This window comes from Campylobacter sp. US42a (genome assembly GCF_004379055.1).
In the GTDB taxonomy this organism is placed as follows: Bacteria; Campylobacterota; Campylobacteria; order Campylobacterales; family Campylobacteraceae; genus Campylobacter_D; species Campylobacter_D jejuni.
In genome coordinates this window covers 170,580-228,250 of the sequence record NZ_RYYK01000002.1, presented here as the reverse complement: position 1 = coordinate 228,250, position 57,671 = coordinate 170,580, and the positions used below count along the sequence as shown (strand labels likewise).

Genomic DNA, 57,671 nt, shown 5'->3' with positions numbered 1-57,671 from the left:
AATCACGATACATACTACACAACTTGCCAAAAGACAAAGAACTTTTAATAAAAAATTTCAAAGTAAAGCCTTGGAATTTGATAAAGCTTTAGCTATTTTAAGAATGAAATTTTCAATCGAAAAATAAATGTTCTATTAGAATTTTTACTCCTAATATAATTAAAACCAATCCGCCTAAAAGTTCAGCTTTATTTTTAAGATAAATTCCAAATTTATTTCCTATTTTTAGAGCAATGATGCATAAAATGAAGGTGATAATACCTATTAAAAATATAGCTAATAATAAATTTACATTTAAAAATGCAAAACTCACACCAACTGCTAGTGCATCGATACTCGTAGCAATTGCTAAAGCTAGCATGGTTTTAAAGCCAAATTGATTGGCATTACTATCGCAATTTTCATTTTCCAATGACTCTTTGATCATTTTTAATCCTATTAAAGAAAGTAAAATAAAAGCTATCCAATGATCAATACTCGCTATAAAAGATGCAAAAGTTATGCCTATAAAATAACCAATAGTTGGCATCAAGGCTTGAAATCCACCAAAATAAATTCCAACAATAAGATAATGTTTTAAATGTAGTTTTTTAACACTAAAACCTTTGCATAGCGATACAGCAAAAGCATCCATTCCTAAAGCACAGGATAAAAAAATAAGACTATAAAAATCCATAATAAATCCTAAAATTTTATAAAAAATTGAAGATGAAATTATAATCAAACAAAGATAAAAATCACATAATTTTGATATATTTAATTAAATTTTAAGAAATAAATATATATAATTCAATTTCATTTTTATTTTTTACTCCTTAAAAGTGGCCCATTCGTCTAGCGGTTAGGACATCGCCCTTTCACGGCGGTAACACGAGTTCGAGTCTCGTATGGGTCACCACTTTTTAATTTTTCTTTTAAAATAACGATTTTTTCATTTTTTCTATTAAAATTTAATAAATATTAATAATTTATTTTGTAGAATACGAATAGCTTTTGATATAAGTCTATTATAGACTTATATCAAGGCTGGGCATTATTGAGCTGGTGTTTGCTCTTTTGTTTTTTTGTGAGTTTTAGCTTCATGTTTTTTATCAGCTTTAGCTTTTGAATGATGAGCTTTTGTATGTGTTTGATTCACATCGCTTGGAGTATTAGCTGCAAAAACATTAGCTGCGAAAGCACCTAGTAATGCTGAGATTAGTACAACTTTTTTCATATTTTCCTCCTTATGAATAATTTTTAGTTGCAAATTAATTGTAATTATTAAAAATCAACAAATAGATATTTTTTGTAAAAATATTTCAAAAAAATATAATTTTTTTATATATATTTAAATTATTATTAAAATATATTATAAATGTATCTTATTTTATTTTAGGTTAAATAAATAGAAATTTTACCCACTAAGCTTTTAAGATATTTTTACTCTTTTTAATATTATTATGGTAATATTTTCAATATCAAACTAAAAATAAAGGAGAAATTATGTTTGAATTAAGAAAATTACCTTATGATACCAATGCTTTTGGTGATTTTTTGAGTGCTGAAACTTTTAGCTATCATCATGGAAAACATCACAATACTTATGTTACAAATCTAAATAATCTTATTAAAGATACTGAATTTGCAGGTAAAGATCTTGTAAGTATTATCAAAACTTCAAATGGGGGCGTATTTAATAACGCAGCTCAAGTTTATAATCATGATTTTTATTTTGATTGCATTAAGCCAAGTACAGGCTGTGGCTGTGGCGGTTCATGTCAAAGTATAGATGCTAATTTACAAGCGGCACTAGAAAAAGAATTTGGATCTTTAGAAAATTTCAAAGCTGAATTCATCAAAGGCGCTACAGGAGTTTTTGGTTCAGGATGGTTTTGGTTAGTTTATAATACTAAAAATCAAAAACTAGAATTTGTAGGTACTTCAAACGCAGCTACACCAATTACTGAAGATAAAGTTCCTTTACTTGTTGTAGATGTTTGGGAACATGCTTATTATGTAGATCATCGTAATGCACGCCCTGCTTATTTAGAGAAATTCTATGCTCATATTAACTGGGAATTTGTTGCAAAAGCTTACGAATGGGCTTTAAAAGAAGGCATGGGATCAGTTAGCTTTTATGCAAATGAACTTCACCCTGTAAAATAATTTAAAGGCATCAAAACGATGCCTTTTTTACTCTCCTAAACTTGGAGTCATTTCGATAATCTTCCAAGGAAGTCCTTGAGAATTTAGCTCTTCCATAAAAGGCTTAGCGTCAAATTCTTCCATATTAAACACGCCTTTTCCTTGCCAAATTCCTTTAGCGATTAATTTCGTACCTATCATAGCAGGAACACCTGTAGTATAGCTCACAGCTTGCGCGCCAGTTTCTTTGTAACATTCTTCATGATTGCAAACATTATAAATATAAACTTGCTTGTCTTTTCCATCTTTTTTACCACGAATCACACAACCTATATTGGTATAACCTTTAGTGCGTGGCCCCAAACTCGCAGGATCAGGAAGCAAGGTTTTTAAAAATTCTATAGGAATGATTTCTTTTCCTTGGTGCATCACAGGTTTAATTCCTAGCATTCCAACATTTTCAAGGCATTTCATATGAGTTAAATAACTTTGTCCAAAAGTCATAAAAAAGCGTATTCTTTTTAAACCTTTGATATTTTTTACCAAGCTTTCAAGTTCTTCATGATAAAGCAAATAGCTATCTTTTACGCCTACTTCTGGATAATCCCACTCCATTTTTATTTCCATCGGCTGCGTTTCTATCCACTTGCCATTTTCCCAATAACGCCCTTTAGCAGAAACCTCACGTAGATTGATTTCAGGGTTGAAATTGGTCGCAAAAGCATAGCCATGATCACCTGCATTGCAATCTAAAATATCTATATAAGAAATTTCATCAAATAAATTTTGCTGTGCATAAGCACAAAAAACATTAGTTACACCAGGATCAAATCCACTTCCTAAAAGTCCTAAAATTCCTGCTTGTTTAAACTCGTCATTTCTCGCCCATTGCTCTTTGTATTCAAATTTAGCTAAATCAGGATGCTCGTAATTTGCCGTATCTACATAATCAATCCCTGCTTTTATACAAGCATCCATTAAACTCAAATCTTGATAAGGCAAAGCAACATTGAGTAAAATTTGCGCTCCTGTTTTCTTGATAAGTTCTACAACAGCATTGCTATCATCAGCATCAATTTGCGCCGTTTCAATTTGAACCCCTAAACGCTCTTTGATAAAAGCAGCGATTTCATCACATTTGCTTTTTGTTCTACTAGCTAAAGTGATTTTGCTAAAAGTATCAGAATTCATTGCGCATTTTACAGTAGCCACACGACTTACCCCACCTGCGCCTATGATTAAAAGATTTTTCATGAAATTTATCCTTAAAAGATTTTTAGGAATTTTAGCTAAAAATTGATAATATCAAAATTTATTTTTTCTTCTAAGTTATAATTTGAGCTTAATAACATAAAAAATTCTATATTTTTATATCTTAACTTAAGTCTATAAAAAGCCCCTAAAAATTCTTTTTGTAAAATTTTAGCCTCAAAGCGATTTCCTATTTTAAGCTCTGCATAACCAAAAATATAATTTTTTGAAGCTATCCAAGCAAAAAATTCATCTTCTAAATCAAGTTTTTTTTCTATGATATTTAAATCAGGTAAAATTTGCGCACTTTTAAAATCAGGCTTAAAATAAAGCTCTTTAGGATTTGCATGAGCTAAAATTTTCCCTTTTTCTAAAAAAGCGATTTGATCGGACATACAATAAGCATCTTCAATATCATGAGTTACCATAATAGCTGTAATGCTTTGATTTTCAATCATTTTTTTCAATTCTCTTCTTAAATCCTGTTTTAAATTTTGATCCAAATTAGAAAAAGGTTCATCTAAAAGCAAAAGCTTACATCCTCTTGCTATAGCTCTAGCAAAAGCCACTCTTTGCGCTTGCCCTCCTGAAATTTCATCGATTTTTTTATATCTTAAATCTTCAATTTCAAAAGTTTTAAGCAAATGATTTAAAATTTGATTTTTATCTTTTTTATCATAAAGTGCAAAAAGTATGTTTTTCTCAACATTTAAATGAGGAAATAAAGCATAATTTTGAAACATCAAAGCCACTTCACCTTTGCAAGAAAACAAATCATAAGAACTAGCTTGTTCAAGCTTAGCAATAATCCTTAAAAGCGTGCTTTTTCCGCTTCCACTACCTCCTAAAATGCTTAAAAATTCTCCTTCTTTGACATGAAGATTGATATTTTCTAAAGCTTGTATTTTTCCAAAATTTTTAGATAAATTTTTAATTTCTAACATCATCTTTCCTTGTGATTTTATCCATCCAAACAACAACCATTAAAGAAAGAAAAACGATAAACAAGGAAGGCAAAGCTGCATCATAAATTCTTTCATCACTTGCAAACCAGAAAGCTTTAACACTTAAAGTTTCAAAGCCAAAAGGCGCTAAAATTCTACTTAAAGGAAGTTCTTTAATCGTATCAATAAAAACAATAATAAAAGCCAAAAATAAAAAATGTTTCATTAAAGGTGTGTGAATTTTAAAAAATAAAATAAAATAACTCGTTCTTAAATTTAAACTTGCCTCATCAATATTTAGATGAATTTTATTATATCCTCCTTCTAAAGAATAAATTGCACTCGCTAAAAAACGAATTATATAAGCAAAAACAAGAACAAGTAAAGAATTTCCCAATAAACTTATGTGAAAAATTTTATCCAAAAATACAAAAAGCACTATAATGCTAATCCCTAAAGCAGCAGCAGGTATAGAATAACCCAAAGAACTTATTTTTAAAATAAATAAATTAAAAAAATGATTTTTAACTATCCTAGAACTAAACATCAAAAAATAAGCTAAAAAAGTGGTAATTAAAGCAGTGACTAAAGCTAAGATTATAGTTTGAAAACTGATAATATAAAATTGCGATTCAAAAAGCTTATGATCTTTTAGCCCCCAATAAACTAGCCAAATAAAAGGTAAAATAAAACCTACAAAAGCAATCATAAAACAATAAATACAGGATAGAATTTGTTTAATAGGATTTAATTTTCTTTTTTTGATAAAAAGAGTTAAATTTTGATTAAAACTATAATGATGTTTATTTTTATAATAATAATCCACATACATAATCAAAAATACAAAAAGCATTAAAATACCCGATAAAACACTAGAAGAATAAGAATCATTCAAATCATACCAGAGTTTAAAAATTCCAGCCGAAAAAGTATCCACTCCCAAATAAGCACTTGCACCATAATCACTCAAAGTTTCCATTAAAACTAATAAAGCTCCAGAAAAAATGGCAGGTCTTGCGCTCAAAAGTGCCACGCGTGTAAAAATTCTAAATTCAGAATACTTCATGATTTTAGCTACTTCATAAGCCTCTTTAGCTTCACTTTTAAAAGCTGTTTTAGCAAATAAATAAATATAAGGATATAAAGAAATAGCCAAAACAAAAATAACACCATAATGATTGAAAAAATCTATCCTAAAGCCAAAATTTTCGTGAAAAAATCCTTGAAAATCCATAATTCCCACATAAACAAAGGCTAAAATATAAGCAGGTATGGCTAAGGGTAAAATGAGTAATTTTTCTAAAATTTTACAGAAATAAAAATCATAATTTGCGATTAAATAAGCAGAACTCACACCCAAAATCAAGCTCAAACACAATACTCCCACGCTAATTATAAAAGTATCTTTGATGAATTTTAAAAATAAATAATCAAAAAAATGACTCAAATTTTCTTTAATAGATGAAAATTGGGTTAAATCACTTGTATTAAAATTTTGAAATAAAATATAAAAAAGTTCAGCAAAAATACCAAAAATAGGCAAAGCAAGAAAAAGGGCAAGTAAAATTGCCCCGAGTTTATAGTATTTTAGGGTTTTATACATTATCTAAAACCGACTTCATCGTAAATTTTAACAGCTTCTTTAATATTTTCTGCTATCTTACTCACAGGAATTTGATCTTCTTTGAAAGTTCCAAAATCTTTTACCGTTTGGCTTAATTCTACATCATTTCTTATAGGAAATTCATAATTACTATCAGTAAGAATTTTTTGAATTTCAGGACTTAACATAAATTCCATAAATTTTTTAGCCGCATCTTGATTTTTACTTGATTTTGTCATAGCAATACCGCTAATGTTAATATGCGTTCCTCTATTGTCTTGATTAGGAAAAATAATACCTAAAGAATTCCCCACTTCTACATCTTTTGGATTTTTAGAATTCTTTAAAAGCCCTATATAATAAGTATTCATAACTGCAAATTTAGCTTCGCCTGCAAATACTTGTCTGGCTTGATCTCTATCTCCACCCTTTGGATTTGTCGCAAGATTATCAAGTACACCTTTAGCCCATGCTTTAGCCTCTTTATTTCCGTCATTAGCTATAATAGATGCTAAAAGAGTTTTGCTATAAGGAGCTGTAGCACTTCTCATAACAATTTCTCCTTTAAATTCAGCTTTTGCTAAATCTTCATAATTTTTCATTTTGCTAATATCGATATTTGCGTTTTTGTTGTAAGCAATAATTCTTGCTCTTTTTGTGATCGCAAACCATTCTTTATCCTTATCTCTTAAATGAGCAGGTATAAATTCTTCTAAATATTTTGATGAAACAGGAGATAAAAGTCCTAAATTTTTAGCTTCTGTAAGATTTGAAATATCAGCTGTGATGAAAATATCAGCAGGAGAATTACTTCCTTCAAGAGAAAGCCTTTTAATAAGTTCTGAAGCTTTAGCTTGAGTATGATTGACCTTAATGCCTGTTTTTTCTTCGAATTTTTTTATGATTTCAAAATCAGCATCATAATGTCTTGCTGAGTAAATATTAAGCTCGCTAGCACCTAAAAATGAAAAAGCTGTTAAAAACATAAAGAAGATTTTTTTCATATTTTATCCTTTATTGAGAATTATACTCGGTTTTATTAAGATCTTTAAAATCGGTATGAGAATGTTCAGAGCAAGCAAAAGCAAAGCCAACGCATAGTAAAAATAAAATTATTTTTTTCATAGACATTAATTCCTTTTTAGATATTTTGATAAGAAATATTAATATTAAAAAGTAAATATGACGTAATCTTTATATTTTTATATTTCTTTAAAGAATAAAGAGGTTTATTTTTGACACATGTGTTGATAAATTTATGATTTTTAATAAACTCTTGATTAAATAAAGTTGATTAAAATTTTTCTTTTAAAAGGTGGTAGCATGTTTTCTTCATTTTTTGCAAGTAAAAAATGGGCTTTATGGGCTTATTTGGGACTTTTTTTACTGTTATTTTTCTTATATATACAAACAAGCTTAAACGTTGCAATCAATTCATGGTATAGTGATTTTTACAATGTTTTACAAAAGCCAAAAATAGAACTTTTGGATTCTAATTCTACGCAAAAAATAGAAGAAAATCTTGAAAATAATACCACTTTAATCCAAGAGGCTAATCAAAGAGCTGAGCAAAATTTCCAAAAAGCTAATTTTATCAATAAAGGCGCATTGTATTATTATCAAAATTTATTAGAATATTTTTTCAACTCTAGGGCTATGATTGAAAAGCCAAATTATTCAGCAAATGATTTTTATGCTTTGATTTTAGTTTTTTTGGCTATTGCTATTCCTTATGTTTTAATCGCTACGATTAATATCTATTTTGCTAGCGTCTATGCTTTTAAGTGGCGTGAGGCTATGACTTTTTCTTATTTAAAATTTTGGAAAAATAAAGATGATAATATAGAAGGAAGTTCGCAAAGAATTCAAGAAGATACTTATAATTTTTCTAAAATCGTAGAGAGTTTAGGACTTAGTTTTATAAAAGCTTTGATGACCCTTGTAGCATTTATTCCGATTTTATGGAGTTTAAGTGATGTTGTGAGTAAAGCTTTATTTGCAAATTTAAGCGAAAATTCTTCTTTTTATTTTTTAAAAAACATTGATGGTTTGCTTGTTTATATTGCACTTTTGATTTCTTTAGGAGGCTTGGTTGTGTCATGGTTTGTAGGTATTAAGCTTCCTGGACTTGAATATAACAATCAAAAAGCTGAAGCAGCTTTTAGAAAAGAGCTTGTTTATGCTGAGGATAATCGCAAAGAATACGCTAAAAATGAGACTATGATAGAGCTTTTTACAGGGCTTAAATTTAACTATAAAAGACTTTTTTTACATTATGGATATTTTAATATTTGGCTCATTTTATTTGAGCAAATGATAGTTATAGTGCCATTTTTAATCATGGCACCAGGGCTTTTTGCCGGAGCTATAGGACTTGGTATTGTAATGCAGATTAACAATGCTTTTGATCAAGTACGAAGCTCTTTTAGTGTTTTTATCACAAACTGGACAACTATCACTCAACTTAGAAGTATATATAAGCGTTTAAAAGAATTTGAGAAAAATATTTCTTATAAGTCTTAGTTTTTTCTTATAAAATACAAGAAAAAATTCAAATATTAAATTTACTTTTAATTGTGTATAATAAGGTTTAATAATATTTTATTTCTTAAGGAGCTTCATTGGACCCCAGTCAGGTTTTGGATTTAAACCAAACTTCTACAGCATCTTTTGATGCAGGATATTCTATACTTATGGTTGTTGTTGCACTTGCTCTAGTGTTTTTAAATGGTTTTTTTGTTTTGTCTGAATTTAGTATTGTTAAAGTACGTCGTTCCAAGCTTGAAGAGATGGTAAAAGAAAAAAAAGCTGGTGCCAAGAAAGCTTTGGAGGTTACTTCAAGACTTGATACTTATCTTAGTGCTTGTCAATTAGGAATCACTTTAAGTTCTCTAGCTCTTGGTTGGATAGGTGAGCCTGCTATTGCAAAAATGCTAGAAATTCCGCTTATTAATCTTGGTTTTAGCACTGTTATTATCCATACTATAGCTTTTATTATTGCTTTTAGCATTATTACTCTTTTACATGTGGTTTTAGGAGAACTTGTGCCAAAAAGTATAGCTATTGCAGTTGCAGATAAAGCGGTTTTATTTATAGCTAGACCTCTTCATTGGTTTTGGATACTCTTTTTGCCTTGTATTAAAATTTTCGATTTTTTAGCAGCTATAAGTTTGAAACTTTTTGGAATAAAACCTGCTAAAGAAAGCGAGCTAACTCATAGCGAAGAAGAAATTAAAATCATAGCAAGTGAGAGTCAAAAAGGTGGAGTTTTAGATGAATTTGAAACAGAGATCATACGCAATGCTGTTGATTTTTCAGATACTGTTGCTAAAGAGATTATGACTCCTAGAAAAGATATGATTTGTCTAAATAAACAAAAAAGTTACGAAGAAAATATGCAAATCATTTGTGAACATAAACATACTCGCTTTCCTTATATTGACGGTTCTAAAGATACTATTTTAGGGATGATACACATACGAGATATAATACAAAATGAATTAAGCCATAAAAGTCAAAATTTAGATACTTTTGTTAAACCTTTGATTTTAGTTCCTGAAAATATCAGTATTTCAAAAGTACTTGTAATGATGAATAAAGAACGCTCTCATACTGCATTAGTAGTTGATGAGTATGGTGGAACTGCTGGAATTTTAACCATGGAAGATATCATGGAAGAAATTATTGGCGAAATTAAAAGCGAGCATGAAGAAGACAGCTATAAAAAACTTGCTGAAAATATCTATGAATTTCAAGGACGATGTGATATAGAAACTGTTGAAGAAATGCTTGTAATAAACTATGATGAGGATTTAGAACAAGTTACTATAGGTGGATATGTATTTAATCTTTTAGGACGCTTGCCTATAGTAGGAGATCGCATTGAAGATGAACTTTGTTACTATGAAGTTAAAAAAATGGATGGGAATTCTATAGAGCGTGTTAAGGTGGTTAAAAAAACAAATAAAGATGAAGAATAAGCCTCTTTAGGCTTATTTCTTTTTGTAAATTTGGTTTTTAATTTCTATACACTCAAAACCTTTTTTATCTAGTGTAACTACGCGTAAATATCCACCATCATCTATTTTACCCTCGCATAAAAATACTCTTTTGGCTATTTTCATAGGAAGTTTTTCTTTATTTCTGTGTCCAAAGATTTGATAAAGATTGTCCGAGGTGAAATTACAAAATTGATTTGCTATTTTTTGACTGTCTTCATATCCACCTACACCATAAATAAAATCATGGCTTGGTATAAAACTTATTTTTTCAGGTTTGGAGGGTATAAAATTTACTCCTCCATGTGAACAAAATATGAATTTATTTTGGAATTTGTAGTATAAACATTCTTTTAGATGAGGATAGAGTTTTCTAGCATCTCTTGGAGTAAGTTTTTCTTTTCTAAAATCCTTTAAAGTATTTTCATTAAATTCTTTGGAATTTGACAATTCTCCATTAGCCCATTTTATAAGATGTCTTTCGTGATTTCCTTCTAATAAGCATACATTTTCTTTTTCGCAAATTTTTAAAAGAAATTTTATTACTTTGCCATTTTCTATACCTCTGTTGATATAATCTCCCAAAAATATATAAAATTCATCTTCTTTGATTGTTTTAATGTATTCTTTTAAAACACTATAACAACCTTGTAAATCTCCTATATGATGAATTTTTTTGTATTTGCTTAAATTTGGCATTTGGTAAAGACATTTTTTCCAGTCGCTCGAGTCTAAAATTGGGTATTTTTTTGGATTTTTTTTGAGTAAATCTTGAGTTTTTTCCAAAAGAGCATAAGGGATGATATATCCATTTTTTTTAGCTTCTAAAAGATTTTTTTCTTGACATTGTTTTAAAGAGCTATCAAAAACAATAACATACATTTTATAGCGATAATGTTTAGCTAAGTCTTTATAAATTTTTAATGTTTCATTGTAAGCGTTTATGATGCAAAACTCACCTTTTTGCATACGCATTTCTAGAAGTTTGAGTAAAATTTTACTCAAATCTTCATCATTTTTAACATTTAAAATTTTATATTCACTGACTATATTTTTAACGCTTCCTGATAAAAGACGCAAAGCATTTAAATCAAGTGCATAATTTTGAAGTTTATTATTTTTGATAAATTCTTCTTGTCCTGCGTAATAATTCCCTCTTAAAACGAGTAAGATTCTCACATTCTTTGCCTAGATTTTCTTTAAAAATTCAGTTTTTAAAACAATAACTCCAAATTTATCTACTCTAGCCTCAATTTCACCTTCTTTAGAAGTGAGCTTAATATTTTTTATAGTAGTTCCACGTTTTAAAGTTGTACTTGCACCTTTAACCTTAAGATCTTTTATCACACTCACGCTATCACCTGCGTTAAGTTCTGTTCCATTAGCGTCTTTAGCCATTTTTTTCCTTTCTTTGATCTAAAATATTTAAAATTTGCACCACTAAAGCAAAAGCCATAGCGGTATAAATATATGCCTTATCAATATGAATATCAAAACTTTCAGCAACTAAAACTACGCCTATTAACACCAAAAAAGCTAAGGCTAAAATTTTAATGCTTGGATATTTTTCAACAAAATCTGCTATAGGTTTAGAAGCAAAAAGCATCACAGCTACTGCGATAATAACAGCGATAATCATGATGGTTACATCTTGAGCAATTCCTACTGCGGTAATCACACTATCAAGCGAAAACACTATGTCAATCACAGCAATTTCAGCTACAACTATCCAAAGTTTATTGCTTGCTTTAAAATGACTTTGACTTTCTTCTTGATGAGAAATTTGCTCTTTAATTTCTTTAATAGACTTTACAATCAAGAAAAGCCCACCTAGTAAAAGAACTAGATCTCTTCCTGAAATTTCATTGCCCAATACACTAAACAAAGGTGTTACAAGTTTCATCACCCAAAAAAGAGACAAAAGAAGTAAAATTCTTGTAATCATTGCAAAAGCTAAACCTAAGATACGTCCTTTATCACGATGTTCAGGGGGTAGTTTACTTACTAAAATAGCTAAAAAAATGATATTATCTATCCCTAGTACAATTTCAAGAGCACTTAAAGTAGCTAAAGTAATCCAAGCATCAATACTAAATATCCATTCAAACATAAATTTCCTTGAAAATTTTAAAATTTTTTAAAGCGATATTTTATAGTTTTAAAGCAAATACCTTTAATTCTTTAAGAAAAAATTTCAATCACACTTAAGGGTAAAATTTCATGTTCTAGGCTATGAATTTTTTCTTCAAATTCTTCAAAACTCAAATTTCTTTTTTCAAAAGCTTTTTGAGCTATAATCATTCCACCATCAAGTTCTTCACTGACCCAATGCACACTCACACCAGCCACTTTCATATCACTTTCATAACTTTCTTTAATCGCATGTGCTCCTTTAAAAAGGGGTAATAAAGAAGGATGAAGGTTAATTGCCTTAATATTTTTTGTAAAAACAGGACTTAAAATTCTCATAAAACCTGCTAATACAGTAAGATTTGCTCCACTTTCTTTGATTTTTTGTACCAAAATTGTATCAAATTCTTCACGAGTATTATAAGCCTTATGATCAACAATGACAGTATCAAGACCAAATTTTTTTGCTCTTTGTATACCAAAAGCATCTTTTTTATTACAAATGCAAAGTACTACTTCATAGGTATTTTCCCCTATGGTTTTTTTATGAAGTTTTTCTAAAATATTTTCTAAATTACTTCCATTTCCACTAAAAAGTACAGCTAATTTTACAAGCATTTTAATCCTTTGATAAGTTTTAAAGCGTCAAAGCTATTTTTATTAAATTTATATTTTTTTGCAACAAGTCCATGAGCTAAAGTAGCATTTTTTACTGCTTCTAAAGCGCTAAAACCAAAACCTAAATGTGCAGCAATCATTCCACTTAAAACATCTCCGCTCCCACCTTTAGCTAAGGCTTGATTTCCTAAATTTACAACAAATAATTTTTCTTTTTGCACAATAATAGGATTTGCTCCTTTTAAAACAAGAACACAATCATAATTTTGTGAAAATTTTCTAGCATAGAAAAAGCGATTTTTTTGCAATGTTTCTATATCTAAATCCTCATCAAAGCACATTTTATAAAGTCTTATAAATTCTTTTGGATGAGGGGTTATAACAACATCTTTTCTGTTTAAATACCAAAGCAAAGCCTCACTTAAAAAACAGTTTGCATCCAAGATCAAAGGAGTGTTTTGCAAAATTTCATCTTTTAGAAAATCCAAATTTTCAAGCCCCATGCCTAAAGCAATAGCACTTGCATTATTTTCAATTTTTTCTTTTAACATCAAAAGAGGCGAGAAACTTTTTTGTGCTACTAAAGAAACAAGACCTGCTCCAAAATTTAAGGCCCCAAGTCCCGCTAAAGTTCCAGCGCTTGCATTGGCAACTATATAAATATGACCAAAATTTCCTTTATTGGCGTTGATTTTTCTATCTATAGTTTTTAAATCTTTTTTTTCAAGCAAAAAAGCTTGAGAATTAGGGTAAAATTTCTTAGAGCTAATGCCTAAATTGGCTATTTTAATCCTTCCTACAAATTCCTTAGCAAAATCTTCAAGTAAAATTTCCTTTAAAGCTCCCATACAAAGTGTAATATCAGCTTTAAAACAAGGATAAAATCCCAAATTTGTAGGTATATCACAAGCTATTTTTAAAGCTTTGCTTTGATTAACTTTTTGAATGATTAAACTTGTTTTTTCATCTAAACAACGATTTGAACCTGTGCCTAAAATACAATCAACAATAATATGAAATTTCTTAAAATCGGGTTCTTTTTGACAAAATTTAAAAGCATAATTTTGTAAAATTTGCTCTTGTTTTTTAAAAAGCGTATTTTCTTTAAAGCCTATTTTATAGACTTTAGCGTGTTTTAAATTTCTTAAAGCCACCAAGCCATCTGAAGCGTTGTTGCCCCCACCTAATAAAAAAAGTATTTTTACTTTTTTAATCTTGCGTTGAATGCGGATTTTTTTAGCTTCTTTTTTAATCAGCTTGGCTAAATTTAATCCCGCATTTTCCATTAAAATAAGCTCATCTAAGCCTTTATTTATAGCATTTTGTTCTAAAATTTTTATATTATCAATAATAGCTTTCATAATCTTTTTTCACCAAAAAATATATATTTTTTTCTCTTTCTTCTTCAAATTTTTTCATTTTAGGTAAAAATTTCTGGATCAAAGCACGAAAATTCTTAAAACCATAATTTTGCGGATGAAAATCCGAGTATTTGCGGTTCATATTAGTGCGGATTTGTGCGTATTCAGCGCGCCCTTTTTCATCGATAAGCTGTTCGGTGATATTGATTAAAGCTCTTAAATAATCTTTACTTAAAATATCTTCTTTTTTACTCTCATCTTTATCTAAATAAAAAAATTCACTAAAGGCATTTACATAGGATTTTATAGACTTTTCAAGCCCCATTCCTATAACTTGTTTTTTATTTTCTCTTAATTTTTGAATGAGTGAAGTATAATCACTATCGCTTGAAACAATAACAAAAATATCTATGTTTTTTTCATAAAATATGGACATGATTTCAGTGATTAAATACATATCGCTTGAGTTTTTGTTGGCTGCAAAATTAAATTGTTGCATAGCGATTAAAGAATATTCAGCAATTTGCTCTCTCCAACCTTGTATATTTTTTTGAGTCCAATCCCCATAAATGCGTTTAATGATAACCTCTCCATAATCTGAAGCGATATCAAAAATACTTTTAGCGTATTTTGCAGGGATATTTTCTGCATCTATAAAGATAGCTATACTTTTATTTTCCATTTTAATTCCTTGCTCTAAAGCTTAAAGCTTCTAAAATATGGGTTTTGTTAATATTAAGACTTTGTTCTAAATCCGCTATACTTCTTGAAACTTTTAAAATTTTATTAAGCGATCGCAAAGAAAGATTATAACGTGAAATTGCTAAATCTAGCGTATCTTTGGCATCTTTTTCTAGTACACAAAAACGACTTAAATCTTCATCTTTTAATTTCCCATTAAATTCTTTTTGCCCTCGTTTTTTACCAAAAATAAAAGCTTGTAAAATTTTTTCACTCATTTCTTTAGAACTTATACTCGTTTTATCATCCTTGCTGATCTCATCCATAGCTACATAAAGATCAATCCTATCCATAATAGGAGCTGAAATGTGATTTTTGTATTTTTTAATCTCATTTTCACTACAAACACAAGAAAGATTTTTAGAAAATAAATTTCCACAAGGACAAGGATTTTGGGCAGCTATAAAGCTAAATTTTGTTTCATAAGTGATTTTAGAATTTACTCTTGAAATATGAATTTTATGATCCTCTAAAGGCTCTCTTAAACTCTCTATGATTTGCTTGTTAAAATGTGGAAATTCATCAAAAAATAATACTCCACCATTTGCAAGTGCGACTTCTCCAATTCTAGCATTTTTTGTTCCTCCACCAAAAATACTTGCTCTTGTAGAAGTATGATGAGGATGACGAAAAGCACGAATTTTAGTAAATTCACAATCTTTTGAATCTAAAGACATATAAGCATTTTGTATTAAAATTTCACTTAAACTTTGAGGAGGCATGATATAAACAAGGCGTTTAGCACACATACTTTTACCACTTCCTGGACTTCCTTCAAGTAAGATATTATGCATACCTAAAGCAGCTATCATACAAGCTCTTTTAGCTTTTTCCTGCCCTTTGATATCTTTAAAATCAAGTTTAAAATCCATATTTTGTAAAAAAATTTCATTTTCTATTTGTAAAGGACTTGCGAATAAAGGATGATTGTGAGAAAAACGAAAATTTTCATAATTTTTTTCTTTAAAAAACTCTATTGCTTCATTTAAATTTTCAAGTCCATAAACCTCTAAATTTGGTATCATGGAAGCTTTTTGTGCTATACTTTTTGGAACAACGATTTTAGCTTTTTTAATTTTAGCAGAAAGAAACAAAAGCAAAGAAAAAAGCTCATTTGTGCTTTTAATACTTCCATCAAGTCCTAATTCTCCTACTACAAAAAAGTCATCTAATTCTTCATTTTGCAAAAGGATTAATAAAGCGATAGCCAAATCAAAATGCGATCCCTTTTTTGGGATGCCTGAAGGACTAAGATTGATAGTAATTTTTTTAGCAGGAAAAGCAAAATCACAACTTAAAAGCGTGGCTTTGATGCGTTCGACACTTTCCTTAATCGCTACACTTGCAAGTCCTACTATGCTTAAATTTGGCAAACCTCTTGTAAAAGTGGATTCTACCTCTATAATGTCTAAGCCTTCATGAAAGCTTATGCACTTTAGTTTTTTCATTTCTCTTTTTTATGATTTTTCTTCTTTTTCTTAAATTCTTTATCGAATTTTTGACGCTTAGCAAAAGAAATTTTTTCTATAAATAAATGTCCATTCAAATGATCATTTTCGTGTTGAATAGCCACAGCTAAAAAACCTTTTGCTTCAAGTTCTTTAAATTCTCCAAAGCGATCTTGATATTTAAGCAAGATATGATTATAGCGTTTCACTTCTTCAAAAAAATCTGGCACACTCAAACACCCTTCGGTACAAGTGATCATTTCTTCATCTAAAGGAATAATTTCAGGATTGATAATCTCTAGCAAATCTTCTTTTTTTTGTTCATCATTTTCATCAAAAATATTTACAAGTAAAACACGCAAAGGAATATCCACTTGAATAGCTGCTAAACCTACTCCATTACTTGCTATCATAGTTTCATACATATCATCAAGCAAGGTGTGAAGTTCTGTATCAAATTTATTTACAATTTCAGAGTTTAAAAAAAGTCTAGGATTAGGATAAGTGATAATTTTTCTAACCATTAAAAAACCTTTGTTTTAAATGATCTCCAAAGAAATCATTTAAAACTTTTTTCCAAAACCTTATCAATCAGCCCATATTCTTTAGCTTCTTGTGCTGACATGAAAAAATCTCTTTCTGTATCTTTTGCTATTTTTGCAACTTTTTGCTTAGTATTTTTTGCCAAAATATCATTAAGTATAGTTTTAAGTCTTAAAATTTCTTTGGCTTGAATTTCAATATCTGTGGCTTGACCTCTAGCTCCACCTAAAGGTTGATGAATCATAATGCGTGAATTAGGCAAAGCAAAGCGTTTTCCTTCTGCGCCACAACTAAGCAAAAATGCTCCCATCGAAGCAGCTTGTCCTATACAAATCGTACAAACATCAGGTTTGATATAGTTCATAGTATCATAAATACTAAAACCACTTGTAATTACACCACCTGGAGAATTGATATAAAGATAAATATCTTTTGTAGGATCTTCAGCTTCTAAAAAAAGAAGTTGTGCTACGATAGAAGCGGCAAGTTCATCATGAATTTCACCACTTAACATAATAATTCTATCTTTTAAAAGACGTGAATAAATATCATAACTTCTTTCACCACGACTAGATTTTTCAATAACATAAGGAATAAACATTATTTATCTTCTTTCTCTTTTTTACTCGCTTTTTCCGATTTTTCTGTTTTTGGCATAAAAATATCATTAAAAAGTTTTTCTTCAATCAAAGCCATTTTCACAGCAGGTAAAGCTCCTTGTTTTTTATAGTTTTCTAAATGCTCTTTTGGATTCATACCATAGCGATATGCTTCAAAATAAATCGCTTGAATCAATTCTTGATCATTTACTTCAATCTTACGCAATTTTGCAAGCTCATCAATGATAAAAGTAAGTTTTACACTTTTTTGCGCTTCTTCTTTAAAAGAATCACGTTTTTCTTGGTATTTTTCTTTACTTGCTTTAAGCTCTTCAATTTCTTTTTCGCTAAAAGTATTAAAAGCCGCACGCATTTGCATATCAGTTTCTTGTTCTACTATGCCTTTAGGTAAATCAAAATTATATTTTTCAATCAAAGCATCTGCAAATTTGCCTTTTAATTCATCATTTACAAGTTTGAAAAGTTTTTCATTTTTGATTTGCTCTTTTAATTTTTCATCTAAAACTTCAACACTAGCTTTTTCTTCTCCTGGTAAAAGTTTTTTAAGCATTTCATCATCAAGTTCTGGAATTTTAAGCTCTTGAATCTCATGTAGTTTTACTTTAAATACTGCATCTTTACCCGCTAAATGCGCCGCACCGTATTCTTTAGGGAAAGTTACTTTGATATCTTTTTCTTCACCTATTTTCATTCCCACCATACCATCTTCAAAACCTGGGATAAATTGCTTAGAACCAATTTCTAAAACATAATTTTCAGCTTTACCACCTTCAAAAGCTTTATCATCCACAAAACCTTCAAAATCAAATTTTGCAAAATCACCTTCTTTTAAAGCTCTTTTTGTTTTTATAGCTTCAGGAGTAGCAAAACGCTTTAAAAGTTCATCTTTTTTCTCATCAATTTCTTTTTTATTTACTTTTGGAGTTTGATATTCAGGGATAAGTTTTTCATAACCATCAAGTTTAATTTCAGGTTTAAAAGAAAGTATTAACTCAGCAATAATTTCTCCATCTTTACGATCAAATTTTTCAAAATATGGCTCACCTACAAGCTCTTTACTTTCTTTTTTAAGTTCTTGTAAAGCACTATTTACAGCGGATTTAAAAAGATTTTGTTCTGCATCTTGAGTGAGTTCTCTTTCATATCTTTTAAGTACAGCACTTACAGGAACTTTTCCTGGTCTAAAACCGTCCATTTTTACACTTTTAGAAGCTTTTTTTGCTAAATTTTCTACTTCACTTTTGATCATTCCTGAAGGAATTTTTACACTAGCAGTCGCATTAACAGAATCTAGTTGCTTTGCCTTTACTTCCATAGTTTTTTTCCTTATAAAATAAAATTTGCTTTCAATGATAGCAAATTTTTCCTTATTGCTTGCATAAAATTTTAAAGTAATTTATGATAAAATTGCAATATTACATTATTATTAAAATATAAAAATATTTTTTGGAGAAAAATTTGCAAAAAAAATTTGAAGATTGTGTTAAAACCATACTTGAAATTATAGGAGAAAATCCAAATCGTGAAGGACTGATTAAAACACCAAATCGTGTTTTTAAAGCTTATGAATTTCTTACTAGTGGTTATACACAAAATGTCAAAGAAATTTTAAATGACGCTTTATTTGAAAGCTCTAATAATGAAATGGTTTTAGTGCGTGATATAGAATTTTATAGTCTTTGCGAACATCATCTTTTACCTTTTTTTGGGCGTGCTCATGTAGCCTATATTCCTAATAAAAAAGTAGTGGGTTTAAGCAAAATTCCACGCCTTGTAGAGGTGTTTGCAAGAAGACTTCAAATTCAAGAACAACTTACCGAACAAATCGCACAAGCTTTAATGGAAAATGTCGATGCCAAAGGTGTTGGCGTAGTCATAGAAGCAAGACATATGTGTGTTGAAATGCGTGGAGTACAAAAAGCTAATTCCACCACTACAACTTCAGCTTTGCGTGGAATTTTCTTAAAAAATGAAAAAACTAGAGAAGAATTTTTTTCTCTCATAAACTCTGCTAAACAGGTAAGATTTTAATGAATCTTGAAAAACTACGCTCCAAACTTGGCAAAGAAAATTTAAGTGCTATTTTTGGAGAGATTACAAAAATTTCTGCTACGAGTATAGAAATTCGTGGGCTTAAAACAGGGGTTGGAGATATAGTGAAGCTAGTTTCCAATGAAAATGAAAATTTAAACACTCTAGCTATGGTCGTAGAAATCAAAGAACAATTTAGCTATTTAAGCCCTTTTTCTTTTATAGAGGGTTTTAAAATAGGCGATCGTGCTTTCATAAGTGATGCAGGTATGCAAATAGGCGTTAGCGATGAACTTTTAGGCAGGGTAGTAGATCCTTTTATGCGTCCAAAAGATGGTAAAGGAGCTATAGAAGTAAGTAAATATATGCCTATAATGCGTGCACCTATTGATGCGATGAAAAGAGGGCTTATAGAAGAAGTTTTTCCCGTGGGTGTTAAAACCATAGACGCACTTTTAACTTGTGGTGTAGGGCAAAAACTTGGTATTTTTGCAGGAAGCGGAGTAGGAAAATCCACTCTTATGGGAATGATAGTTAAAAATTCTAAAGCTCCTATAAAGGTAGTGGCACTCATAGGAGAAAGGGGGCGTGAAATTCCTGAATTTATACAAAAAAATTTAGGTGGAAAGCTCGATGATACAGTGATTATTGTTGCTACAAGTGATGATAGTGCTTTAATGCGTAAATACGGTGCTTTTTGCGCAATGAGTGTGGCAGAATACTTTAAAGAACAAGGTAAAGATGTACTTTTTATCATGGATAGTGTAACACGTTTTGCTATGGCGCAAAGAGAAATAGGACTAGCTCTTGGGGAGCCTCCTACAACCAAAGGTTATCCACCAAGTGTTTTAAGTCTTTTGCCTCAACTCATGGAAAGAACGGGTAAAGAAGAAGGTAAAGGCACTATAACGGCCTTTTTTACCGTTTTGGTGGATGGCGATGATATGAGCGATCCAATCGCCGATCAAAGTCGTTCTATCTTAGATGGACATATTGTTTTAAGTCGTGAATTAACAGACTTTGGAATTTATCCTCCTATTAATATACAAAACTCTGCTTCAAGGGTAATGAGTGACATTATAAGTCCTGAGCATAAACTTTGGGCAAGAAAATTTAAGCGTTTAAACTCGCTTTTAAAAGAAAATGAAGTATTGCTTCGCATTGGCGCTTATCAAAAAGGAAGTGATAAAGAACTTGATGAAGCTATTTCTAAAAAAGAATTTATGCAAAAATTCTTAGGTCAAAATCCTGAAGAAAGCTTTGAATTTAATCAAACTTTAGAGCTTTTAAGTCAAATTGATACACCAAATACTCCTTTGCCACCAACTCAAAATATAAATGTAGGAAGTGCAAGTGCAACCTTGCCTAATCCTAATTTAAAATAAAATTATTTAATAAAATAATCTCCATCAAAACTGATTAAAGAATATTTCCTTTCATCGCCTATACTTTGAGTTAATTCTTCTATGCTTAAAAAACTTAGCGTATCAGCTTCTACATATTCGCGCACTTCTTCAGCGTTTTTATTTGCGCTGATAAGTTCTTCAAAAGTTGGAGTATCTATGCCATAAGTATCAGGAAATTTGATCTCAGGACAAGCTATGGCAAGATGAATTTTGTTCGCTCCTGCAGCACGAAGTAAAGAAATGATTTTTTTAGAAGTAGTACCACGCACCAAGCTATCATCAATGACTACGATTTCTTTGCCTTCTAAAACTTTACGCATAGGATTAAGCTTTAATTTTACTTTTAAATTTCTAAGCTCTTGAGTTGGCTCTATAAAAGTTCTTCCTACATAATGATTTCTTACTATTGCCATTTCAAGAGGGATTTGTAAATATTGAGCAAAACCTATAGCTGCACTTACTCCACTATCTGGCACAGGCACGACAAAGTCTGCTTTATAAGCAAATTTTTTAGCTAAAGCTTCGCCCATTTTTTTACGCACTTCATACACGCTTTTGCCTTCTACTATGCTATCAGGTCTAGCAAAATAAATGTATTCAAAAGCGCAAATTCTAGGAGTTTGAGAAAAAAGTTCTATGCTTTCAAATTTATCATTTCCCTGAGTAAAAATAAGCATTTCTCCTGGTTTAACATCACGAATAAATTCAGCCTCTATAAGATCAAAAGCACAAGTTTCACTAGCAACTATATAGCCTCCATCTTTTAAACGCCCTAAAGACAAAGGACGCACCCCATGAGGATCTCTTACAACATAAAGTTTATCTTTGCTTGCTAAAACAAAACAATAAGCTCCTATACATTCTTTTAAACTCTCAATAAATCTATCTTTTAGACTTTCTTGCTTGCTTCTTGCGATAAGATGGACAACATTTTCTGTGTCCATATTGGTTTGAAAAATAGCCCCATCTTGAATAAGTCTTGATCTTACCTCTTCTTTATTGACTAAATTTCCATTATGCGCTAAAGCAATATCACCTAAAACTGAAGTAGCTGCTATGGGCTGAGCGTCATTTAAGCTTGAATTTCCTGCTGTAGAATAGCGATTATGCGCTATAGCGATTTCACCTTCTAAAGTTTTTAGATTATCAGGATTAAAAATTTGACTCACTTCACCTTTAGCTTTAATAGTCTTAATATTTTTACCATTACTCACACTAATACCACTTGCTTCTTGCCCGCGGTGTTGCATAGCAAAAAGCGCATAATACGCATAAGTGCTAGCATTTTTTGAATTGATAACTCCTACAACTGCACACATTTTAAATTCCTAAAAAATCATTGATTGAATACATTTTTGCTTCTTGCTTACTAAGCCAAATAGCGATTTTAATCGCACCTTTAGCAAAAGTCGCCCTTGAAGTAGCAGTATGATTAAGTTCTAAAAACTCACCATCTTCATAAAAACCTACTGTATGGCGTCCTACTATATCGCCACCCCTTAAACTCATCACGGCAATCTCATCTTTGCTTCTTTCACCTATAATGCCATCTCTTCCACTTACTCTTACTTTTTCAAGTTCTAAATTTCTAGCTTTTGCTACACTTTGGGCTAAAGTCATAGCCGTACCACTTGGTGCATCTTTTTTATGGCGATGATGCATTTCTAAAATTTCTATATCAAAATTTTTTAACATTTGACTTGCTTTGCTAGCAAGATAGTTTAAAACTGCAACACCTAAAGACATATTGGTCGCATAAAAAATCGGCATCACTTCACTAGCACTTTGCATCAAATGTAAAATTTTCTCATCAAGCCCTGTTGTACCTATTACCAAAGGTTTAGGCATAGTTCTTGCATAATTTAAAAGTTCATGAGTTCCACTTGGGGAAGAAAAATCAATAATCACATCACTTTTTTCAAAAAGCTCTTCTAAATTTCCACCCTTATCATAAAGTATCGAAATTTGTGCTTGTGTTTCGCTTTTTAAACATTCTTCAATCTGTTTTCCCATGCGTCCTTTAGCGCCATAAATTCCTATTTTAATCATCTTTTTCCTTGAAAATAAAATATTGATTTTAGCATTTATTTTGTAAATTTTAAATAATAAAATTAAGCTTTATGGTTTTTTAATTTATATAAATTATCTAACAATTTTGCTTCTTCTCCTAAGCCCTTGCTATGATAAAATTTTAAATTTTTACTAAGATATTTTTGCTCTACCCAGCCACCAAAATCATGCGGATAAAGATAGTTTTGTTTTTCTTGATGATTGTTGTTAAGATAATTAGGTATTTCTAAAGCCGCATTATTTTTTACATAGTTTAAAGCTTCATTGATAGCTTTGTAGCTTGCATTAGATTTGATTGTGCTTGCTAAATAAACTACGCATTGGGCTAGGATAATTCTTGCTTCAGGATAACCTATATTTTTAACAGCTTCTAGAGTCGAAACTGCTAAATTTAGAGCATTTGGATCGGCATTTCCAACATCTTCACTTGAAAAAATCACCAAACGTCTAGCGATAAAATCCGCACTTTCTCCTGCATCAATAAGTCTTGCAAGATAATAAATAGCTGCATCAATGTCACTTCCGCGTAAACTTTTTATCATTGCACTTGCTAAAATATAATGTGTATCTTTTGAACTAACACCTTCGCTACTTATGGTGTTGCGAAGTTTTTTAAGATTTTCAAGACTGATATGTTTTTCATCTAAAACCAAGACAAATTCAAGCAAATTTAGCATAGCTCTTGCATCAGCACTTTTAAGTAGAAAATCTTTAGCTTCTTTATCAATACTAAATTTCATTTTTTCTTGTACACGCAAGAGTAAAGTTTCAAGTTCCTTTACCCCTAAAGATTTAAATTCAAAAAGCATGGAACGACTTCTTATACCAGAACTTAAAACAAAATACGGATTTTCAGTGCTTGCACCGATTAAAATTAAACGGTAATTTTCCATAGGAATTAAAAGCATTTCTTGTTGGGTTTTGCTAAGGCGGTGAATTTCATCAATAAAAATTAAAGGCTTATAAAGACTATTTTTATAATTATCTAAAATTTTTCTTAGTTCTTCGAGTTTAAAATTTCCTCCATCAAATTCATAAAAATCTAAGCCAAATTCTTTTGCTATAACTCTAGCAAAAGTTGTTTTTCCAGAACCTGCTGTTCCAAAAAAAATGCTATGAGGAAGTTTTTGTAAAGCAGTAAATTTTTTGAAAATTTCTATAAGCTCATATTGTCCTAAAATATCATCAAAATTTTCAGGGCGAAAGGTCAAAGCTAGGCTCATTAATTTAAATCCATATTTGAAAATTCACTACCATTAATTTTTAGCTGAGGATTGGCTAAGCTATCATAAGATAAATTTAGAAAAAAGTTATTATTTTCTTTTAAAAAATATTGATTTAAACCTCCATAATCCTTTGTCCAAGGAAAAATTTCATCAGGCTCATCTGAACTGATAACTTGTAATTTTGCTTGATAAGAGTTGTTGATATTTAAATTGCCTTGTAGACTGATGTTTTGTTTATTTTTTTCAAGAATTAAATTTTGTATTTTTAGATCAAGATTTTTTTGAATAAAATGAGAGATATTGAAATTTGAGTTAAGAAATTTATTTATGGTTATATTAAATTTTGTTTTGTCAAAATTTAAATTCTGACCCAATAAAGATTTAAGATCAATATCAATTTCATTGGATTTTCCTTGTATGTTTAAGTTTATTGTTGAATTTTCTTCATTAAAATTTACTTGGTTTTTGCTATAAAAAGAATTGATTTTATTGTTATCTAGTACAAGATAATCAAAGTTGATTTGTTGTTGGCTATCGCTAAATAAATTTAACTCATAAAATTGTACAGGATTGTTAAAAAATTGTTCGTAATTTAAATTTTGCAATACAAATTTAGTATAAAATTGAGAAAAATTAATCATATCAAAATGTATTTTAATGTTTTTAATTTCTAAATTTTTATTCATTAAAGCTTCAATATATCCGCCGTTTATGATGGTATCTCCGCCTTCATTGCTTAAATTTATATCTTTAATATTTAGAAATATTTTAGAGTTGTTATCGTGTAATTTGAGAGTAAAAGTTCCTAATTTATTGTTTTTTAACACTTCATCTAAAAAATCAAAAGGATTTGTAAAATTTCCTTTTATAATTTTATTTAAGAAAAAATAATTATTAAATTTAAGGTTGATTTTGGTTGAAAGCTGTGTATGAGAGTGATTTAAAGTAAAACTTCCTTTAGAAGTTAAAAAACCTTTTTTGAAGTAAATATCTGTAATTGTATAATCAGGATTGCTGTTTTTAATAAATTTATTAAATAAAAGTTCGTTAGTGTATCCTATATAAAATATATGAATAATAAAACCTAATATAAAACAAAAAACAATAAAAATCCATTTTTTCATTATTTGCCTTAGATGAAAATATAAGTGTTATTTTATAAATTGCTTGTTAAAAAAGAGTTTAAATTTTTATTTAAGAGTGATGAAGTAGTTTAGTAAAGAATGATTTTTATAAATCCCTTGTTAAGGGATTTATATTAATAAGCTTTTTTATAACATTGAATTTCAATTTTTCTAGCTACTGGAATAGCCTGAGTATTTGGTGTAGCAGGTGTTCCATAAGAAATTTTACTTTCTAAAAAATTTCCAACCTGTAAATCTTTAAAAGTTCCATCTTTATCTGTTCCAAAAATACCACAATCATCCATTTCTATTTCGGTATTTGGTAGAACTTTTATAGCCATTTGTCCGCCATAAATAGAGTCAATAAGCAAGGTTTTATTGTTATCATAAATTTGTGCAATAGTACCTTCAAGTTTTAGACTATCTGCAAAAAGCATTGAGCTAGCTAAAAGTGCTGATGCGAATAAAATACTTTTTTTCATAATTATTTCTCCTTAATGTAAAGTGATGACATTATAAAATTTTTAAGTGAAGTGAATGTGAAATTAAAAATTTTGACTTTCATAAATTAATACGCTTTGATTATTTTCAAAAAAAGTTTGTGGAAAAAGATATAAACCTTCATTAAAAGGAGCTTTGATTAGAGTGTATTGAAGATGAAATGGGGTAATGGAGTTAATAGATTGTTCTAAAAAAGTAGTGCAGTAAAAAGCATCTTTATCTGTACTTATGATAAATTTTCTGCCTAAATGTTCCAAAGCTTTAGTAACTATTTTTTGTTTGGTTTTTTCATCAAATTTTAATCTTTTAATAGCAATTTTATGACTCAGTTTTAAAAAATCATCCATAGAGCTTAAGATAACTTGGTTTTTAGCGTTTTTGTCATCATCTGTTGTAGCATGTATGAGTATAGTTGGAGAAGTTTTAACTACCATAGCGATATGAGAATAAGGGCTTTGACTTAAATTTTCTATTAAAAAACTTTCACTTCCTATTCCTGCACGAAAGACAAGATCGCCTATTTCAAGAGAAGGTAGATGGGGTTTTTGATGATTTGAAGGATTGGAATTTAGAAAGAAACCCCAAATTCCAATCAATAAAAATAAAATTAAGAAAAAATATAAAATTTTATTTAAGTAAAACAAGCCATTTTCCATCTTTTTTAGCAAGAAAAACATTGCTGCTTTGATTATTATCATTGTTAAATAACACTAAAACTCTGATTTTAGCAGAATCTTCATTGATTGTTTTTTCTTCAATTTGAATATCTTTAACACCACCCATTCTTTTTGCTTTGGCTGCATTTTCAGCAACAACTTGAGTGATTTTACCACTAACAAATGTTTTTTCTTCATCACTTTTAGCTTCGCTAAGATCAATGTAACTCATAACAGATTTAGCATCACCACTGTAAAGATCTTTTGTAAAATTTTTAGCTAAATCTTCAGGATTTGAAGAACCGCAAGCCACTACAAAAAAGGCAACTAAAGCCAAGAAAGAAAGTTTGAAAAATTTCATTTTTTTCCTTTGATAGTATAAATTAAAATATTCATAATTATAGCAAAATAATTCAAAATTATTTTTTTATTCTTGTTTAAAATGGTTACATTAGAAAATATATTTTTTTCAAAAAGCTATAAATTAAACACATATAAGTTGGACTTAAAATATCCTATTTTATTATCGAATAAAAATGATACAAAAGGATAGGATATGGAAATTTTTTTAGCTTTATTGGGTTTTTTCTCGTTAGGATTGATAGTTTGGCTTTTGCTAAAAGATTATACTACTCCAGCATTAGCTTTTATAAGTGTAAGTATTAGTGTAGCTTGCATTTTACTTATTCTTGAACAGCTTGGTTTTGGCGTGGGTGCAGCTTTAGGGGTTAAAGGAGGTGTTTTTGATATTAAAACATTGGTTGCTTTTATTAAAGATGGAGTCAAAAGCGTAACGGATACGGCAGCTTTGTTTGTTTTTTCTATACTCTTTTTTAGTGTTTTAAATGCAAGTGGTTTTTTTACTAAAATTTTAAATGCATTTTTATCAAAAATGAAAGCTAATGTATATCAAGTTTGCATTCTTACTGTTTTTATTGCTGCTGCTGTGCATTTAGATGGTTCAGGTGCTTCTACTTTTCTTATTGTAATACCTGCATTATTACCTATTTATGAGCGTTTAGGTATAAGAAAGACTTCAATGTTATTGATTATTACTTCGGCTATGGGGGTTATGAATGTTATTCCTTGGGGTGGTCCTACTTTAAGAGCGGCTACTAATATAGGAATGGATGCAAATTTGCTTTGGCACCATATTATACCTATTCAGATTGTAGGTTTGGTATTATCCCTTCTTTTGGCAATTTGGATTGCTAAGATAGAAATAAAAAGAGGTGCAGGCGCAGGTAACTTGTCTGGAATAAATTTAAATATAGAAAAAAGCGAACACCATAATGAAAAATGGTTTTGGTTAAATTTACTTGTAGCTATTGGGGTTATTGGGCTTTTAATTAGCGGTATTATTCCTAGTTATATTTGCTTTATGATAGGACTTGCAATAATTTTACCGCTTAATTATCCTAATTTAAAAACAGCTAAAAAAGTTTTAGATCGTGCAAGTGGTGGTGCAATGCTTATGTATATTACTTTAATTGGTGCTGGGATATTAATAGGCGTATTTGATAAAAGTGGTATTATGGAGAAAATGGGTGTTTTGATTTTAAATTTTGTTCCAGATTATTTAGGCGCTTATATTCCTTTGATGGTAGGGATATTGGCTGTTCCAATGGCAATTATTTTTTGTACAGATTCTTATTTTTATGGAGTGATGCCTATAGTTTTGAGTGTAACTAAGGCTTTTGGCGCTGAACCTTTGACTATAGCTATTATCATGGTGATAGCAAGAAATTGTGCGACATTTATTTCTCCTGTTGTGCCTGCAACTTTGCTAGGTTGTGGTTTAGCAGAGGTTAATATTAAAGATCATATCAAAAGAAGCTTTTTTTATATATGGGGTATAAGTATTATTTGCTTGATTTTTGCTGAGGTAGCTGGGATAATATAATTAAAATAAAAGAACTTTTGATTTTTCAATGATTGGTTCATTGTTTTATGATATTTTTGAGTCAAAAATTTATAAAAATATAAGCGTTTTTTTGTATTATTTTATTTTGCTTTAGAGAAAATTATAAATTTAAACTTATAAGAATATTTTTTAAGTTGAAAGTAAATTTTAAAACGGAGAAATGATGTACAAAAAACAAAATTTACCAGAACTTACCTTAAGGGGTTTGATTTTGGGAAGTATTTTAACTATTATTTTTACAGCTTCAAATGTATATTTGGGGTTAAAAGTGGGACTTACTTTTTCATCATCAATTCCAGCTGTGGTCATCTCCATGGCGGTTTTGAGTCTTTTTAAGACTTCAAATATTTTAGAAAATAATATGGTTCAAACTCAAGCTTCAGCAGCAGGAACTTTATCATCAGTTATTTTTGTTATCCCAGGGCTTTTTATGTGTGGGTATTGGAGTGAATTTCCACTTTGGCAAACTTTTATGATATGTCTTTGTGGTGGTGGACTTGGAGTGCTTTTTACTATACCATTAAGAAGGGCTATGGTGGTTGAAAGTAAACTTGCTTATCCTGAGGGTAGAGCCGCAGCTGAAATTTTAAAAGTAGCCAATAAAGATCAGAGTAATAAAAAAGGAAAACAAGGCATTAAAGAAATAGCATTAGGCTCTTTTATAGCTGCTATTTTTAGTTTATTAAGCAATGGTTTTAAACTCGCTGCAAGTGAGAGTAATTTTGCTTTTATTTGGAATAAAATGGCTTTTGGTTTTTCTATGGGATATTCTTTGGCACTTTTAGGAGCAGGTTATTTAGTTGGTTTAGCAGGTGCTATAGCTCTTTTTGTAGGTATGTTTTTAGCTTGGGGTATTTTTACTCCCTATCTTTCAAATTTTGAATTTGATAGTGCAAAAAATGCCGTAGATTTAGCTTCTAGTGTATGGAGTTCTAAAGTAAGGCTTATAGGAACAGGAGCTATTGCTATAGCAGCGCTTTGGACTTTAATAGAACTTTTAAAACCCGTTATTGAAGGTATTAAAGAAATTGTTAAAAATGTTAAAATTACTAATCAAGAAAAAAATGAAAGAACAAATATAGACCTTTCTTTAAAAAGTATTTTTATACTTTTTGTTTTAATGGTTGTGGGTTTATTTATTACTTTTTATAGTTTTGTTGAAGATGCTAACTTAAGTATTTATTATCAAATGCTATTTTCATTTGTTGGAACTTTAGTTTCTGTTTTAATAGGTTTTTTTGTTGCAGCAGCTTGCGGATATATGGCAGGACTTGTAGGATCTTCTTCTAGTCCTATTTCTGGAATCGGACTTATTGGTGTTATTATTTCTTCTATTGTTTTTTTGGTTTTAGGTGTGGAACTTTTTCAAGATCCTATGCTTTCTAAATTTGCAGTAGCATTAGCTATTTTTACTACTAGTGTTATTTTGGCTACAGCTGCTATTTCGAATGATAATTTACAAGATTTAAAGACAGGACATTTAGTCGGAGCTACTCCTTGGAAGCAACAAGTTGCTTTACTTGTAGGCTGTGTTTTTGGTGCTTTGGCTATAGTTCCTGTTTTAAATTTGCTTTATCAAGCCTATGGTTTTGTTGGAGCAATGCCAAGAGAAGGTATGGATGCTTCATCGGCTTTAGCAGCACCGCAAGCGAATTTAATGAGTACTATCGCTCAAGGAATTTTTCATCACAATATAGAGTGGGGTTATATGGCTTTTGGTGTATTTGTAGGAATTTTAATGATTATTATAGATAAAATTTTAAGAAGAACACAGAAAATGTCTTTGCCGCCTTTAGCCGTTGGAATAGGTATTTACCTTCCGCCTGCTGTAAATATACCTTTAGTTATAGGCGGAATTTTAAAATATATTGTAATGCAATACTTGACTAAAAAATATGCAAAAAATTCTCATAAAGAAGAAAAACTTGCAAGTTGTGAGCAAAGAGGCACGCTTTTTGCTTCAGGGCTTATAGTGGGTGAAAGTATTTTTGGGGTAATTATCGCAGGAATTACTGTATTTTCAGTAAGTATGGGTGGTAGTGAAAATCCTTTAGCTTTAAATTTAGCAAATTTTCATGATAGCGAGCTTTTCGCACTTATCTTTTTTGTGGGAGTTGTATTATATTTCATTAAGCGTATTGTTAAAAAAGATGCTTAATTTTTGGGGTTAAAACCCCATTTAATCCATTCTGATATAATTTTTCTTTTGCAATTATCATTCAAGGATTAAAATGGAAAATTTATATGCTTTAATACTTGGAATTATAGAAGGTCTGACTGAGTTTTTACCTGTTTCTTCAACAGGACATATGATTTTAGGTACGACTATTTTAGGTATTGATATAGATGAGTTTTGGAAAAGTTTTTTGATTATCATCCAGCTTGGTTCTATTTTGGCGGTAATTTTTGTATTTTGGCGTAAATTGTTTCAAGGGCTTGATATTTGGTTAAAACTTGCAGTGGGATTTTTTCCTACTGGAGTTATAGGGCTTTTTGTGGCAAAATACTTAAATGCTTTATTTAATGGTTGGGTTGTGGTTGGAATGCTCATTTTTGGTGGTGTTGTGCTTATTCTTATAGAACTTGCGCACAAAAATAAACAATATCGTATCAATTCCTTAGAAGAAATAAGCTTTAAACAAGTTTTTTGTATAGGTATTTTTCAATCTTTAGCCATGATTCCTGGCACTTCAAGGAGTGGAGCAAGTATTATTGGTGGGCTTTTGTTAGGATTTAATAGAAAAGTGGCTGCTGAGTTTAGTTTTTTGCTTGCTATTCCAACGATGATTATTGCTACAGCTTATAGTATTTATAAAGAGCCTGAATTACTGAGCAATGCAAATTCTTTAATTCCTTTAGGCATAGGTTTCATCACTGCTTTTGTTGTTGCGGTTTTAGTTATAAAATTTTTCTTAAAATTTATTTCTAAATTCGACTTTATCCCTTTTGGAATTTATCGTATTATTTTAGGATTTGTTTTCTTTTATTTGTATTATAGTGGGATTTTAAATGCTGGAAGTGAATTTAAGCTATAAATAAATATTAAATTTATTCTAAGATTTTTTTAAAAATAAGCTGAATTTCAAAAATAATTAAGTCTTAGAAAGTTAAAATTAGAACTTTATAAACACTCACAGGGTAAGTGAGCGACAAAGGGTTAAAAATATGGAAAAAGAAGTTATTGCGTATTTGGACAATGAGACGATAATTGACTCTCAAAGTGTGAAAGATACAAATTTAAAAGAAATTTATTTTGATAATTCTAAAGAAAGTTTAGAAGTAATCCGTCATTCTTGTGCACATTTAATGGCACAGGCGATTAAGAGTTTGTATCCTGAAGCTAAATTTTTCGTTGGTCCTGTTATAGAAGATGGATTTTATTATGATTTTCGTGTAGAAAGTAAGATCGGCGAAGAAGATTTAGTAAAAATTGAAAAAAAGATGAAAGAACTTGCTGAAGCAAAGATTGAAATTTCAAAATATGAAATCACAAAAAACGAAGCTTTGGCTAAATTTCAAAATGATGATTTAAAACAAGAAGTTTTATTGCGTATTCCTGATGGAGCTGTAAGTATTTATAAACAAGGTGAATTTGAAGATTTGTGTCGTGGTCCTCATGTGCCAAATACGAAATTTTTACGCTTTTTTAAACTCACTCGTGTTGCAGGAGCGTATTTGGGTGGCGATGAAAAAAGAGAAATGCTTACTCGAATTTATGGGACTGCTTTTGCAGATAAGGAAAGTTTAAAAGAGTATTTAACCATTATCGAAGAAGCTAAAAAACGCGATCATAGAAAGCTTGGAACAGAGCTTAAACTTTTTACTTTTGATGATGAGATCGGAGGTGGTCTTCCTATCTGGTTGAGTAATGGTGCAAGACTTAGATCTAAACTTGAACATATACTTTATAAGATCCATCGTTTGCGTGGTTATGAGCCTGTGCGTGGACCTGAGCTTTTAAAAGCAGATGCATGGAAAATCAGTGGGCATTATGCAAACTATAAAGAAAATATGTATTTTACACAAATTGATGAACAAGAATATGGTATTAAGCCTATGAACTGTGTGGGGCATATTAAAATTTATCAAAGTGATGTAAGAAGTTATCGTGATTTGCCTTTGAAATTTTTTGAATATGGCGTGGTGCATCGTCATGAAAAAAGTGGGGTTTTGCACGGACTTTTTAGAGTGAGAGAATTCACTCAAGATGATGCACATATTTTTTGTATGCCAAGTCAGATTAAAGAGCAGGTTTTAGAAATTTTAGCTTTTGTGGATAATTTGATGAAATTATTTGATTTTAGCTATGAGATGGAAATTTCAACTAAACCTGAAAAAGCCATAGGTGATGATGAAATTTGGGAAGTGGCAACTAAGGCTTTAAAAGAAGCTTTAGATGAACAAGGTTTAAAATATGGCATTGATGAAGGTGGCGGGGCTTTTTATGGGCCAAAGATCGATATTAAAATCACCGATGCCTTAAAAAGAAAGTGGCAATGTGGAACTATACAAGTAGATTTTAACCTACCAAGTCGTTTTAAACTCGAATATACTGATAGTGATAATGAAAAAAAACAACCTGTAATGTTGCATCGTGCGATTTTAGGTTCTTTTGAAAGATTTATAGGAATTTTAACCGAGCATTGTGCGGGTGAGTTTCCATTTTTTATCGCACCAACTGCGGTGGGTATAGTACCAATAGGCGAAGCACATATTGCTTACGCAAAAGAAATTCAAAAAGAATTATTAGAGCTTAATATCGATAGCGAGGTGTATGAAAAAAATGAGAGTTTAAGTAAGAAAATTCGTATCGCTGAAAAACAAAAATTACCTATGATTTTAGTTTTAGGCGATGATGAGGTGGCAAAGCGTAGCGTTGCTTTAAGGGATAGAAGAGCTAAAGAACAAAAAAATCTTAGCTTAGATGAATTTATTAAATTAGTTAAGGAGAAAATGAGTGAGGTACACTTTTGAGTAAAGAAAAAGAAGTATTGCTCAATGAAGAAATAAGAGCGGATGAAATCAGATGTGTTGGCGATGATGGCAAGGTTTATGGTATTATTAGTAGTGATGAAGCTTTAGAAATTGCAAATCGTTTAGGACTTGATCTTGTAATGATAGCTGCAGATGCTAAGCCACCTGTTTGCAAGATCATGGACTATGGTAAATTCCGTTATCAACAAGAGAAAAAACAAAAAGAAGCAAAGAAAAAACAAAAAGTGATTGATATAAAAGAAATCAAACTTTCTGTAAAAATTGCTCAAAATGATATTAATTACAAGGTAAAACATGCTTTAGAATTTTTAGAACAAGGTAAGCATGTGAGATTTCGTGTGTTCTTAAAAGGACGTGAAATGGCAACTCCTGAAGCAGGTGTAGCTTTGCTTGAAAAAATTTGGACTATGATAGAAAATGAAGCTAATCGTGACAAAGAGCCAAATTTTGAAGGTCGTTATGTAAATATGCTTGTAACTCCAAAAAAAGCTTAATCCACTTTTGTGGATAAGGCTTTTAAAGGTTTTAAATTTTGAAAGAAAATCCTTCTTTTTTAAAAGAGCAAATTATAACTTATCTTGGAAATAAAAGAGCGCTTTTAAGTTTTTTAAATAAGGGCTTTAAGGTAGCTAAAAAAGAACTTGGTAAAGATAAATTTAGTTTTTGTGATATATTTAGTGGCTCAGGTGTTGTAAGTCGTTTTGCAAAAGCGCACTCAAATTATATTTTAGCCAATGATTTAGAGGATTATTCAAAACTCATCAATGAGTGTTATCTTGCCAATAAAGACAAAGATTTACTTCAAAATATAAAAAAGCATTATAAAAATTTAATCCAAAATTTAGATTTTCAAAAAGGTTTTATCAGTGAGCTTTATGCTCCAAAAGATGATGATGATATTAAAAAAAATGAAAGGGTTTTTTATACTTTTAAAAATGCTTTATATCTTGATACTATAAGGCAAAAAATCGAAAATGAAATTCCAAAAGAATTGAGGCATTTCTTTATAGCTCCTTTGATTTATGAAGCCAGTGTTCATTCAAATACTAGTGGAGTTTTTAAAGGTTTTTATAAGGGTAAGGATGGCATCGGAAAATTTGGTGGCGAAGGACAAAATGCACTTAAACGAATTAAAGGAGAAATAGAGCTTAAAATGCCTATTTTTTCAAATTTTTCTTGTGAATTTGAAGTGATGCAAAAGGATGCAAGTATGCTTGCAAAAGAACTTGATTTTTTTGATGTAGTGTATCTTGATCCCCCTTATAATCAACACCCTTATAGTTCTAATTATTTTATGCTAAATTTAATCGCAAATTATAAAAAACCTGAAGAAATTTCTAAAATCAGTGGCATTCCAAAAGATTGGAACCGTAGCACTTTTAATAAGCCAAAATTTGCCCAAGATGCTTTATTTGAACTTATTAATGATTTAAAAGCAAGAGTGATTTTACTTTCTTATAATTGTGAAGGTTTTGTAAAAAAAGAAATTTTTTTAAAGCGTTTAAGTACTCTTGGAAAATGTCGGATTTTAGAACAAAAATATAATACTTTTAGAGCTTCTCGCAATCTTAAAAATCGTAATATCCATCTTCATGAACAACTTTATATTTTAGTTAAAAATTAAATTTTGTGCTAAAATTATATTTATAAAAAGGAGGGATTTATAAAACTAAAATTATCTTTTTGTGCATTAATGGCATTTGGTTTTTCTAATTATCTTTTTGCTTCGGCCATTGATCCAAAGTTTTATTTTCAAGAATATCTTGATTTTGCTAGCAATAAGGGTAAATTTCAAGTAGGTCAAATTGGCTTTGAAATTTTAGCAAAAAATCCTAATCAAAACATCTCTTTCAATGTGCCTATGATTGATTTTTCTACTTCAAATCGTGGAGGAAAATTCCAAGGAGAATTTACCAATATAGGACAATCTTATATAGTCAGTGCTTCTCATATGAGTACAAATCCAAATGGGGCTAATCAAGGCGATATAAAACAAGGTAGTATTTTACACTTTGGGGGTGTGGCAAATAGAGTGGTAAGTTCAAGTGATAATTTTACTTATAATAGACAAAATGTAGATTTTGCTGTTTTGAAAATGAGTAAGATCAATCTCAATAAAAGTGCAAATTTGAGTAAAGATTTAAATTTTATTGAAAAAAATATGGAAGATTCAGATGATATTTTTAGATACAAGGATCCTTTTTGGGATAGTTGTCAAAGTGGAAAATGTGATTATTCCAAAGGCAAAGGCAAGCTTTTTGATAGTTCGCGTTATGAGTACTTTGTAAGAGAGGGAAGTGGTATTGTAGCTTTAGGTTTTGAAGATACAAATAAAGTACCCATTAAGATTTTTGATTCTAATGAAATTAATTTAGGAGGTTTTGTCAGTTTAGCTCCTAAAAATACTGAAGATAAGCGTTTTAAGTTGCAATTTCTTAATTATACCAATGATAAAAGAAATCCTTTTACAAGCTCATCAACACCTGGGGATTCTGGAAGTGGAGTTTATGTTTATGATAAGATTGATAAAAAATGGTATTTAGTAGGTGTGGTAAGTACAAGCAATTGTAATGCCCATTTTACTGATAGATACACTTGTTCACAGGTTGATTATGCTTTGATCAATCAAGTAAAGATTAATGAATTTCAAAATACTCATAAAGTAGCCATAGGATCTGGAACTTATACACTTAGTAGTGATGGTTTGATGAAAGATGGTAAAAAAATAGAAAATGTAAGTTTGATTTCTGGGACTAATGCGGGTTATGTAAGCTATAAAAATTCTTTTGATGATAAGACTAAATATGATAAGAGAATTGAAGAAATGCAAAATAGCAAGGATTTGTATTTTTCTCAAAATGGAAGTATGAATTTAAATAGCGATGTGGATTTAGGCGCTAGTGTTTTAAATTTTGAACAAAATTCAAATTGGCAAATAACAGGCGATAAATGGCTTATACATGGAGGAATTTACGCTGATAAGGGTTCAAGTATAGAATATAATGTTAAAACCAAAAAAGATGATTTTCTTTATAAAATGGGCGAAGGAGAGCTTGTTGTCAAAAGTCAAAGTGTGGATGCAGGACTTAGGATGGGTGAGGGTAAGGTAAGTCTTGAGGGTGAAGGTTTAATCTTTGGCGAAATTTATATGAATGGTGGAACTTTAGGGTTTAAAAACGCACAAAATTTAAAAACTGATACTTTATATATGAATGGTGGAACTTTGGATTTATCAGGATTAACATTAAATTTTGATCAAATTAAAGCTAGCTCTAATAATGTTTTTATTACAAGCTCTAAAGCAGGGGCAAATTTAAATTTAGAAAACAAGCAAAATTATCTTTATCATGGCAATATCTTTTCAGATGAGGCTATAAATATCAATACAAAGAGTCAAAATAACTTAGTATTTGATGGTAATATTTACAATAAAGAAGGTGTTTTTAAGGCAGAAAATTCCAAGTTAAATTTTCAAGGACATGCTAGAATACACGCTTATGTAAGCGAAGAACAAGCTAAAAAACTTCAAGGGCAAGGTTTAAGTGCTTTAACCAAACCTGTAAGTTTTGCACAAGAAGATTGGGAAGATAGAGTTTTTGTTTTAAAAGAGCTTAATTTAGAAAAAAGCGAGTTTTATCTAGGGCGTAATGCAAGCTTAAAAGTAGAAAATCTTAATGCTAAAAATTCCAAAATAGAGCTTGGAAGTAAAAATTTGTGGATCGATGAAAAAGATGGGGAAAATATCACTGATAAAGTTCAAGATAGTTTTTATGGTGATGTTTCATATACAGGGGTTGGCAAAGAAATGGCTTTTGAGCAAAAGCTTCAAAATACTCAAAATGCTAAGATAGAAAAGGTTTATTTTAGCGGGAATTTAAATCTTGATCATTCTGATGCTACTTTACAAAACATAGTTTTTAGCGGTAATATTAAAGGTGTTGATGATGTACAAAAAAATCTTGTGATTAAAGATTCTTTGCTTGAGTCTAATATACAAATGAGTAATATTCAAGCAGAAAAAAGTGCCATTTATGGGAAAGTTGATGCAAAAAAATTAAGTGCAAATAATACAATATTTAAAATCAATGTGGATTTTGAAAAATCTAAGGCAGATTATATTAATTCTAAGGAAAGCGCGCAAGGAGTAAATAATACTTTAGTATTAAATTTTCTTAATAATCCTAGTAAAAAAGAGGATTTAAATATATTACTAGCTCATTTAAAAGATGAAAATAAACATTTAACAAAGGAATTTTTTACTATACCAAATGTGGAGCAAGGTTTTAGTATTTATACCCCAAATGTTGTTTTTTCTCACAATGAAGAAAATTTTGCCCAGTGGAATTTAGAAAAAATTGATTCTAAAACTAAAGATGAGTATTTTTTTACTAATGATAATACTCAAGCTATTGCAAAAGCTAAATCTATACTTGCTCAAGCTACTTTGGGCTCCATGATAGAATGGAATAATATGCATAAAAGAATGGGAGAATTACGCAATAATCCTTACGAAAGTGGGGTGTGGTTAAGAACTTTTGGTGGGGGTACGAGTGATGAGTATAATAGTGGAAAATACTTTGAAATTCAAAGCGGATATGATAAATTAAACGAGTATTCGAATTTCGAGCTTTATAGCGGGGTGATGATCAATTATACAAATATGAATTTAAGTGCTACTGATTTGAGTGCGAAATTAAATGGTTATGGAATAGGACAGTATTTTAGCCTTTTGTTTAATGAAGGTTTTTATAGTGATTTTGTTTTAAGATATATTTATCATCAAAATGAAGTAAATGCAAATTTTATCCCAGGAAATCAAGGTAGACTAGATGATAACGATGGTTCGCATAATATCATCTTAAGTGCTGAGTTAGGTTATAGAAAAAATTATGATAAATTTTATCTTGAGCCGAGTTTGGAATTTATCAGTGGTTATGTAGGAGCTATGGATCTAAAAGGAGATATTGCCAGTTTAAAACGATCTTCTTATATTCCTTTAGTCGCAAAAACAGCATTTTTCATAGGAAGTCAAAATCAAAATTTAAATTTTAGAACAGGACTTGGTTTGTATGCAGATCTGATTAAAACAGGAGATCAAATTTTAGAGGATCAAGCAAGCCAGAGAAGATATGAAGGAAAAAAAGATCAAAGAATGTTTATAAATTTAGGAAGTGATTATAAGCTTAATGATAAAACACGCTTTAGTTTTGAATTTGAAAAGACATTTTTTGGCGATTTAAATGTGGATTGGAGTGTAAATGCTAATTTAAGATATAGTTTTTAAATAAAAAATAATTTAAAAATTGTATTTTTATTTTAAGCTTTTTTTGTTTATAATACTTGCTTTTACATTTAAAGGATAAAGATGAAAATAAAAGTTGGGATTTTAGGAGCGAGTGGTTATGCGGGCAATGAGCTTGTACGCATTTTGCTTAATCATCCCAAAGTTGAAATTTCTTATTTAGGTTCGAGTTCTAGCGTGGGGCAAAATTATCAAGATCTTTATCCTAATACCCCTTTAAATTTATATTTTGAAAATAAAAATTTAGACGAACTTGAACTTGATCTTTTGTTTTTGGCTACTCCACATGAATTTAGTGCTAAGCTTTTAAATGAGAATTTGTTAAAAAAGATGAAAATCATTGATTTAAGTGCGGATTTTCGTCTTAAAAATCCTAAAGATTATGAGCTTTGGTATAAATTCACTCATCCTAATCAAGAGCTTTTGCAAAATGCGGTTTATGGACTTTGCGAACTTTATAAAGAAGAAATAAAAAAAGCAAGTTTAGTGGCAAATCCAGGTTGTTATACCACTTGTTCTATCTTAAGTCTTTATCCGCTTTTTGAAGAAAAGATCATTGATTTTAACTCAGTTATTATTGATGCAAAAAGTGGAGTAAGTGGAGCAGGAAGAAGTGCAAAGGTGGAAAATCTTTTTTGCGAAGTTAATGAAAATATCAAAGCTTATGGTTTAGCTTCACACCGCCATACTCCTGAAATTGAAGAGCATTTAAGCTATGCGGCCAAAGAGAAAATCACTCTACAATTTACCCCTCATCTTGTACCTATGCAAAGAGGAATTTTAATCAGTGCTTATGCAAATTTAAAAGAGAATTTGCAAGAACAAGATATACGCGATATTTATACAAAATACTATCAAAACAATAAATTCATAAGGCTTTTACCGCCGCAGTCGCTTCCGCAGACTCGGTGGGTTAAATCAAGCAATTTTGCGGATATAAATTTTAGTGTAGATCAACGCACAAAGCGTGTTATTGTGCTTGGTGCTATTGATAATTTAATCAAAGGTGCAGCAGGACAAGCTGTTCAAAATATGAATTTAATGTTTGATTTTGATGAAGATGAAGGACTTAAATTCTTTGCAAATTTGTAAAGGATAAAAATGTTAATACGAGCTATGCAAAAAAGCGATTATGAAGCCGTTTATAAGCTTTGGTGTGAGATAAAAGGCTTTGGGATAAGAAGCATTGATGATAGCAAAGAAAATATAGAAAATTTTTTAGATAGAAACCCAGATCTTAGTGTTGTAGCAGTGCTTGGTGAAGAAATTGTAGGAAGCATACTTTGCGGGCATGATGGACGCACAGGGGGATTTTATCATGTATGTGTGCATAAAGATCATAGAAAAAAGGGTATAGCACACGAGATGACAAAATTTTGTCTTGAGGCCTTAAAAGCTCAAAAGATCAATAAAATCGCCTTAATCGCTTTTAAAAACAATGATTTAGGCAATGAGTTTTGGAAACATTATGGTTTTACTTTAAGAGAGGATGCGAATTATTACGATCTTTCTTTAAATGAGTATAATCAAACTAGCTTTAATGCTTAAGGAATGATCATGCAAAAATATTTAGAAAAAGCCAATGTCTTAATCGAAGCTTTGCCTTATATACGCAAATTTAATTCCAAGATTATACTTATAAAATACGGCGGATCAGCTATGGAAAATGAAGAGCTAAAGCATTGCGTGATGCAAGATATAGCTCTTTTAAAACTTGTGGGTTTAAAGCCTATCATCGTACATGGTGGGGGAAAAGATATTTCTGCGATGTGTGAAAAATTAGGCGTAAAGAGTGAGTTTAAAAACGGTCTTAGGGTTAGTGATAAAGCCACTACTGAAGTAGCCAGTATGGTTTTAAATCATATCAATAAAAATTTAGTCCATAGTTTGCAAAATTTAGGAGTTAAAGCCATAGGGCTTTGTGGTAAAGATGGCGCGCTTTTAGAATGTGTGAAAAAAGATGAAAATTTAGCTTTTGTTGGCACGATACAAAAGGTAAATTCGAAAATTTTAGAAGAGCTTTTGGAAAAAGATTTTTTACCTATCATTGCTCCTATTGGTATGGATGAGAATTTTAATACTTATAATATCAACGCTGATGACGCAGCTTGTGCGATCGCTAAGGCTTTAAGGGCTGAAAAACTTGCTTTTCTAACCGATACTGCAGGGCTTTATGAGGATTTTAATGATAAAAATTCTTTAATTTCTAAAATCAATCTTGAACAAGCTAAAATTTTAGCCCCCAAAATAGAAGGTGGCATGCATGTAAAATTAAAATCTTGCATTGATGCTTGTGAAAATGGAGTCAAAAAGGTACATATTTTAGATGGACGCGTGAAGCATTCTTTATTGCTTGAGTTTTTTACCGATGAAGGTATAGGCACTTTGGTGGGTTAAAGGATGAAAAATGGATTATAAAGAACAAAGTCATATTATCCCTACTTATAAGCGTTTTGATATAGTTTTAGAAAAAGGGCAGGGAGTTTATCTTTTTGACGATAAGGCTAAAAAATATCTTGATTTTTCAAGTGGCATAGGTGTTTGTGCTTTAGGATATAATCATGCTAAATTTAATGCTAAAATCAAAGCGCAAGTGGATAAGCTTTTGCATACTAGCAATTTATATTATAATGAAAACATAGCCGCTGCAGCTAAAAATTTAGCCAAAGCTAGTGCTTTAGAACGTGTTTTTTTTACAAATTCTGGTACAGAAAGTATAGAAGGAGCGATGAAAACAGCTAGAAAATACGCCTTTAACAAAGGTATTAAGGGTGGACAATTTATCGCTTTTAAGCATTCTTTTCATGGGCGTACTTTAGGGGCTTTATCGCTTACTGCTAATGAAAAATATCAAAAGCCTTTTAAACCTTTAATTTCAGGGGTTAAATTTGCAAAATATAATGATATTTCAAGCGTTGAAAAACTGGTGAATGAAAAAACTTGCGCTATTATCTTGGAAAGCGTGCAAGGAGAAGGTGGGATAAATTCTGCAAATAAAGATTTTTACAAAGCCTTAAGAAAGCTTTGCGATGAAAAAGATATATTATTAATCGCTGATGAAATTCAATGTGGCATGGGTAGAAGTGGAAAATTTTTTGCCTATGAGCACGCGCAAATTTTACCCGATATCATGACTTCAGCTAAGGCTTTAGGTTGTGGGCTTAGTGTGGGTGCTTTTGTAATAAATCAAAAAGTAGCAAGCAATTCTTTAGAAGCGGGCGATCATGGTAGCACTTATGGAGGAAATCCTTTGGTTTGTGTAGGAGTGAATGCGGTTTTTGAAATTTTTAAAGAAGAAAAAATTTTAGAAAATGTCAATAAACTCACGCCTTATTTAGAACAAAGTTTAGATGAGTTGATCAAAGAATTTGATTTTTGTAAAAAACGCAAAGGCTTAGGGTTTATGCAAGGGCTTAGTCTTGATAAAAATGTAAAAGTAGCTAAGGTCATTCAAAAATGCCAAGAAAATGCACTTTTACTGATAAGTTGCGGGGAGAATGATTTGAGATTTTTACCTCCTTTGATTTTGCAAAAAGAACATATTGATGAAATGAGTGAAAAGTTAAGAAAGGCTCTAAAGAGTTTTTAATAAATTTTGTAAAAAAAGTTTATTCTTTCCCATCTACTATAGGCACAAATAAACATTCTTCTAAAATTTCTTTTTGTAAATTTGTGCCATTTTTTCTAAGGCGTGTGATGAATTGTTTGCCATTGTGTAAAATAGGAGCGACTAAAATACCGTCATCACTTAATTGATCGAGTAAAATTTCAGGAATTTGTGTCGCATAAGCAGAAAATAAAATCCTATCATAAGGAGCATAATTTTTCCAGCCATTTTGCCCATCATCAAATTTTACATTGATATTAAAAAGTTCTAATTCTCTGAAAGTTTGAGCGGCTTTTTTGGCTAAATTTTCTATGCGTTCTATGGTAAAAACACGCCTTATGACTTTGCTTAAAATCGCAGCTTGATAGCCACTTCCACAACCTATCTCTAAAATACTATCAGCATTTTTAAAATCCAAGGCCATAGTCATTTTAGCTACAGTTAAAGGTGAACTAATCCATTGAGAATTTGCCAAAGGCAAAGCATCAAGGCGATAAGCATGGGCTTTTAAAGGAGAAAAAATTTCACGCGGAATTTGACAAAAAGCATTAAAAAGCTCTTCATTGATAAAAACTTTTTGTGCAATTTCTTCAGCCATATTTTGACATCTTTTTTGTTCAAATGCGTTCATTACTTCTCCTATAAATTTAAATAAAAATTGTAACTAAAAAAGTTGAAATAGAGTTAAACTTAGCTATACTTAAATAAAAAGGAAAAAAATGCTTATAAAATTTAAAAATCATAGTCCCAAACTAGGTCAAAATGTTTTTGTTGCAGAGGGCGCTAAAATCATAGGAGAAATAGAAATAGGAGATGAAAGTAGTATTTGGTTTAATTGTGTTTTAAGAGCCGATGTTAATTTTATAAAAATTGGCAAAAGAACCAATATTCAAGATCTTAGCACGGTGCATGTTTGGCATAGGGAATTTGATGAAAAAGGAAAGTTAAAAGATGCTGGTTTTCCTACAATAATAGGAGATGATGTAACTATAGGACATAATTGCGTTATCCATGCTTGTGTGATAAAAAATCGTGTTTTAATCGGAATGAATGCTGTTATCATGGATAATGCTTTGATAGAAGAAGATAGCATAGTGGGTGCTGGAAGCGTTGTAACAAAGGGTAAAAAATTTCCGCCACGCTCTTTGATACTTGGAAATCCTGCAAAATTTGTGCGTGAATTAAACGATGAAGAAGTCAGCTTTCTAAAACAATCCGCTTTAAATTATGTGGATTTTAAAAACGAGTTTTTAAAAGATCTTCAGTGATATTTTGAAGTTTAGGCGAGAGTTTTACTTCAAATTTCACAAAACGATCAAGATCTAAAAAACTCTCATCGAGTTTTGAAATTTGCTCTTTTGTATAATCTTGAATAGTATTTAAAGATGACTTTTTAAGAAGTCTTTTTTCTTTGTAGACTAATTCTAAAAGTTCTTTGCGTTCTAAATTTTCATCTTGATTTGGGTTTTCGTCAAAAACATAAAGCTCATCAAAAAGGATTTTTTGCGTGTTTTTATCATAAACCCTAAAAAGCTTTTTAAAATGAGGTAGGGTTGATTTTTCGTTATTTTCGCTGATTTTGATTTTAGGTTTTATGCCTTGATCTTCTAAGGCTGCGAGTTTATAAACGCAACTAAAAATAGGATCGCTTGAAGCAGTGATCAATCTTTCGCCTACACCAAAGATATCAATAGGTGTATTTTGTTCTTTGAGTTTTTTAATACTCCATTCATCAAGGGCGTTAGAAACTATGATTTTACATTTTTGAAGTCCTGCTTGATCAAGTTCTTGTCTGATTTTCAAACTCAACTCAAGCAAATTTCCAGAATCTATTCTCACACCGCCTTCTTGGATACCAAATTCTTTAAAAACTTTAATCGCATTTTTAAGTCCGCTATTTAGACAATCATAAGTATCGATCAAAAAAACAGGATTTTTTGGATAAATTTTCACATAAGCTTTAAAAGCTTCAAGTTCATTTTCAAACATTTGCACCCAAGAATGTGCCATAGTTCCATTGATAGGGATATTATAAATTTTTCCTGCTAAAGTACAAGCGCTTCCTATGCAACCTCCTATAAAAGCTGCTCTTGCTCCTTTTAAGGCTGCTTCACTTCCTTGTGCTCTGCGTGAACCAAATTCTAAAATTTTACTGTCTTTAGCTGCACGCACGATACGATTGGTTTTGGTAGCAATAAGGCTTTGGTGGTTTAAACTTAAAAGTAAAAAAGTTTCTAAAAGCTGTGCTTCTATAGTTGTAGCTTTAACGCAAAGTAAAGGTTCGTTTGGAAAAATCACTTCTCCTTCTCGCATGGCATAAATTTCACCTTTAAATTTAAAACTGGCTAAAAAATCTAAAAATTCTGTATCAAAAATACCTTGTTTTCTTAAAAATTCTATATCTTCTGTATCAAAACTCAAATTTTCAACAAAGTCTAAAATATCTTCAAGACCTGCAAAAATAGCAAAAGAACCCGAATCTGGAATTTTTCTAAAAAATATATCAAAATAACAAATTTGATCTTTTTTATTGTTTTTGAAATAGCCTTGAGACATTGTAAATTCATAAAAATCACAAAGCAAGGCTAAAGAAGTTTTAGAAGTCATCAAAGCTTATACTACCCTTAGAATAATTCGTTACTTTACTTTCAAAGAAATTGCTCTTTTGATCGTTAAATTTTGAAAAATCATCTACCCATTTAATGGGATGTTTTGCATTGTATAATTTATCTAAATTGATCGCACTTAATCTTTGATCTACAAGATAATGGATGTATTCTTCTATGATATCATCAGTAAAGCCCATGATTTGATTTTGAGTGATGTATTTACCCCATTTGATCTCAAGATCTCCAGCTTTTTTAAACATATCATAAATTTTATTGATATTTTCATCATGGAACAAATCGGGTCTTTCTTTGCGTACTGAATTGATCATATTTTGAAATAATAAAAGATGTGTGATTTCATCTCTTTGGATAAAACGGATCATTTGTGCTGAACCTAGCATTTTTCCTGCACGCGCAAGTGCGTAAATAGCAGTAAAACCACTATAAAAATATACTCCTTCTAAAATTTGATTTGCCACCATAGCTAAAAGAAGTTTATTATCATCTACATCGCCTGCTAATTCTTCATAAATGCTTGAAATAAAGTCATTTTTTTCACGTAAAGTTTCATCATGCTTTTCCATTTCATAAATCAAATCTGTATTATCGCAAATCGCTTCTACCATAACAGCGTAAGATTTTGAATGGTTTGCCTCTTCATAAGCTTGGCGTGCCAAAACTGCATTGATTTCAGGAGCTGTGATGTAAGGGTTGATATTGTCTGCTAAATTATTGGTTTGAAAACTATCCATAGAAATAAGCTGACTCCAAACCAAATCATACATTCTTTTTTCACCTGCAGTTAAATTACAGCGATAATCAAGTGCATCTTTAGTTGTATCCACTTCTTTTGGAAACCAAGTATTTGCCTCCATTAAATCCCAAAGTTTTAAAGCCCAAGTATATTTTGCCTTAGTGAAATTTAAAATTCCATGTGGGTTACCATCAAAAACTTTACGATCTCCTAGGGTTTCGTTTGAACTTGGATTGTAAATTCTTTTTCTTTGCATTTTTAACCTTTCTTTATGCTTTAGTAGCTATACAACTTTGAGTTAAAATATCGTGTAAATTTAAACGATCTTTTCTTATAAAACTGACAAATAAACCAAAGAGTAAGCCAAAACTTATAATAAATATCACATATCTTAGTAAAATTCTAAGAAAACTTAGCTTCTTTCCCGTTTTTATATCAATAAGATATAAATCATACGCTTTAAGACCTGGGCTTTGTGCCTTTTTTGTTAAAAAAATAGCTTGAATCAAACCAAATAAAAAAGTACATAAAGTTGTGATAAAATGGTTGTTTAAAAAAGCTTCTTTAGAGCCTAATAGAAAATAAAATAAATACAAAATAGGAACATAAATAAGAAAAATATCTATAAGCAAAGCTCTAAATCTTAGCCATCTAGAGCTAATTTTTGCTTTAGTTTTCATTTAATTTCCACGACTTCCTGGTTTTATAGCTTTACTCCCTTTTTTACAAAGTGGGCAATTTGTTTCATCATAAATTTCAAATTCAAAATTTCCTAGAGTAAAGAGTGGTAAATTTTCAGGTAATTTCGCATTATCTTTTCTTGGAGATTTTAAATTTTCTACTGCACAAAAACCACGATTTGCCAATGCTGCAAAACCTACAACAATGCCACCTAAACTTTCAATGATTTTTGCACTTTCTAGAGCACTACCACCTGTAGTAATGATATCTTCACAAATTATAAATTTTTCACCCTTTTTTACTTCAAAACCACGTCTTAAAGTCATTTCTTTATTTACTCTTTCAGTGAAGATAAAACGTTTACTACAAGCTCTTGCAAGCTCATAACCTGCTAAAATTCCACCTAAAGCAGGAGAACAAATGCTATCAAATTCTATCTTATAGCTTGCAATAATCTTTGCAAGTTCATCACAAAGTTTTGCTGCTAATTTTGGATCCTCTAAAACTTTTGCACTTTGAAGATAAAATTGCGAATGTTTACCTGAACTTAGTAAAAAATGCCCTTCTAAATAAGCACCACAATCTTTATAAATTTGCTCTAAATTCATCGTTAAACCTTTAAAAGTTCACTTTCTTTGCTTTTTACACTCTCATCAATTTTTGTTGTATAGGTGTCGGTAAGTTTTTGCACTTCATCATAAGCTTTTTTTGCTTCATCTTCGCTTATTGCCTTATCTTTTTCTAGTTTTTTAACTGCATCGTTGGCATCTTTGCGTATATTTCTTATAGAAACTTTTGCCTTTTCACCCATAGCTTTAGCTTGTTTTACGTTTTCTTCTCTTTGCTCTCTAGTCATCGGAGGGAAAAATAATTTTACACTTTCGCCGTCATTGTTTGGATTTACACCGATATTTGCAGCTGCAATAGCACTTTCTATGGTTTTTAGTAAAGGTTTTTCCCAAGGAGTGATGCTAATAGTTGAAGCATCGCTTGCTAAAACAGTTGCAACTTGATTTAAAGGAGTTTGAGTTCCGTAATAATCCACTGTAATATGATCTAAAATATGGGTATTAACTTTTCCAGTTCTTAAAGTGGTGAAGTCTTTTTTTAAGGCTTCTAAAGATTTTTCACTTTGGGTTTTTTGTTTGTTAAAAATTTCACTTAGCATTATCATTTCCTTTAATTATTTACTTGAATTAACATCGCTTGGAAGTTGTGGTGCACTTGGAGCGATAGAATTTGTGTTTGGGGTAGCAGGCACAATAGGAGCACTTGGAATAGTAGTGTTGTTGTTTTCTACTTTAATTTTCTCTGCTAAAGAGTCCTTGCTAGCTTTATTGTATAAATAACCAAGACCAATAGTATTTGCAATAAATAAAATTCCCATGACAAAGGTAAATTTTGCCAAAAATCCAGCCGGTCCTTTGGCGCCAAATAAACTTTCATTGCTTCCACTATAAGCTCCAAGTCCTATACTTGAACTTTTTTGAAGTAAAACTGCTATACAAATAACTACAACGATGATAAATTGTAAAATGATTAAAAGAGTGATCATTGAAAATTCCTAAAAGTTAATTTTTAAATGATTATTTTAACTAAATAAAACTTGAAAAGTTTTGAAACTTGAAAAGTTTTTGTGAGAAAAATCCCACAAAAACTTATCTGCTATTGAAGCTTCTTAAGATATTAAGTAAAGATACGAAAAGATTAACAAAATCAAGATAAAGTGCTACTGCACCTTCGATTGGAGTTTCATAATTTCCGCGGATAATATTTTGCGTATCATAAAGAATGTAAAATGAAAATAATATTGCAGCTACTGCTGAAATAGCTAGATTAACTATACTGCTTTGGAAGAAAAGGTTTAGTAAAGATGCTGCTACAATAACGATTAATACTATAAATAAAGCTTTACCCATAACAGTAAAATCTTTTTTTGTATTCATAGCAAATACACTAAGTCCTGCAAAAGCAACTGTTGTTAAAGCAAAAGCTTGAGCGATGATAATTCCTCCAGCTGGTAGAGCTAAAACTGAAATAAGTAAAGGTGTAAGCGTTAAACCTGAGCAGAAAGTAAAACCAAAAAGTAAAACAAGATTTAATGGAGCCTCTCTTTTTTTCCATTGCAAAGCAAATAAAAGTCCGATTTCAACAGCAAAAAGGATCCAAAAAGTTACTTGTGATTGTATAAAAAATGATGCTAAAGCAAAAATTCCTACATACGCACCTACTGTTGCAGCTAATAATGAAGCAGCAAAAAGTTGATAAGTTTGTTTAATAAAAATACTTAATTCGCTTGAGCGTGTATTTTCAAATTCTTTTGATCTTGAGTAGTCTCTATCATAAAGACTCATAAAATTCTCCTTGCAAAATTGTTAGATTTTTTAAAATCTTGAGCGAAATCTAACATATTAGACTAAATAAAAAGTTAATTTATATAATATCTTATGCTTAAATGAAATCTTTGCTGAAATTTTGTTATAATTTCAAGATTTTAGTTTCAGGTTGGTTTTATGGAAAATCTTATTAGCGGTGCGATTAAGTTTATGCAAGAAGACTTTAAGGAGCATGAAGAACTTTTTGAAAGTCTAAAAAATAAGCAAAATCCCCATACTCTTTTTATAGGTTGTTCTGATTCTAGAGTAATTCCAAATTTGATCACTAATACGGGTCCAGGTGAGCTTTTTGTAATACGAAATATTGCAAATATAGTTCCACCTTATCGCGTTGGAGAAGATTACTTGGCGACAACTTCAGCAATAGAGTATGCTTTAAATTCATTGCATATTAAAAATATCGTCGTTTGTGGCCATAGTAATTGTGGAGGTTGCAATGCTCTTTATTATTCTGATGAAGAGTTAAATAAAATTCCTAACGTGAAAAAATGGCTTACCATGTTAGATCCGATAAAAAAAGATGTGATGATTTTTGCAAGAGACGATTTGGCTATGCGTTCATGGCTTACAGAAAAATTAAATTTAGTAAATTCTTTGCAAAATATACTTACTTATCCAGGCGTGCAAGAAGCTTTAGATGAAGGAAAAATAGAAGTACATGCTTGGTATTATATTATAGAGACAGGTGAAATTTATGAGTATGATTTTAAAGCAAAAATTTTTACTTTAATACAGGATAGGAAAGTTCAATGAAAAAAATTATTTTTAGTTTATGTTTTTTTATTTTATACCTTGGAGCACAAGAATTTAAATTTATTGATGCGAATATTAGTAAAGAAGATGAAGGAATTTATGCTTTAGTTGAAAAATATGTTGATCTTAACAATCAAATTAAAGAATTTAAGAAAAACAATGATGAAAATTCAAGCACTTTTAATGGTATTTTAAGTGAATTTGAAAAAGACAAAAAGACTATTTTAGCAAAAATACCCGATATGATAGTAGGACAAAAGATTAATGAAGAGGCAGTGGCTAGATTTTTAAAAGCAAAAGAAAAATTACTAGATGTTCAAAAAAAGAATATTAATAAGCCTTACATTTATACAGATGCCACTCTTAATCTAGTTTATTTTAACATTGTGGAAAGTTTTTATTCTTCTTTGTTTGAAGTGGAAAAACTTTTTAAAAATACAGCAAGCAGTGAAGATTTGATTGCTACTGTTGATAAGGCAATGGAAAATTTACAAAATTCTTCTAATGTTAATTTAGATAGTTTTAAAAGCAAAATTACAAATCCAGAAGAATTAGAAAAAATTACCCTAAAAGAAAGATATATCAGTAATGCTGTAGATTCTTATTCTGAAATTCTTAAGTATTTACGTTCAAATGCAGATTTGCTTGAAAGTAATTATATTTTTTCATTACTCGAGCTTCAAGTTTGGATAGATCGTATAAATGAGGCAATTGGGGTAAGTTTTGTTAATATCGGAAAAATAGTAATTTCTGCTTTGGTTTTAGTATTTTTTATATCTTTAAGACGTTTTTTTGCAAATATAGTATATTTTTTCCTTGTTCAGCTTTTTTATAGAAATAAAAATGATGTAGATGATATTAAAGTCATTTTTATTGAGAATATTAAAAAACCCGTAGGTTTCTTGTTGATTGTCTATGCCATTTCTCTTTGTCTTACTATAGCAACTTATCCTGCACCTTTGAGTGTAAATTTAAGTAATTTCTTTCATATAGTTTATGCAGTTTTAATTGCATGGCTTATTTTAAGAATGCTTGATGGTTATGGCGTGGTATTGGTTTCTAAACTTGCTCAAAAAAGTGGAAAAAAAGAAGTTGTAAATTTAATTATTAAAATTTTATATTTTGTCATTATTATCATAGCTTTATTATATATTCTTGCTCAACTTGGTTTTAATATTTCGGCTATTATTGCATCTTTGGGAATTGGTGGTTTAGCTGTTGCTTTAGCGGCGAAAGATATCATTGCAAATTTCTTTGCTTCTATACTCTTACTTTTTGATAATAGTTTCAATCAAGGAGATTGGGTAGAGGTTTCAGGCATAGAAGGAACCGTGGTTGAAACAGGACTTAGAAAAACTACTATTAGAACTTTTGATAATTGTCTTGTATTTTTACCAAATTCAACTATTATGGGAGCTAATATCAAAAATTGGAGTAAAAGACGCATGGGTCGCCATGTTAGAATGTATTTGGGTGTTGGTTATGATGCTACTCCTGAAAAACTAGAACAATGTGTAAAAGATCTAAGAGAATTTTTGCATACAAGTGATTTGGTAGCTCACGATGAGGATAGCGCATTAAAATATGGCGATCATACAACAAAATATCGTCAAAATCTTGTATCTATTAATGATTTAGAAGGCTATAAAAATGCTTGTTATGTGGCTTTAAGTGAATTTGCAGATAGTAGTATTAATATAGAGCTTTATTTTTATACCAAAGAAATAGGTGGAAAAGATTTTAGAGAAGCTAGACAAAGTTTAATGCTTGAGTTTATGCGTATAATTGAAAAAAATGGTTTAACCTTTGCTTTCCCAAGTCGTAGTATTTATATAGAAAATTTACCACCCCTTGATTTGCAAGCAAAAGCTATAAAATAGCAAGATTTTATCTTGCTATTTTTTTAAACTGGCATAACGCGTATATTTGGACTTAATTCTTCTTGTAAAATTGTTTCAATAGCATAAAGTGTTGCACCACTTCCACTAGAACAACCACTACAAGCACCAAGATAACGAATATAAACATCAATTGCTGCACCTTCAGCCTTTTGTATATCAATCACTTCCAAATCTCCACCATCATTATGAAGCATAGGGCGAATTTCAGCATCTAAAACACTTTCAACTGCTTTTAATTGTCCCACTACGGTCATTTCATCAAAAGCCACATCACTTTTCATTGTATTTTTGAGTTTTTCTCTATCTATTTCAGCTCTAGTTTCAGCTAAAATATCTACAAGGTAATAATCTCTTTTTTCATGTCCGCCTGGTTTGATACAGGATTTACAAAAAGCACCCGCTTTAGTATATTGTGTGATTTCTTCTACGCTATGCAAATCATTAAGTTTAATCACTTCTTTAATAGTTCCAAGACTTACCCTAGCGCACTCGCAAACTATAATTTGATCTTCAAAATCTTCAGGACTTATACCTTTATAATGCGCTGCTGCTTGTTTGATTACATCATAAGCCATAACCGAACAGTGCATTTTTTGAGGTGGAACAGCTGGAGTTTCTGGATTATCACGCATAGCAAATTCCACATCTAAATTTGTGATTTTTACTGCCTCATCTACAGTTTTTCCTATACAAAGATCCACCATAGTATCACTACTTGCTATAGCTGTACCACAACCAAAACTTTTAAATTTTGCATCGATAATTTTATCAGTTTTTTCATCTACAAGCCAAAAAAGTCTTACCGCATCGCCGCAACTTTCTGCGCCAAAATCAGCTACGATCAATTTTGCATTGCGTGCTTTAGCATCTTCTTCACTAAATTCTCCCATATGTTGAGGATTATTCATTCTATCTTGAACTTTTTGTGAATACTCATCCCAAATGGATCCACCAATTAAACTATTTTTTCCCATTTTTCATCCTTATTTGTAATTATTTGGATTATAAGCATAAGTACAAGAAATTGCTCTTAATCTCTGTGTTGCATTTTTAATTTGTTTTGCTGCATAATCAATTTCTTCTTCAGTGTTAAAACGTGACAAAGAAAGCCTTAAAGCTGTATGTGCTAAATCATGCTCCGCACCGATAGCTTCCATAATAGGATTGCTTTCTAAAGCTTCACTTGCACAGGCTGAGCCCGTACTTGCAGCTATACCATTTTTATTTAAATCCCAAAGCATCGCTTCGCCTTCAACTCCTTTAATACTTGCTAAGATTGTATTAGGCACACGGTGTTCCCTTTTTCCAACCACTGTTGTATCAGGTAAGGCTAAAATTTGATCTTCTAGTTTATCTCTTAAACGGCGTATATGAGAATCTTCAAAATCAAGCATAGTATTTGCAATACGCAAAGCCTCGCCCATAGCCACTATATAAGGCACATTTAAAGTTCCGCTTCTACGACCACCCATGTGTTCTCCACCGTGTAAAAGTGGAGTAAGTTTAAGTCCTTTTTTTATAAAAAGTCCACCCACACCCTTTGGTCCATGAAATTTATGTGCTGAAAATGAAGCAAAATCAACTCCTACTTGAGTTAAATTAACCTTTATTTTACCTACTGCTTGAGTAGCATCTGTATGAAAAAGAGCACCAAATTCATGCGCAAGTTCTGCCATCGCTTTAATATCAAAAATCATACCTGTTTCATTATTTGCCCACATAACACTTACAAGCGCTGTTTTATCGCTAATCACTTTACGCAAATCTTCTACAGTAGAAACCCCTTCTTCATTTACAGGAAGTTCTATGACTTTTACTCCAAGACTTTTTAAAAAATAAGCAGCAGCAGTAACAGCAGGGTGTTCTACACTAGAAATAATCACTTCATTGCGTTCTTTATCTAAAATATGATCAAAATACACACCCTTAAGCACCCAGTTAATGCTTTCTGTCGCACAGGAGGTTACAACTATGTCATCTAGGTCATTTGCTCCAAGTCCTGCATAAAGTTTATCCAAAGCTTCTCTTAAGGCAGGATGTGTTGCGCTACCATATTGATGAAGGCTATTTGGATTTCCATACATATCCTTTAAAAAAGGTAGCATCAACTCATAAGCATTAGGATCAAGCATTGTCGTTGCGTTGTTATCTAAATATACTTTCACTTTAAAATCCTTAATTTATCCTTAATTTTAATTAGGATATTTTTTATCTTTATTTGAAAACGGATAATAACAAAAATTTATAAAAATTAGGTTAAAAATTATAACAAAAATAAAATGCTAAAGTAAAATTTTAAAGTGAAATATTTTGTGAATTTTATATAGCAAAAATGAGAAATACTATTTCTTAAATTTTTCTTCGTAATACTTTACTATCTTTGAATCTTCTTTGGCTGTATGTTTAAAGATAAAATCTTGAACAACGAGATTTAATTTTTCGGTCATTATATTTACAAATTTAGCTTCACTGATGATAATTTCTTCAATTTCTAAGATAATTTTTCTATGAATTCTTGTATGATGGTTGATATAAGGATATTCTATTTCTCTCATAAAGGCTTCTTCATCTGAAAAATGTCTATTGATCATTATCAACAATTCTCTTAAGACAATTTTTAACTCTTTTGTTCCAACATGACGTTGGTTCATTAAAGAGAGTTTTTTAGAAATTTCAAAAAGTTCTTTATGTTGATGATCTAAAAGATCATTATTCATCGAAATAATTTTTTCATTATAAGTCATGGTTTTGAGTACTTTTATATTTATATTTTTCGAGAGCGGATTATAATGCTATAATACTTAAAATTTTATTAATTAATTATATAAAAATTATTATTATTAAAGTATTTATAATTTATATATTTTTTAAAAAATTATTTTAAACCATCACAGACATATAAGAGTTTAAAATTTTATTTATATTTGCTTGTTTTTGACGACGATCTAAAAAATTTTCTATAGAGCTAGAACGTAGTTGATTTGCTTCTTCTAATCTTTGCGTATCTTGACTTTGGTTTTGATATTGTTTTTTAAGAGCATCAAAATCATTGCGATTTTGATCGATATAAATTTGAAATATTGAACTTGAATTTGCAAATTCTCTTAAATCCATATCTTTTTGGTAATTAATATATTGTTGAAAAAATACAGATAGTTTGTCTTGAGTGCTTGTTTTTTTATCTACGCCATTAACATAAAGATAAAGATCAAAACTCATCTTTTTTTCATTTTCTTTTTTGATGTAATCTTCTATATCTGTTTCGCCCTTGAGAATTTTTTGTAAATTTTGATGAGAGCTTAGTTCTAAAGTGGCAGGTTTCATAAAAAAGTTAAATTCTTTTTCGTTTTGAGTTTTTATATCATGGTAGATAAAATTCATTAAAAGACCAGATTTTGATACTTCTGCATTTTTAGTTAAATAAGGTTTTAAAATTTCATTAGAAGAAGTGTTTTCTATGGCTTTATCAAAATGAAAATTAGTTATTTTATTATCTAACATTAAAGTATTTAAATTTGTGATATTGCTTAATGCCAAATCAATTTCTTCTTGATTGTTGTAAATTCTTGAAATTTGGCCTAAAAATTCTCCATTATCTGTTGAAAAACCTGATGATAGTTTTGAAATAAGATCGCGACTTAAATAAGCATTATCATCTTGTAAAAATTCTGAATTTATAGATTTTAATGAACTATGATAGCTATTTAAAAGATAAGGTAGATCAATTTTATTATAGTTTAAATTTTCATCTTGTTTTGCGAGTTCTTTTGCTATGCTTCTAACGCTTTTAATGTTGATATTATAAGATTCTGGTATATTTGCAATTTTATTTAAATCTTTATCAAAAAAACCTTCTTCATTGATTCTAAATCCAAATTCACTAGCATAAGTGGTATTGTTAAAAATATAACTTAATTGTTCTAAGCTATTTTCATTTCCTTCTTGATCCAAAGCTTTGCTATCTTTAATTAAATTTAGAGCAGAGCTATTCTGCAAAGGATTAGATAAGGTTAAATTTTGATATGGATTTGCCGAATTTATAGTCATTTTAAATCTTTCCAAAATATTGCTGATTTTTTATAAGCAAAAGGTGTGCCAAGTTTTTTAAAAATTAAATTCAGTCAAAAATTAGAAAAAATTTGATAGTATTTAGCTTTTCTTTTAATTTGAAAAATAAAAATTTATCTAAATAAGGAAAGCGTATGCCAAAGATGAAAAGCGTTAAAAGCGCAGTTAAACGCTTCAAAGTAGGTAAAAATAAAATCAAAAGAGGCTCAGCTTTTAGAAGTCATATTTTGACTAAAAAACCTGCAAAAAGAATGCGTGATCTTCGCACAGCTAAATATGTGCATAGCACAAATGTAAAAGCTGTTGAAAAAATGCTAGGAATTTAAGTTTTTGACTAAAAGTCATTCAAACTCCCCTCTGAGATAAAATTTCAAGGGCAAGCTCCAAATTTGGACGCCACTTTATGAAAGGAAATAAAAATGGCAAGAGTAAAAACAGGTGTTGTTAGACGCCGCAGACATAAAAAAGTTTTAAAATTAGCGCGTGGTTTTTATAGTGGACGCCGCAAACATTTTAGAAAAGCAAAAGAACAATTAGAAAGAAGTCTAGTCTATGCTTATCGTGATAGACGCCGCAAAAAAAGAGACTTCCGTCGTCTTTGGATTGTGCGTATCAATGCTGCTTGCAGACTCAATGATTTAAGTTATTCAAGATTTATCAATGGTCTTAAAAAAGCAGGCATTGAACTTGATAGAAAAATTCTAGCAGATTTAGCTATGAATGATGCTGCTGCTTTTGCAAAAATTGCAGAGGCCGCAAAAAAAGCACTTTAATTTTTTAGTGTAAGAATTTCAAGATTTTTGATTCTTGAAATTCTTAATTTTTTAATATTGATTTAATTTAGCTAGAACATCTTCATAACATTTGAGTTGATTTACATTTTTTTCAAAATCTTCGCTGACATTGCTTCTTTGTTCTAATTTATCTGAAATTTCTTTACCTGAATTTATAAGATTTGAAATGATTTTGGAAAATTCATTAGATTTATCCCTTGTAAAATTCATTTCTTGAGTACTAGAATTGGAGCTTTTTGCAATGGATTGTATGGTCTGAATAACTAATTTGATAGCTCCTTCCATTTCACCTAGACCCATTTGGGTATTTTCTGAAAGTTTTCTAACTTCATCAGCTACAACTGTAAATCCACGACCAAGTTTTCCAGCTCTAGCAGCTTCTATACCTGCATTTAAAGATAAAAGGCTAGTTTGTTCAGCAATCCCTGAAATAAGATCTAAAATACTATTTAATTGATCTATATTTTTCAAAGAAGATTGTACTTCTTTTTCTAAATTCATTTTTTCTTCGCTTTGGTAAAGGTTGTATTCTAGGTAGTTAGTGAAATTGGTAAAACTTTCACTAATGGTTGTAAGACTTCTTCTTATATTTTCAAGTTCTTCAAAAATTTCTTTAAATATACTTGTATTTTTATCAATTTCTGATGTATTTTGTTTGAGTTGATTTAAGATTATTTTATTAATCTCATTTGTCATTTCTAGTTTTTGAGCTCTTATATTAAGATAATAGTATTTAAAATCGCTGTATTTTTGTATGAAAGTTTTTAAATATCTAGGTTTGAAATCATTAAAATTTTCAACTTCATAAAAAAATATTGCCACTAAACTTTTTGCAATTCCCACTCCATAAATTTCTCCAAAACTAGAAAAACCAACTATAGGAAAATCATTAAAATGGATTTGATTTAAATGTTCTTTGTTGTGAAGCCTTCTTAAGATACAATCGTTAAAAATTGCTCCTAGTGGCTTTGGTTTATTAAGAGAAAATTTTTCATAATCTTTTTTTATAGCTTCAATAAAATTTGTTTTTTTAAGCAAGCATAATTCTTGAGCGCTTTCTATATCACAATAACTAAATAATGTTTTATCTGGGTTGATTTCCATAGGGGAAATAAGATAGTCTTCTCCAATTTTTAAAGCAAAAGTATATTCTTGCATTTTACTTTTAAGTTCTTCAAAAGTGCAGTTAAAATAATTACATAAAGCTTCAACCGCGTTGATGGATTGAAAGGTTTTTTTATCAATAAATTCACGTATGGTTTTATCATATAAACTTGCATCAAGTATGGTAAAGGTGATATTGCTTTGAGGATTAAAATTTTGAGACTTCATTAAATCAAAACGGTATTTAGGTTTAAATTGGACATGTATGCTTAAAGCTTGATTTTTTAATATTTCTCCATTATAAAATATAAATGTTCCGCTAAAGTCCATATTTCCACTAGATCCACCCCCTACTAAAGCACAAGGATAGGGGTTGTGTTTGTAT

Annotated in this window: 59 protein-coding genes, 1 tRNA gene and 1 pseudogene (2 of these 61 cut by a window edge); 23 read left to right on the top strand and 38 right to left on the bottom strand. The window is 30.2% G+C overall.

From position 1 onward, the window contains the following. Positions 1-127, top strand: partial view of a tRNA (adenosine(37)-N6)-dimethylallyltransferase MiaA gene (miaA, locus tag ELQ10_RS03325; RefSeq protein ID WP_071170162.1) — the final stretch only. 743 nt of this gene lie to the left of the window's left edge; the window shows 127 of its 870 coding nt (coding positions 744-870); its start codon lies off the left edge, out of view; the stop codon is at positions 125-127. Here miaA and ELQ10_RS03320 read toward each other — a convergent pair. Continuing rightward, a complete protein-coding gene (locus tag ELQ10_RS03320) occupies positions 113-676 on the bottom strand; it encodes a manganese efflux pump MntP family protein (RefSeq protein ID WP_002851996.1) in 564 nt (187 codons plus the stop codon). The genes miaA and ELQ10_RS03320 overlap by 15 nt on opposite strands. 147 nt (positions 677-823) lie before the next feature. Between ELQ10_RS03320 and ELQ10_RS03315 the strand changes: the two genes are divergently transcribed. After that, a tRNA-Glu gene (locus ELQ10_RS03315) sits at positions 824-898 on the top strand. Positions 899-1,033: 135 nt separating this feature from the next. Here the strand turns inward: ELQ10_RS03315 and ELQ10_RS03310 are convergent. Continuing rightward, a complete protein-coding gene (locus ELQ10_RS03310; RefSeq protein ID WP_002851904.1) occupies positions 1,034-1,216 on the bottom strand; it encodes a hypothetical protein in 183 nt (60 codons plus the stop codon). Positions 1,217-1,485: 269 nt separating this feature from the next. Between ELQ10_RS03310 and sodB the strand changes: the two genes are divergently transcribed. After that, the gene (sodB, locus tag ELQ10_RS03305; protein WP_002851662.1) at positions 1,486-2,148 is read left to right on the top strand and encodes a superoxide dismutase [Fe]; all 663 of its coding nucleotides are present in this window, start codon (positions 1,486-1,488) and stop codon (positions 2,146-2,148) included. A 27-nt stretch (positions 2,149-2,175) separates the two neighbouring features. Here the strand turns inward: sodB and ELQ10_RS03300 are convergent, their stop codons facing one another. The 5 genes from ELQ10_RS03300 to ELQ10_RS03280 are packed head-to-tail and all read right to left on the bottom strand — an operon-like array spanning position 2,176 to position 7,056. Continuing rightward, complete coding sequence (locus ELQ10_RS03300; protein WP_002870693.1) at positions 2,176-3,381, bottom strand: saccharopine dehydrogenase family protein; 1,206 nt, start codon at positions 3,379-3,381, stop codon at positions 2,176-2,178. Positions 3,382-3,416: 35 nt separating this feature from the next. Continuing rightward, the gene (locus ELQ10_RS03295; RefSeq protein ID WP_079460951.1) at positions 3,417-4,325 is read right to left on the bottom strand and encodes an ABC transporter ATP-binding protein; all 909 of its coding nucleotides are present in this window, start codon (positions 4,323-4,325) and stop codon (positions 3,417-3,419) included. Continuing rightward, the gene (locus tag ELQ10_RS03290) at positions 4,309-5,925 is read right to left on the bottom strand and encodes an iron ABC transporter permease (RefSeq protein ID WP_134250190.1); all 1,617 of its coding nucleotides are present in this window, start codon (positions 5,923-5,925) and stop codon (positions 4,309-4,311) included. Before ELQ10_RS03290 ends, ELQ10_RS03295 begins: the two co-directional genes overlap by 17 nt. Then, positions 5,925-6,929, bottom strand: coding sequence for a Fe(3+) ABC transporter substrate-binding protein (locus ELQ10_RS03285; protein ID WP_002877159.1), 1,005 nt, complete (start codon positions 6,927-6,929; stop codon positions 5,925-5,927). The genes ELQ10_RS03290 and ELQ10_RS03285 overlap by 1 nt, the downstream gene beginning before the upstream one ends. Before the next feature lie 10 nt (positions 6,930-6,939). Further along, positions 6,940-7,056 (bottom strand): hypothetical protein, encoded by a 117-nt coding sequence (locus ELQ10_RS03280; protein WP_011812694.1) that lies wholly within the window; start codon positions 7,054-7,056, stop codon positions 6,940-6,942. Positions 7,057-7,248: 192 nt separating this feature from the next. On the opposite strand from ELQ10_RS03280, the gene ELQ10_RS03275 reads away from it, so the two are divergent. Next, on the top strand, positions 7,249-8,448 hold the full coding sequence (locus ELQ10_RS03275) for a putative transporter (protein WP_002866340.1): 1,200 nt from the start codon (positions 7,249-7,251) through the stop codon (positions 8,446-8,448). A gap of 98 nt (positions 8,449-8,546) precedes the next feature. Beyond that, a complete protein-coding gene (locus tag ELQ10_RS03270; RefSeq protein ID WP_002860995.1) occupies positions 8,547-9,905 on the top strand; it encodes a hemolysin family protein in 1,359 nt (452 codons plus the stop codon). Positions 9,906-9,917: 12 nt separating this feature from the next. Here the strand turns inward: ELQ10_RS03270 and ELQ10_RS03265 are convergent, their stop codons facing one another. The 10 genes from ELQ10_RS03265 to tig form a co-directional block, all read right to left on the bottom strand. After that, positions 9,918-11,102 (bottom strand): metallophosphoesterase, encoded by a 1,185-nt coding sequence (locus ELQ10_RS03265; RefSeq protein WP_134250189.1) that lies wholly within the window; start codon positions 11,100-11,102, stop codon positions 9,918-9,920. Between the two features lie 9 nt (positions 11,103-11,111). Beyond that, positions 11,112-11,321, bottom strand: coding sequence for an alkylphosphonate utilization protein (locus ELQ10_RS03260; protein WP_002857271.1), 210 nt, complete (start codon positions 11,319-11,321; stop codon positions 11,112-11,114). Then, on the bottom strand, positions 11,314-12,033 hold the full coding sequence (locus ELQ10_RS03255) for a TerC family protein (protein ID WP_002851673.1): 720 nt from the start codon (positions 12,031-12,033) through the stop codon (positions 11,314-11,316). Before ELQ10_RS03255 ends, ELQ10_RS03260 begins: the two co-directional genes overlap by 8 nt. A 71-nt stretch (positions 12,034-12,104) precedes the next feature. After that, a complete protein-coding gene (gene purN / locus ELQ10_RS03250) occupies positions 12,105-12,671 on the bottom strand; it encodes a phosphoribosylglycinamide formyltransferase (protein ID WP_134250188.1) in 567 nt (188 codons plus the stop codon). After that, positions 12,662-14,032 carry an NAD(P)H-hydrate dehydratase gene (locus tag ELQ10_RS03245; protein ID WP_134250187.1) on the bottom strand — a complete coding sequence of 457 codons (1,371 nt, stop codon included), beginning with the start codon at positions 14,030-14,032 and terminating at the stop codon, positions 12,662-12,664. Before ELQ10_RS03245 ends, purN begins: the two co-directional genes overlap by 10 nt. Further along, complete coding sequence (locus ELQ10_RS03240) at positions 14,016-14,714, bottom strand: NYN domain-containing protein (RefSeq protein WP_002826913.1); 699 nt, start codon at positions 14,712-14,714, stop codon at positions 14,016-14,018. Before ELQ10_RS03240 ends, ELQ10_RS03245 begins: the two co-directional genes overlap by 17 nt. A gap of 1 nt (position 14,715) precedes the next feature. Then, a complete protein-coding gene (locus ELQ10_RS03235; protein ID WP_134250186.1) occupies positions 14,716-16,221 on the bottom strand; it encodes a YifB family Mg chelatase-like AAA ATPase in 1,506 nt (501 codons plus the stop codon). Further along, positions 16,218-16,745, bottom strand: a complete 528-nt coding sequence (gene def, locus ELQ10_RS03230) for a peptide deformylase (protein ID WP_002851936.1) — start codon at positions 16,743-16,745, stop codon at positions 16,218-16,220. The genes ELQ10_RS03235 and def overlap by 4 nt, the downstream gene beginning before the upstream one ends. Before the next feature lie 35 nt (positions 16,746-16,780). Next, entirely contained in the window at positions 16,781-17,365 is a 585-nt protein-coding gene (gene clpP, locus ELQ10_RS03225; RefSeq protein ID WP_002806309.1) for an ATP-dependent Clp endopeptidase proteolytic subunit ClpP, read from the bottom strand. Continuing rightward, on the bottom strand, positions 17,365-18,699 hold the full coding sequence (gene tig / locus ELQ10_RS03220; RefSeq protein ID WP_134250185.1) for a trigger factor: 1,335 nt from the start codon (positions 18,697-18,699) through the stop codon (positions 17,365-17,367). The genes clpP and tig overlap by 1 nt, the downstream gene beginning before the upstream one ends. A gap of 143 nt (positions 18,700-18,842) precedes the next feature. Here tig and folE point away from each other — a divergent pair, with 143 nt between their 5' ends. Together folE and fliI are read left to right on the top strand one after the other, a co-directional pair. Beyond that, the gene (gene folE / locus ELQ10_RS03215) at positions 18,843-19,415 is read left to right on the top strand and encodes a GTP cyclohydrolase I FolE (protein ID WP_002825654.1); all 573 of its coding nucleotides are present in this window, start codon (positions 18,843-18,845) and stop codon (positions 19,413-19,415) included. Further along, positions 19,415-20,800, top strand: coding sequence for a flagellar protein export ATPase FliI (gene fliI, locus ELQ10_RS03210; protein WP_002854283.1), 1,386 nt, complete (start codon positions 19,415-19,417; stop codon positions 20,798-20,800). Before folE ends, fliI begins: the two co-directional genes overlap by 1 nt. A gap of 2 nt (positions 20,801-20,802) precedes the next feature. Here the strand turns inward: fliI and purF are convergent, their stop codons facing one another. The 7 genes from purF to ELQ10_RS03175 all read right to left on the bottom strand — a co-directional run bounded on the left by purF (position 20,803) and on the right by ELQ10_RS03175 (position 26,711). After that, on the bottom strand, positions 20,803-22,140 hold the full coding sequence (gene purF, locus ELQ10_RS03205; RefSeq protein WP_134250184.1) for an amidophosphoribosyltransferase: 1,338 nt from the start codon (positions 22,138-22,140) through the stop codon (positions 20,803-20,805). Position 22,141: 1 nt separating this feature from the next. After that, entirely contained in the window at positions 22,142-22,870 is a 729-nt protein-coding gene (gene dapB, locus ELQ10_RS03200) for a 4-hydroxy-tetrahydrodipicolinate reductase (RefSeq protein WP_002854461.1), read from the bottom strand. 62 nt (positions 22,871-22,932) lie between these two features. Further along, positions 22,933-24,114 carry an AAA family ATPase gene (locus tag ELQ10_RS03195; RefSeq protein WP_052782238.1) on the bottom strand — a complete coding sequence of 394 codons (1,182 nt, stop codon included), beginning with the start codon at positions 24,112-24,114 and terminating at the stop codon, positions 22,933-22,935. Further along, on the bottom strand, positions 24,114-25,241 hold the full coding sequence (locus ELQ10_RS03190) for a hypothetical protein (RefSeq protein WP_052782239.1): 1,128 nt from the start codon (positions 25,239-25,241) through the stop codon (positions 24,114-24,116). Before ELQ10_RS03190 ends, ELQ10_RS03195 begins: the two co-directional genes overlap by 1 nt. A 134-nt stretch (positions 25,242-25,375) precedes the next feature. Next, positions 25,376-25,723 (bottom strand): hypothetical protein, encoded by a 348-nt coding sequence (locus tag ELQ10_RS03185; protein WP_002851849.1) that lies wholly within the window; start codon positions 25,721-25,723, stop codon positions 25,376-25,378. A 63-nt stretch (positions 25,724-25,786) separates the two neighbouring features. Continuing rightward, positions 25,787-26,386, bottom strand: coding sequence for a YiiX/YebB-like N1pC/P60 family cysteine hydrolase (locus tag ELQ10_RS03180; protein ID WP_074469251.1), 600 nt, complete (start codon positions 26,384-26,386; stop codon positions 25,787-25,789). After that, complete coding sequence (locus ELQ10_RS03175) at positions 26,370-26,711, bottom strand: DUF4878 domain-containing protein (protein WP_002866358.1); 342 nt, start codon at positions 26,709-26,711, stop codon at positions 26,370-26,372. Before ELQ10_RS03175 ends, ELQ10_RS03180 begins: the two co-directional genes overlap by 17 nt. A 243-nt stretch (positions 26,712-26,954) precedes the next feature. Between ELQ10_RS03175 and ELQ10_RS03170 the strand changes: the two genes are divergently transcribed. The 11 genes from ELQ10_RS03170 to ELQ10_RS03120 all read left to right on the top strand — a co-directional run bounded on the left by ELQ10_RS03170 (position 26,955) and on the right by ELQ10_RS03120 (position 42,208). Next, positions 26,955-28,301, top strand: coding sequence for a CitMHS family transporter (locus tag ELQ10_RS03170; protein ID WP_002866359.1), 1,347 nt, complete (start codon positions 26,955-26,957; stop codon positions 28,299-28,301). A gap of 181 nt (positions 28,302-28,482) precedes the next feature. Further along, positions 28,483-30,480, top strand: coding sequence for an oligopeptide transporter, OPT family (locus ELQ10_RS03165; RefSeq protein WP_079264657.1), 1,998 nt, complete (start codon positions 28,483-28,485; stop codon positions 30,478-30,480). 73 nt (positions 30,481-30,553) lie between these two features. Next, on the top strand, positions 30,554-31,357 hold the full coding sequence (locus tag ELQ10_RS03160; protein WP_133401591.1) for an undecaprenyl-diphosphate phosphatase: 804 nt from the start codon (positions 30,554-30,556) through the stop codon (positions 31,355-31,357). Between the two features lie 130 nt (positions 31,358-31,487). Further along, complete coding sequence (gene thrS, locus ELQ10_RS03155; RefSeq protein WP_134250183.1) at positions 31,488-33,296, top strand: threonine--tRNA ligase; 1,809 nt, start codon at positions 31,488-31,490, stop codon at positions 33,294-33,296. Further along, complete coding sequence (gene infC / locus ELQ10_RS03150) at positions 33,293-33,811, top strand: translation initiation factor IF-3 (RefSeq protein ID WP_002851726.1); 519 nt, start codon at positions 33,293-33,295, stop codon at positions 33,809-33,811. Before thrS ends, infC begins: the two co-directional genes overlap by 4 nt. A gap of 38 nt (positions 33,812-33,849) precedes the next feature. Further along, on the top strand, positions 33,850-34,941 hold the full coding sequence (locus tag ELQ10_RS03145; RefSeq protein WP_002851979.1) for a DNA adenine methylase: 1,092 nt from the start codon (positions 33,850-33,852) through the stop codon (positions 34,939-34,941). A 39-nt stretch (positions 34,942-34,980) separates the two neighbouring features. Further along, a complete protein-coding gene (gene vvfC / locus ELQ10_RS03140) occupies positions 34,981-38,601 on the top strand; it encodes an autotransporter serine protease VvfC (protein ID WP_208379416.1) in 3,621 nt (1,206 codons plus the stop codon). Positions 38,602-38,682: 81 nt separating this feature from the next. Then, positions 38,683-39,711, top strand: coding sequence for an N-acetyl-gamma-glutamyl-phosphate reductase (gene argC, locus ELQ10_RS03135; protein WP_134250181.1), 1,029 nt, complete (start codon positions 38,683-38,685; stop codon positions 39,709-39,711). Positions 39,712-39,720: 9 nt separating this feature from the next. Beyond that, on the top strand, positions 39,721-40,167 hold the full coding sequence (locus ELQ10_RS03130; RefSeq protein WP_002857401.1) for an N-acetyltransferase: 447 nt from the start codon (positions 39,721-39,723) through the stop codon (positions 40,165-40,167). 3 nt (positions 40,168-40,170) lie between these two features. Next, complete coding sequence (argB, locus tag ELQ10_RS03125) at positions 40,171-41,016, top strand: acetylglutamate kinase (RefSeq protein ID WP_079460283.1); 846 nt, start codon at positions 40,171-40,173, stop codon at positions 41,014-41,016. A gap of 10 nt (positions 41,017-41,026) precedes the next feature. Continuing rightward, complete coding sequence (locus ELQ10_RS03120; RefSeq protein ID WP_134250180.1) at positions 41,027-42,208, top strand: aspartate aminotransferase family protein; 1,182 nt, start codon at positions 41,027-41,029, stop codon at positions 42,206-42,208. A 19-nt stretch (positions 42,209-42,227) separates the two neighbouring features. Here the strand turns inward: ELQ10_RS03120 and ELQ10_RS03115 are convergent, their stop codons facing one another. Next, on the bottom strand, positions 42,228-42,857 hold the full coding sequence (locus tag ELQ10_RS03115; RefSeq protein WP_002851780.1) for a protein-L-isoaspartate(D-aspartate) O-methyltransferase: 630 nt from the start codon (positions 42,855-42,857) through the stop codon (positions 42,228-42,230). 88 nt (positions 42,858-42,945) lie between these two features. On the opposite strand from ELQ10_RS03115, the gene ELQ10_RS03110 reads away from it, so the two are divergent. Beyond that, positions 42,946-43,494 (top strand): gamma carbonic anhydrase family protein, encoded by a 549-nt coding sequence (locus ELQ10_RS03110; RefSeq protein ID WP_002851622.1) that lies wholly within the window; start codon positions 42,946-42,948, stop codon positions 43,492-43,494. Here the strand turns inward: ELQ10_RS03110 and ELQ10_RS03105 are convergent. The 7 genes from ELQ10_RS03105 to ELQ10_RS03075 form a co-directional block, all read right to left on the bottom strand. After that, positions 43,463-44,836, bottom strand: a complete 1,374-nt coding sequence (locus ELQ10_RS03105) for a nicotinate phosphoribosyltransferase (protein ID WP_134250179.1) — start codon at positions 44,834-44,836, stop codon at positions 43,463-43,465. The two genes, ELQ10_RS03110 and ELQ10_RS03105, sit on opposite strands and share 32 nt — an antisense overlap. Next, on the bottom strand, positions 44,823-45,845 hold the full coding sequence (locus ELQ10_RS03100) for a ribonucleotide-diphosphate reductase subunit beta (protein ID WP_002851758.1): 1,023 nt from the start codon (positions 45,843-45,845) through the stop codon (positions 44,823-44,825). Before ELQ10_RS03100 ends, ELQ10_RS03105 begins: the two co-directional genes overlap by 14 nt. Before the next feature lie 13 nt (positions 45,846-45,858). Beyond that, complete coding sequence (locus ELQ10_RS03095; RefSeq protein ID WP_002866373.1) at positions 45,859-46,269, bottom strand: RDD family protein; 411 nt, start codon at positions 46,267-46,269, stop codon at positions 45,859-45,861. After that, positions 46,270-46,878 carry an orotate phosphoribosyltransferase gene (pyrE, locus tag ELQ10_RS03090; RefSeq protein WP_002854423.1) on the bottom strand — a complete coding sequence of 203 codons (609 nt, stop codon included), beginning with the start codon at positions 46,876-46,878 and terminating at the stop codon, positions 46,270-46,272. Positions 46,879-46,880: 2 nt separating this feature from the next. Continuing rightward, positions 46,881-47,444: a ribosome recycling factor gene (gene frr / locus ELQ10_RS03085; protein WP_079460285.1), complete on the bottom strand. Its 564-nt coding sequence runs from the start codon at positions 47,442-47,444 to the stop codon at positions 46,881-46,883. Positions 47,445-47,453: 9 nt separating this feature from the next. Continuing rightward, entirely contained in the window at positions 47,454-47,825 is a 372-nt protein-coding gene (gene secG, locus ELQ10_RS03080) for a preprotein translocase subunit SecG (RefSeq protein ID WP_134250178.1), read from the bottom strand. Positions 47,826-47,928: 103 nt separating this feature from the next. Then, positions 47,929-48,624 carry a Bax inhibitor-1/YccA family protein gene (locus ELQ10_RS03075; RefSeq protein WP_002851668.1) on the bottom strand — a complete coding sequence of 232 codons (696 nt, stop codon included), beginning with the start codon at positions 48,622-48,624 and terminating at the stop codon, positions 47,929-47,931. Between the two features lie 159 nt (positions 48,625-48,783). Between ELQ10_RS03075 and ELQ10_RS03070 the strand changes: the two genes are divergently transcribed. Next, on the top strand, positions 48,784-49,419 hold the full coding sequence (locus tag ELQ10_RS03070; RefSeq protein WP_002851887.1) for a carbonic anhydrase: 636 nt from the start codon (positions 48,784-48,786) through the stop codon (positions 49,417-49,419). Next, complete coding sequence (locus ELQ10_RS03065) at positions 49,416-51,299, top strand: mechanosensitive ion channel family protein (protein ID WP_002866376.1); 1,884 nt, start codon at positions 49,416-49,418, stop codon at positions 51,297-51,299. Before ELQ10_RS03070 ends, ELQ10_RS03065 begins: the two co-directional genes overlap by 4 nt. A gap of 23 nt (positions 51,300-51,322) precedes the next feature. Here the strand turns inward: ELQ10_RS03065 and ELQ10_RS03060 are convergent, their stop codons facing one another. From ELQ10_RS03060 to ELQ10_RS03045, 4 genes are all read right to left on the bottom strand, one after another. Continuing rightward, positions 51,323-52,294: an iron-sulfur cluster assembly scaffold protein NifU gene (locus ELQ10_RS03060; RefSeq protein ID WP_002840050.1), complete on the bottom strand. Its 972-nt coding sequence runs from the start codon at positions 52,292-52,294 to the stop codon at positions 51,323-51,325. Positions 52,295-52,303: 9 nt separating this feature from the next. Further along, positions 52,304-53,485: a NifS family cysteine desulfurase gene (locus tag ELQ10_RS03055; RefSeq protein WP_002858709.1), complete on the bottom strand. Its 1,182-nt coding sequence runs from the start codon at positions 53,483-53,485 to the stop codon at positions 52,304-52,306. Between the two features lie 177 nt (positions 53,486-53,662). Further along, positions 53,663-54,064, bottom strand: a complete 402-nt coding sequence (locus tag ELQ10_RS03050) for a bacteriohemerythrin (RefSeq protein ID WP_002851900.1) — start codon at positions 54,062-54,064, stop codon at positions 53,663-53,665. A gap of 136 nt (positions 54,065-54,200) precedes the next feature. Further along, complete coding sequence (locus tag ELQ10_RS03045) at positions 54,201-55,367, bottom strand: hypothetical protein (RefSeq protein WP_002871839.1); 1,167 nt, start codon at positions 55,365-55,367, stop codon at positions 54,201-54,203. Between the two features lie 155 nt (positions 55,368-55,522). On the opposite strand from ELQ10_RS03045, the gene rpmI reads away from it, so the two are divergent. Together rpmI and rplT are read left to right on the top strand one after the other, a co-directional pair. Further along, positions 55,523-55,714, top strand: a complete 192-nt coding sequence (gene rpmI, locus ELQ10_RS03040; RefSeq protein WP_002777995.1) for a 50S ribosomal protein L35 — start codon at positions 55,523-55,525, stop codon at positions 55,712-55,714. A 93-nt stretch (positions 55,715-55,807) separates the two neighbouring features. Next, positions 55,808-56,161, top strand: a complete 354-nt coding sequence (gene rplT, locus ELQ10_RS03035) for a 50S ribosomal protein L20 (protein WP_002851731.1) — start codon at positions 55,808-55,810, stop codon at positions 56,159-56,161. 51 nt (positions 56,162-56,212) lie between these two features. Here the strand turns inward: rplT and ELQ10_RS08705 are convergent, their stop codons facing one another. Next, positions 56,213-57,340: a methyl-accepting chemotaxis protein gene (locus tag ELQ10_RS08705; RefSeq protein ID WP_279586136.1), complete on the bottom strand. Its 1,128-nt coding sequence runs from the start codon at positions 57,338-57,340 to the stop codon at positions 56,213-56,215. Then, positions 57,316-57,671, bottom strand: a pseudogene (locus ELQ10_RS08700) (FIST N-terminal domain-containing protein); it runs 518 nt beyond the window's last position. Before ELQ10_RS08700 ends, ELQ10_RS08705 begins: the two are co-directional and overlap by 25 nt.

Bases quoted from the DNA above. Each gene is read 5' to 3' on its own strand.
- ELQ10_RS03320 (WP_002851996.1), bottom strand. From the start codon at position 676: ATGGATTTTTATAGTCTTATTTTTTTATCCTGTGCTTTAGGAATGGAT.
- ELQ10_RS03310 (WP_002851904.1), bottom strand. From the start codon at position 1,216: ATGAAAAAAGTTGTACTAATCTCAGCATTACTAGGTGCTTTCGCAGCT.
- sodB (WP_002851662.1), top strand. From the start codon at position 1,486: ATGTTTGAATTAAGAAAATTACCTTATGATACCAATGCTTTTGGTGAT.
- ELQ10_RS03300 (WP_002870693.1), bottom strand. From the start codon at position 3,381: ATGAAAAATCTTTTAATCATAGGCGCAGGTGGGGTAAGTCGTGTGGCT.
- ELQ10_RS03295 (WP_079460951.1), bottom strand. From the start codon at position 4,325: ATGATGTTAGAAATTAAAAATTTATCTAAAAATTTTGGAAAAATACAA.
- ELQ10_RS03290 (WP_134250190.1), bottom strand. From the start codon at position 5,925: ATGTATAAAACCCTAAAATACTATAAACTCGGGGCAATTTTACTTGCC.
- ELQ10_RS03285 (WP_002877159.1), bottom strand. From the start codon at position 6,929: ATGAAAAAAATCTTCTTTATGTTTTTAACAGCTTTTTCATTTTTAGGT.
- ELQ10_RS03280 (WP_011812694.1), bottom strand. From the start codon at position 7,056: ATGTCTATGAAAAAAATAATTTTATTTTTACTATGCGTTGGCTTTGCT.
- ELQ10_RS03275 (WP_002866340.1), top strand. From the start codon at position 7,249: ATGTTTTCTTCATTTTTTGCAAGTAAAAAATGGGCTTTATGGGCTTAT.
- ELQ10_RS03260 (WP_002857271.1), bottom strand. From the start codon at position 11,321: ATGGCTAAAGACGCTAATGGAACAGAACTTAACGCAGGTGATAGCGTG.
- ELQ10_RS03255 (WP_002851673.1), bottom strand. From the start codon at position 12,033: ATGTTTGAATGGATATTTAGTATTGATGCTTGGATTACTTTAGCTACT.
- purN (WP_134250188.1), bottom strand. From the start codon at position 12,671: ATGCTTGTAAAATTAGCTGTACTTTTTAGTGGAAATGGAAGTAATTTA.
- ELQ10_RS03245 (WP_134250187.1), bottom strand. From the start codon at position 14,032: ATGAAAGCTATTATTGATAATATAAAAATTTTAGAACAAAATGCTATA.
- ELQ10_RS03240 (WP_002826913.1), bottom strand. From the start codon at position 14,714: ATGGAAAATAAAAGTATAGCTATCTTTATAGATGCAGAAAATATCCCT.
- ELQ10_RS03235 (WP_134250186.1), bottom strand. From the start codon at position 16,221: ATGAAAAAACTAAAGTGCATAAGCTTTCATGAAGGCTTAGACATTATA.
- def (WP_002851936.1), bottom strand. From the start codon at position 16,745: ATGGTTAGAAAAATTATCACTTATCCTAATCCTAGACTTTTTTTAAAC.
- clpP (WP_002806309.1), bottom strand. From the start codon at position 17,365: ATGTTTATTCCTTATGTTATTGAAAAATCTAGTCGTGGTGAAAGAAGT.
- tig (WP_134250185.1), bottom strand. From the start codon at position 18,699: ATGGAAGTAAAGGCAAAGCAACTAGATTCTGTTAATGCGACTGCTAGT.
- fliI (WP_002854283.1), top strand. From the start codon at position 19,415: ATGAATCTTGAAAAACTACGCTCCAAACTTGGCAAAGAAAATTTAAGT.
- purF (WP_134250184.1), bottom strand. From the start codon at position 22,140: ATGTGTGCAGTTGTAGGAGTTATCAATTCAAAAAATGCTAGCACTTAT.
- dapB (WP_002854461.1), bottom strand. From the start codon at position 22,870: ATGATTAAAATAGGAATTTATGGCGCTAAAGGACGCATGGGAAAACAG.
- ELQ10_RS03195 (WP_052782238.1), bottom strand. From the start codon at position 24,114: ATGAGCCTAGCTTTGACCTTTCGCCCTGAAAATTTTGATGATATTTTA.
- ELQ10_RS03190 (WP_052782239.1), bottom strand. From the start codon at position 25,241: ATGAAAAAATGGATTTTTATTGTTTTTTGTTTTATATTAGGTTTTATT.
- ELQ10_RS03185 (WP_002851849.1), bottom strand. From the start codon at position 25,723: ATGAAAAAAAGTATTTTATTCGCATCAGCACTTTTAGCTAGCTCAATG.
- ELQ10_RS03170 (WP_002866359.1), top strand. From the start codon at position 26,955: ATGGAAATTTTTTTAGCTTTATTGGGTTTTTTCTCGTTAGGATTGATA.
- ELQ10_RS03165 (WP_079264657.1), top strand. From the start codon at position 28,483: ATGATGTACAAAAAACAAAATTTACCAGAACTTACCTTAAGGGGTTTG.
- ELQ10_RS03160 (WP_133401591.1), top strand. From the start codon at position 30,554: ATGGAAAATTTATATGCTTTAATACTTGGAATTATAGAAGGTCTGACT.
- thrS (WP_134250183.1), top strand. From the start codon at position 31,488: ATGGAAAAAGAAGTTATTGCGTATTTGGACAATGAGACGATAATTGAC.
- argC (WP_134250181.1), top strand. From the start codon at position 38,683: ATGAAAATAAAAGTTGGGATTTTAGGAGCGAGTGGTTATGCGGGCAAT.
- ELQ10_RS03130 (WP_002857401.1), top strand. From the start codon at position 39,721: ATGTTAATACGAGCTATGCAAAAAAGCGATTATGAAGCCGTTTATAAG.
- argB (WP_079460283.1), top strand. From the start codon at position 40,171: ATGATCATGCAAAAATATTTAGAAAAAGCCAATGTCTTAATCGAAGCT.
- ELQ10_RS03120 (WP_134250180.1), top strand. From the start codon at position 41,027: ATGGATTATAAAGAACAAAGTCATATTATCCCTACTTATAAGCGTTTT.
- ELQ10_RS03115 (WP_002851780.1), bottom strand. From the start codon at position 42,857: ATGAACGCATTTGAACAAAAAAGATGTCAAAATATGGCTGAAGAAATT.
- ELQ10_RS03110 (WP_002851622.1), top strand. From the start codon at position 42,946: ATGCTTATAAAATTTAAAAATCATAGTCCCAAACTAGGTCAAAATGTT.
- ELQ10_RS03100 (WP_002851758.1), bottom strand. From the start codon at position 45,845: ATGCAAAGAAAAAGAATTTACAATCCAAGTTCAAACGAAACCCTAGGA.
- ELQ10_RS03095 (WP_002866373.1), bottom strand. From the start codon at position 46,269: ATGAAAACTAAAGCAAAAATTAGCTCTAGATGGCTAAGATTTAGAGCT.
- pyrE (WP_002854423.1), bottom strand. From the start codon at position 46,878: ATGAATTTAGAGCAAATTTATAAAGATTGTGGTGCTTATTTAGAAGGG.
- frr (WP_079460285.1), bottom strand. From the start codon at position 47,444: ATGATAATGCTAAGTGAAATTTTTAACAAACAAAAAACCCAAAGTGAA.
- secG (WP_134250178.1), bottom strand. From the start codon at position 47,825: ATGATCACTCTTTTAATCATTTTACAATTTATCATCGTTGTAGTTATT.
- ELQ10_RS03075 (WP_002851668.1), bottom strand. From the start codon at position 48,624: ATGAGTCTTTATGATAGAGACTACTCAAGATCAAAAGAATTTGAAAAT.
- ELQ10_RS03070 (WP_002851887.1), top strand. From the start codon at position 48,784: ATGGAAAATCTTATTAGCGGTGCGATTAAGTTTATGCAAGAAGACTTT.
- ELQ10_RS03065 (WP_002866376.1), top strand. From the start codon at position 49,416: ATGAAAAAAATTATTTTTAGTTTATGTTTTTTTATTTTATACCTTGGA.
- ELQ10_RS03060 (WP_002840050.1), bottom strand. From the start codon at position 52,294: ATGGGAAAAAATAGTTTAATTGGTGGATCCATTTGGGATGAGTATTCA.
- ELQ10_RS03050 (WP_002851900.1), bottom strand. From the start codon at position 54,064: ATGACTTATAATGAAAAAATTATTTCGATGAATAATGATCTTTTAGAT.
- ELQ10_RS03045 (WP_002871839.1), bottom strand. From the start codon at position 55,367: ATGACTATAAATTCGGCAAATCCATATCAAAATTTAACCTTATCTAAT.
- rpmI (WP_002777995.1), top strand. From the start codon at position 55,523: ATGCCAAAGATGAAAAGCGTTAAAAGCGCAGTTAAACGCTTCAAAGTA.
- rplT (WP_002851731.1), top strand. From the start codon at position 55,808: ATGGCAAGAGTAAAAACAGGTGTTGTTAGACGCCGCAGACATAAAAAA.
- ELQ10_RS08705 (WP_279586136.1), bottom strand. From the start codon at position 57,340: ATGCAAGAATATACTTTTGCTTTAAAAATTGGAGAAGACTATCTTATT.